Source organism: Halorhabdus sp. BNX81 (genome assembly GCF_029229925.1).
Classification (GTDB): Archaea; Halobacteriota; Halobacteria; order Halobacteriales; family Haloarculaceae; genus Halorhabdus.
Genome location: NZ_CP107254.1, coordinates 952,636 through 1,008,422 on the forward strand (window position 1 = coordinate 952,636; position 55,787 = coordinate 1,008,422).

Consider the following 55,787-nt stretch of genomic DNA (forward strand, 5'->3'; position numbering starts at 1 on the left):
CAACGGGCTGGTCGGGCGGGATTTCTCCTCGAAGTTCTCGCCCTGGTTGAACCTCGGCTGTCTCTCGCCACGGGACGTTCATCAGACCGTCCAGGACTACGAGCGCGAGCGCGTCAGCAACGACTCGACGTACTGGCTGAACTTCGAGTTGCGCTGGCGGGACTTCTTCCAGTTTCAGTTCGCCAAGTACGGCGGGAAATTCTTCACGCCGGGTGGGATCCGCGAACGAACGGACCTGGACTGGCGGCGCGACGAGAGCGACTTTCGGCGCTGGCAGGAGGGCCGGACTGGGGTACCGTTCGTCGACGCCGCGATGCGGGAACTCGCGGCGACGGGCTACGTGAGCAATCGCGCCCGCCAGAACGCCGCCTCCTTCCTGGTCCACGATCTCGGGATCGACTGGCGGTGGGGCGGGGCCCACTACGAGCACCACTTGCTCGACTTCGATCCCGCCTCGAACTACGGCAACTGGGCGTACGTCGCCAAGGTCGGCAACGACAGCCGCGAGGGTGGCTTCGACGTGCTCAGCCAGGCCGAACGCTACGATCCCGGGGCGGAGTACGTGCAGCGCTGGTGCCCGGAACTGGACGGGCTTGTGGACGCGTACGCCCGCGAGCCTTGGCGGATGGACGACCGCGAGCAACGCGATCGTGGGGTCGTGCTCGGCGAGGACTACCCCGAACCGATGGTGGATCCAGCGCGATTGTGAGGAGGGCGACCTGACTCAGATCCGTTCGGGCCTTTGTCACTTACTTGCGGCTGTTCGCCCAGCGCCGGGGCCTCACAACGAATTTATTGCTCCGCCTCAAATACTGACAGCATGGAACAAAATCCGGTTGAGGATAATTTCATTACCCGCATCATCCTCGGTTTCGTCGTCCTCTATGCGATGCTTATTGTGGGTAGTTCGGTTGGAAACATGTTTTCGACGGATAATGGATATGTAGCATTGATCGGCTTTGTCATCGGGGCTCTCTTCGTTTTCGTGATTTTTGCGGCCCTGTACAGCAGGTACGATCAATCATACAATAGTTAATTATGGGAGTACTGTCCTCTGTTGTGCATTTTTGCAACTACTGTTCGGGCCGTCACTGGAAACGGTGACTGACTGGGGGGCCGGGCGTCGAAAGCGATTACTGACGGCTGCCCGAAGACGAAAATATGACCGCACGCTTCCCCGAGAACCGCAAGCACAACCTGGCAATCGAGTTCTCCCGGTACGCCGAGTTCGGCGTTGGCGACGTCCTCGAAACCGACGAGGGTGAGGAAGTCACCGTCACGGACTTTGCCTTTCGGTTCGAGACCGACGACTTCGTCTACTGGTTCGAGCAACTCGATGGCTCCTACACCGAGAGCGAGATCGAGGAGTGGGCGCTGGTGTCGGAGGGGGAGCGCGAGGAGTACGTCGACCCCGGGTTCGAGAGCCAGCAGATCCCAGATCCGGACGGCGCTGACGGATCGTCATGACGACCGACCCTTGCGACGGGTGTGGCGACGAGGTGCGGATCGCCGGCGGGATCGGCGACATGTGGAGTTCGTCGCAGTCAGCTACCGGCGGGATGACACTCGAACTAGCCGACGGGACCGAACACTTCCTGTGTTCGGATTGCATCGAGGCGCTGCCCGACGACCGCGAGGTCGAGGCGGCAGACGTGGCCGGCCTCGAAGGTCGAGACGATTGAGCCCTGGTGTCGGGTTTTGGCGGCTGGTCTGTGCCGAACGTAGTGCTCCGGAGGCCAATTACCGGGTATATGGGTCCGTTTCACGAGGGTATCAGGCGGTGTCTGACGCCCTCCTGTGTGATGGATTTCCACACGAACGAATGGGGTTCGAATCAAACACGCTCCCGCCGGTCTGTCCGGCCTGTTTCCCACGGGAGCCTTCGCATCACGCTTATGTCATCGCCGGTTCAAATCTGCGCCTAATGCGAGCTGACGACATACATCCCCAGGCACAGGCCGTCGTCGACCGACAACGGCGGCTCGGTATCTCGCCGATCTCCGATCACGATCGCCGCGTGTTGCGCTTTTTGCAACGGGTGGGTACCTGGTTCGGGAATCGCGATCCGCCGGCAGTCGGCTCGACGACCGACGGCTCGATCCCGGGGCCCGACGGTGACCTTCCCGTCCGCCTATACCGGCCGGACGCGCCCGGTCCCTACCCGACGATCGTGTTCTTCCACGGCGGTGGGTTCGTCCTCGGAAGCATCGGAACCCACGACTGGCTGTGTCGACAACTGACTCGGGAGACGGGCGCGGTCGTCGTCTCGGTCGAGTATCGCCTCGCCCCGGAACACCCGTTCCCGGCGGCTGTCGAGGACGCCTACGCGGCCACCCAGTGGGCCGCGGACAACCCCGACAGGCTCGCGTCGGACGGGACGCTCGCGGTGGCCGGCGACAGTGCCGGCGGAAATCTCGCAGCCGTCGTCTCGCTGATGGCCAGGGACCGAGGCGAACCGACCATTGATTACCAGACGCTGCTCTACCCTGGGATCGGCATCAGCGACGACCAGGAGTCCGTCCGGGAGAACGACGGGATCGTTCTCTCGATCGCGGACCTCGAATGGTTCGAAAACTGCTATTACGACGGCGAGATCCACCAGCGCAACCCCTACGCCGATCCGGCGGCGGCGTGTGATCTCGCGGGCGTCGCGCCCGCGACGGTCGTGACTGCGGGGTTCGATCCGCTTCGGGACGGCGGCGTTGCCTACGCTGACCAACTCGACGCCGACGGCGTCGAGGTCACGCATCGCCACTATCCGGGGATGATCCACGGGTTTGCCACGTCCCCGGGAATCGACCGTGCCGAGACGGTCGTCAGTGACGTCGCAACCGATTTCGCTGATACGATCGGCGAAACGTCCTGAACGACGGGATGACGGAGCGAGAAAGAATCCTTACTGCGCCGTCGGCGTGTCGTCGTCGCTCATCGCTTGCTTGACCTGAAGAGCCGCGCTGGCGGCGAGTCCCTGGGCGAGATCTTCACATTCCTGGTCGTCGATCCGAAGGTTCGTATCCGGTTCGGGGGTATATCCGGCACTGACCGGTGAGCCGATCGGTGGCTGAACGGCGATCATCGCTTCGGGACCGCTGGCCCCGCTTGACAGCTCCGAGCCGACCACGAACTCGCCAGGCAGCAACTCCCGCGTCTTGGAGGCGACGCGGGACAGATCGCTCCGGAGCGATCGACGCTCCTCCGGCGTGAGCTCGACCGTCGTCTCAGCGGCCCCGGAATGCGACGTATTTCCATACATGAATCGTCTCCGGATGTACGCGAGGGCCCGTTATAAACTCGCCGACTCGTGTCTTCGAGACGACGTGTCGGCCCCGCGGCTTCCGGCCGTGTGTCACTGCTCGATTAGCGTGTGGCTTTCGCCGTAGACCGCCAGGACGATCGCACAGGCGTACTCCTCGGCTGCCGTCGCCGTTGTGACTTCGACGTGCTTCTCGCCAAAGTCCCACTCCCGGAGCTCGCGACCGGCCGAAAGCCCTGCCCGGACGTCTTCCCGGACCCGTCGTTCACTCGACCCGGAGACTTCATAGAAGATGCCCGGGCCATCGGGCTCGCGCGTCCAGCCGATCGCCGCCGCCGCCTCGCCTTCGTCGGTCGTCTCCGCCGCCTGGACGACGTACAGCCCGCGGCCTGCCGGACCGAGATCCGGGGCCGTCCCGACGCGTTCGATCCTCGCGTCGGCGGGGATGACCGACGACAGTGTCACGAGGTTATAGTTGTGGACGCCGGCCTCGGCCAGGGCGGCGTCGTAGGCGGCCGTCGGCGTCGGCCCGTGACCCGAGCCCATGACGATCCGAATCGCTCCCATTACCGGAAAATCGGGCGAGCGGCAAGTAAAGTCCGTCGTTCGGGACCTGCGAACGCCGTCCCGATATATTCACAACGACCATTATAATGATAGTTTCTCACGAACTGGGAATCCTCGGTGGGACTTACTCCGGCACTGACACTCCTGTGCGCTAAGAGACGAGTGCGCGACGAGCAATCACCGTCTCCCAGAGCATGAAAGTCATTGATCGATCGGACTTCACGGCGTTGATCGAGGAGTTGATCGCATCCGATCCGCGGGAGGTAGTCGGGGTACAGGAGAGCGGCGAGCAGTACGTTTTCGATCGGCTGGAGTCGGCCGAGCAACTCGCGCTGGAACATGACCTGACGGCACTATCGCCGAAGAAGTACGTCATGCCACAGCGTGAGACGCTGTTGACCTACGAACAGACGGACGACGACTACGAGATGCGGGCCGAGGCTGATCCGACGGGGCATATCGTCGTCGGCGTCCATCCGTACGATCTCGCAGCGATCAATCAACTCGATAAGATCTTCATCGACACGCTGCAGGACGAACCGTACCGCCGCAAGCGCGAGCATTCCGTTCTCATCGGGGTGACAATGCAGGACGTCGCCGACACCTGCTTCGCCGCGAGCATGGGCACCGCGACGATCGACTCGGGGTATGATCTCATGGTGACTGACCTTGGCGATCGTTTCGCCGTCGACATCGGGACCTTCGAGGGTGATCAGTTGCTGGAGTCGGTTCCGACCCGGAACGCGAGCGCCGAGGAGGTAGAGCGCGTCGCGGAGATCAAAGCGGACCTCGAAGACGCCTTCGATCGGGAACTCGCCTTTCCGCCGGCTGCACTCCCTACATTGCTTGAAGCCAGCTACGACGACATGGACTTCTGGGAGGACTATGCCGAGCAGTGTCTCTCGTGTGGCACCTGTAACGTGGTCTGTCCGACCTGCTTCTGTTTCAGTGTCGATATGATCCGCGACCTTGAGGGCGACAGCGGTCGCCAGGAGCGCCGCTGGGACGGCTGTCTGCTGGAGGACTTCGCGACGGTCGCCCAGGGCGAGAACTTCCGTGAGGAGGTCGCTCAGCGCCATCGCCACCGGTTCATGCGCAAGGGGTGGTACATCTACGAGCGCTACGGCGACATCGCCTGCGTCGGGTGTGGCCGGTGTACGCGCCACTGCGTCGCCGGTGTGGCCGATCCCTGTGAGGTCTACAACGAACTCAGGGAGGGACAGCATGCGTAGCCAGACGCGAAAACGCTTCGAACACGGGGAAAGCGAGTACCAGCCGATCGAGGGCCAGATCGTCTGGATCGACGACCATACTGACGACGACAAGCTGTTCGTGATCGACCTGCCCGACGGCGTTGCCCTGGATCACGAGCCCGGCCAGTTCGTCCAGCTGTTCGTCCCCGGCGTCGGCGAGGCACCGTTCTCGATCGCCTCGTCACCGACTAATGAGGGCCCCTTCGAGTTATGCATCCGCGCGGTTGGCAACGTGACCAACGCGATCCACGACATGGAAGCGGGGGACGTTGTCGGCATCCGCGGTCCCTACGGCCAGGGCTTCGACGTCGACGCCATCGCCGGCGAGGACCTCCTCTTTATCGCCGGCGGGATCGGCCTCGCACCGCTGCGCTCGGTGATCAACTACGCCCTGGATCGCCCCGGGGAGTTCGGCGAGTTGACGACGCTGTACGGCTGTACCGAACCCGCCGAACAGCTGTTTCCGGAGGAACTCGACTCGTGGGCTGGCTCGGACGTGATGGACTATCGCGAGACCGTCGACGAGGTGCCCGAAGATCAGGCGTGGGACGGCAACATCGGTGTCATTACCTCGCTGATCCCGCCCCTGGAGTTCGATCCCGAATCCACGGTTGCGCTAGTCTGTGGCCCGCCTGTGATGTACCGTTTTGTCATCAAGGCCCTGCGGGAGAAGGGGCTCGCCGACGACCGCATCTACCTCTCCTTAGAGCGCAACATGCACTGTGGCCGCGGGCTCTGTGGGCATTGCCAACTCAACGAACTGTACGTCTGTCTCGACGGGCCCGTGTTTCATTATCCGACCGTCCGCGACAAGGAGGAGGCCGAAGTATGACGGGAGAGGCGAAACCGCGTGTCGCCTTCTTCGATTTCACGGGCTGTGAGGGCGATCAGCTGCAGGTCATCAACCTCGAGGACCGACTGCTGGATCTCGTCGAGGTCGTCGAGGTCGTCAGCTTCCGCGAGGCGATGACCGAACACGGAGACGACTACGAGATCGCCTTCGTCGAGGGCGGCGTCGCGACGGCCCACGACGAGCGCCGGCTGACCGATGTCCGTGACAACGCCGATGTCGTCGTCGCGCTAGGCTCGTGTGCCGCCTTTGGGGGCATCAACGCCCTCCGCAACCACCAGGACTTCGAGACGGTCAAAGAGCGGGTGTACGGCGATGACGCCGATTCGATCTCGTCCTATCCCGTGGCTCGCCCGATCGACGACGTCATCGACGTCGACTACGAGATCCCGGGCTGTCCGATCGATCGCGAGGAGTTCGTCGGGGCGGTCACGGCCCTGGTCAACGGTGCCGAACCGTCGATCCCAAACTACCCCGTCTGCCTGGAGTGCAAGTTCGAGGAGAACACCTGCGCCTTCGAGCGCGGCGAGACCTGCCTTGGGCCGATCACTCGCGGCGGCTGTTCGGCGACCTGCGTCTCGGCGGGCACCCACTGCTGGGGCTGTCGGGGCATGGTCGACCATCCGAACGAGGACGCCTACACGGACGTTCTCGAAGCCAACGGGCTGACGACCGAGGAAGTGATCGAGGAGTATCAACTCTACTGGGGCTGGCAACGTGATCAGGTGGCAGTCGCTGACGGCGACTCCCAGCCCGTCGCCGACGGGGGTGAGCGATGAGTCACACGATCGACGTCGAGGGCGACCTCGTCACCCGCGTCGAGGGCCACGGCTCGATCGTGGTCAACGCCGAGGACGGCGAACTCGAAACCTGCGAGTGGCAGGTCGTCGAATCTCCGCGGTATTTCGAATCGATGCTGGTCGGTCGCTCCTTCGAGGAATCCCATCATATCACCTCGCGGATCTGTGCCATCTGCTCGGTCAGTCACACGATCGCCTCGCTGCAGGCAACTGAGGCGGCCCTCGGGATCTCCGTCTCCGAGCAGGACCGCCGGCTGCGAAAGCTTGCGCTCTACGGCGAGACGCTTCAGAGCCACGTCCTGCACCTGGGCTATCTCGCGTTGCCGGATCTGGTCGGCGAGAAATCCGTCCTGCCGCTTGCGGACACACACGAGGACGAACTGGAGACTGTGATCGATCTCCACCGGCTGGGCAACGAGTTGACCGAAGTCGTCACCGGCCGATCGGTCCACGCTCAGCGCCTGCTCCCTGGCGGTTTCTCCCAGCTTCCCGACGAGAGCGAACTCCAAGCGCTGCTCGATCGGCTCCTCAACAGCTGGGATGCCGTCGCGGAACTCGCCGACCTGCTGGCCGTTCTGGCCGATGAACTCCCCGCTTTCGAGCGTGAGACCGAGTATATCTCGCTCACCCATCCCGAGGAGTACGCTTTCGCCGAGGGCACGATCTACTCATCGGATGTCGGGGAGATCCCCGTCTCCGACTATCGGGACGTCGCCAACGAGTACGTCGTCGAGCACTCGACGGCCAAATTCGCGCGGCACGAGCGCGATTCGTATATGGTCGGCGCGCTGGCCCGCTTCAACAACAACGCCGACCAGCTTGCCCCGCGGGCCCAGGAGGTCGCCGATCGCTTCGGTCTGGACGCGCCCGCCCACAATCCGTATCTGAACAACGTCGCCCAACTTGTCGAGGTCGCCCACCTCCTCGGGGAGTCCGTCCGGCTGATCGAGGCGTTGCTGGACGATGGCCTCACCCCGCAGTCGAACTACCACGTCCCCGAGATCGACCCGACCGCGGGCCAGGGGATCGGGGCCATCGAGGTGCCCCGCGGCGTGCTCTTCCACGAGTACGCCTACGACGACACCGGCGAGGTGACCGAGGCCAACTGCGTCATCCCCACCAACCAGAACCACGGCAACATCCAACGGGACATGGAGACGCTGGTGCCGACGATCGTCGACCACCCCGAGGACGAAATCAAGCACACCCTGGAGATGCTCGTCCGGGCCTACGACCCCTGTATCTCCTGTTCGACGCACTATCTCGACGTCGAGTTCGTCGGTCCCAACGGATGACAGGTATCGCGAACCCGGCTCGTGGAAATCACGCATGACCGCCGATCGCGCCATCGTCGCACTCGGCAATCCCTATCGTCGGGACGACGGAATCGGGCCCGCGCTGGTTGATCGGCTCCGCGAAGAGGGACTGTCGTCGGTGGACTGTCTCGACCTCGGCGACGCGGGGTTTGAGTTAGTGCACGTCGTCGCCGATTACGACGCCGTCGTGATCGTCGACGCGGTAGATTTCGGCGGTGATCCGGGTGAGATTGTGGTGTTCGATCCGGCTGACCCTGAAACCGCAACCGGCCGAAGGGGCACCCACGGCACTGACCCGTTCGAACTCCTGGAGGTGGCATCGCGGGTGGCGGATACGAACCCGTCGATCCGCGTCGTCGGTATCCAGCCCGCAGAGACCGGCTACGGGGACGGGCTGAGTCAACCGGTTTCTGATTCCCTTCCGGCTGGGTGCCGGACACTGCGTGCGACGGTTCGATCGCTGTAGGCCGATGGGACTGTCCCGATCGACGTGCCACGTCATGTGTATTCAAACCAAGATTGATAATCCCTGCCGACGAAGTACAGATGGTACGATGGATATTGCTGATATAGCCACCCGCGACTACATCGAAGTCGATGCGGACGAACGCCTGGGCAAAGTCCGCTCGATCTTTGAGCGCGAAAATCCCAAAGGAATCATTGTCACTGAGGCGGGTGAGTACGCCGGCGTCATCACGCAAAAGGAACTGGTACAGTCTCACGTCGAGGATCAGGCAAAGGCCCGCGCGCTGATGCAACACGCGCCGAAGATCGAGCGGACGGGCGACGTCCGTGAGACGGCCCGGGTCCTGGTCGAGAGTGGGAACAAAGTCGCGCCGGTGTTCGAGGCCAACAAGCTCTGGGGAGTCATCACCGACGACGACATTCTTTCGGCGGTCATCGACAACTTGGACGCCCTCACTGTCGAGCAGATCTTCACCGGTGACGTCGTCACTGCCACTGAGGACACAGAGGTCGGCCAGGTGATCAACAAGCTTCGCGAGCACGGGATCTCCCGGGTTCCCGTCCTGAACGACGACGGGAAGCTGACGGGGATGGTGACCCGTCACGATATCGTCGATGTCGTCGTCCGGGACATGGACAAGGCGACGACCGGCGAGCGCGCCGGCGATGTCGACCGGGTCCTCGATCTGCCTGTCTACGACGTGATGAGTAGCCCCGTCGCGACGACGACGATCGACGAGTCGGTCGAGGACGCCGTTCGACGAATGCTCGAGAACGACTACGCCGGACTCGTCGTCACGCCGGAACGCGACGACTCGCTGGTCGCCGGTATCATCACGAAGACGGACGTCCTCCGGGCGCTGTCGTTCACCGAGGAGGAACACATGGACGTCCAGATTACCAACATCAAGCTCCTTGATACGATCTCCCGCCAGGACGTTCGCGTCGGGATCGAGGACGTCGCCGACAAGTACCAGGCCATGCAGGTGCAACACGCCCACGTTCGGTTTCAGGAACACAAGGAGAAACTCCGTGGGACGCCCCTGATCAACTGCCAGATCCGCCTCCGAACCAACAAGGGCCAGGTCGCGGGCACCGGCGAGGGCTACGGGGCGAAAACCGCGTTCAACGTCGCGCTCGACAAACTCCAGCGCAACGTCCTCGAACGCAAGGGCGTCCGTAGCGACGAGGAGTACCGCGGGCAGTTGCTGCGGAAACTCGGCGAGCTGTAAGGCTCTCATCTCGGACTCGACCGAACGGAGGGCTCGACCCTTTTTCATCCATGTTTTTGCGCAAGTGGTGAGCGCCGTGCGCTCACCCGCAGCGGAAAAAGATGGAGGAGTACCGCGGGCAGTTGCTGCGGAAACTCGGCGAGCTGTAAGGCTCTCATCTCGGACTCGACCGAACGGAGGGCTCGACCCTTTTTCACCACCGGGAGAGCAAGCTCTCCCGAGCCCACACTCGCTTGCTCGCGTGGACCATGTTTTTGCGTTCGTGGTGTCCCCCCGCGTTGCGTTCGATCGGCTGTTCGGTCACAGGACGTTCGTTATCAGCTCGACGATGTCGACCTGTAGGTTCAACCACTCGACACCCTTGTATCCAAGCAGGATCCCGGCGATGCCGAGGACACCTGCGAGATTGGGCGGCGCGGGTATCGGTACTTGAATGATACCGAACAGCGCACCGACGAAGATGCCTGCCAGCAGCGCCAGAGCGATCTGAACGACCATTACACCGGCGATTGACGAGGGCCGATATTGTGTCTTCCGCTCGGCATGGCCTGCGCTCGCGATTTCTCCCCTGGATCGAGGGATGTTACCCCGAATTCGTCGCGTCGATCCGCTTTCGCTGTACATCTTTCACGACCGCGAGGAAATTATCGAACAGCGTCTTTGCGTGCTGTGCTGCGGCGTAATTTTCCTCGTGAATACCCGCCAGAACGCTCTCTATTCGCTCTTTCGGGATCTCGTCTGCTTTCCCCCGCGTGATCAGTTCGGCGGTCTCCATGTCATATTCCGGATGGAACTGCACAGCGAAGACGCGCCCTTTTCGGAAGCTTTGGATGCCGTACTCGTTCTCGGCGAACACCGTCGCTCCGGGCGGCTCGTCGGTGACGTGATCGGAGTGACTCATGAACACCGTCATCGTCTCATCGATCCCATCGAGCAGGCGATTTTCCCCGTCGTGGGTGACTGTTCGGTACCCGAGTTCGTACTCACCCATGCTCTTGACGTTGCCGCCCATGACGTCCGCCAGGAGCTGGTGGCCGAAACAGACGCCCAGCGCGGGCAGGCCCGCCCGGATCGCATCGCCGACCCAGATTTTCAATTCGCCGATCCATTCCCGGTCCCAGTATACCGACGCGCTCGACCCCGTGATCACGAACCCGTCGTACTGGAATCCGTCGGGTAACTCCCCGGATGGACAGTGAAATACATCGAGATCGGCGTCCAGCTCCCGCTCGAAATTTCGGCGCGTGTCCGCTGCTTCCTGAGCCGCGTTCAACAGAGCGAGACGTGGACGATCCATTTATGCTCATCTTCGCTTCCCCAGGGAAATACGGTTTCGTCTCGTCATCTTTTGCCAGTGCTGGTCGACGGTCAGTCGGCAGCGACCGAACTGACACGACGGACGTCAGCTTCCAGGCGATCGGCGCACGTCAGCCGGAGCTCTCTGGCTCGTGATTCGGTAATCTCCTGTTCCGGGTCTATTTCGTGGGTCAATGGCTCGTAGGCCGCGACGCCAAATCCCATCCGGTCGAGGTAGTCCCGAACGGCGTTCGAGTCGAGGCCCTCGTTGATCGCGGCGTCGACGTACTCGGAAACAGCATCGAATTCCGGCAGGACGATTTCCCCCGACGTGATCCGCCCTCGCTCGCCCTCGATCCGGACAGGTACCTTCGGCACCCGGCTGACGATAGTGGCGAGCTCGTCAGCCAGCCGAAGGATCTGGCTCGGAAGCGCGGCATCGGGAGATCGCCACTCGACGGTCGAAAACCGCTCGCGGAGCTGGACCGGCGTCCAGACGGCACTCTCCGGCCCGAAATACGACTCCACCCGCTCGCGATCGAACCCGGTGATGATCGACTGGGTGACGAACTCGCCGTAGCGGTGTTCGAGCCGCTTGGCCCATGATTCCAGATCGTCTGCATACGACCACAGTCGACCCTGATGTGGCAGCGTTTCGTAGGCCATCCGCCGGTAGAGTTGCGAGCGCGCACCGGTCGTCAGGCGCTCCCGACCGAAATACGGCGAGGAATTGACCAGCGCCAGGGCCGGGTCGAGCGCGATCAGCGTGTTCAACTGATCGATGACGTGGCCCGGCTGTTGTTCGACGTGGATGTGGGTCCCCGCACAGTGACGGACGTACTCGAAGTTCGACCCGACGACCCGATCCTGGATTCTTGTCCGCTCGCCGGGACGGTCCGGGATCTCACCGTCGTGGATTGGCGTTCCGAGCGGGACGAGGTGCTTGTCCAACTCTTGGGCCTGCTGGAGTACCATCTGTAGCCGCTCGTAGAACTCCGTTTGCAGTTCCGCCGTGGACTCACAGGGCGTGGTCTTGATCTCGAGCAGTGGCTCGATGAACTCCCGTTCGACGCCCTCGCCCGCGTCGGTGAGATCGCCCGGATCGGTCAACCGCCCCTCGTCGTCGATTACCCAGTACTCCACCTCGATGCTGCGACGGAGTGGGACCGAACTCCCGTCCGTTTCGAGTGTTGGATCCTGATTCGAAGCGACACTGGAATCGATGTGGTCAGACATTCTTGAAGGTGCGACTACGGCGGCCACGCATTCGCCGGTCGAGTTCCGGTGTCTCGCTTCGGCTCGATAGGCGTCCTGCGGGAACCACTCCGTCGGCTGTCGGATGCCCGCTTTTGAGCCGAGCCGGCCGATCTCTCGCCGAAACCGTCTGTCGAGTCGCGTTTATCGTGTCCATTGTTCACATACACTGGGTACCGAATACTATAGATATGTTAACGCTTTTGGGTATATCCGTCAATACTCCTTATACGATATTATCAAATGGCTCCGCCGCTCCACCCGACACAATTCTCAATCGAATGTGCCAATTTTCGGCGAGTGTATCCACCAGCGATTCGGGGAGGGGTCAATGGAATTCGGGACGTTCGCGCAGCGACCCGACGCGCGAGCGAAGCGAGACGGGACCGACAGGAGCGCCTTGGAGGCGAAATCATGATATTCACTGTACAACCGACGATCGTCATGATCCACAACGAGTGCCCCGCCCGTTGCAGTGAGGGTCACCTGGACGGCCAGCACACAATGACTTTGATTGGCTGATGCCACACGAGAATCTCCGCGACGAGGGCATGCGATTGTTCCTCACGCATCACGATGTCCGGCTGGACGGTATCGATAAAATATCGCCCCGGACACAACCCCGACCAATATAATCACTAAATTGTATTTGAAGGATACATAAACGTCTGGTTCCGTTAGTATCGATTTCGCTACCAGCAGGGCAGACACAACGATAGTAAAAGCCACAACACCGGATCGAAGCCTATCCCTGCTTTTCATCAATCTCATATATGGTTGAAATGAATACCATATAAATATAATTGCGAAGAGCGCACCGATGTATACTGGTCTGCCATTATACAAAACCAGTACCCAATTCATCAGAAACAGCGTTACGGAGATGAATATAAGTGGCAGGACGATTTTTGAAATTAAATTAATTTCTTTTGCCATATCTTGACCTGTCGTTCGGGATGAACAACAATAAAACCAGACTTCCGGTTTGCCGCTTACCGAAACACCGCCCTCGGGGACCGCCGAATAGTCTTCAGCCAGCCGTTCGTTTATCATCACATGAACCCTCCAAACCGAGAACTCTCGAGTGCGCTCGTTGTCGGTGCGGTGATCGGGGTCGGGATCCACTGGCTCGTCGGACAGATCCTTCTCGCGGTCGTGACGGCTGTCACCTGGGTGACAGCGTTCGGACTCACACTCCACATCCGGCGTGCGTACCCAGCTTTCTCGTCCGGCGAATCATGGGCCGACAAGCGATGGACTGGGCTCGCTGTCGCTGTCGTCACGCTCGCTGCGCTCATCGGAGCGGGACCGGCGCTTCCCGTTTCGGCGGACGTTCGGTTCGTACTCGGCCTCCTGGTTCTCGGTGCGTCCGTTACCGCGTATTCGGCAGGAACGCTCGCCGTGCTGGACCGCGTCGAACTTGACTCGAACACGACGGAGTCACCACGTGTTTCAGACGTAGCGGATGACGATTGAAGGAGGGAAGCTGGGACGGTTCTTGGGCAAGCGCCGCTTCAGATGAACCGTCAGCGTATTTTGTTGATTCTTCGTCACGTTTCCCCGTATATTGCTAATTAGTAAATAAATTTACAGATGATGATTTGACCCAAAATGAAGATGTCCGGCGCGCTACGCGCGCCGGTTCACCGCCGGAGCGGGACGCAGTCCCGCGACGGCGGCCTTTTTGGCCGAGCTTTTTGGAGTGAGCGGTGGACGAACGAAGTGAGTCCACCCGAACTCGAAAAAGGTCGTCTCCTACTGGAAGCCGATCCGGTCGGAGCCCTGGCGCTGGCGCGAGTCGGGGCCGCCGCCCTTGAACTGGTCTTCCATCTGCTCGAAGTACTCGCGGATGTCGTCGGTAACGGTCGGCCGGACGCCTTCCAGCGCCGACCGGAAGTGAGCCATCCCGATCGAATCGGCGTCCTCGTTCTCCCGGAGAGACTGAATGGCCGCCTCGCGGGCGATACTCTCTAGGTCGCTGCCGACGTAGCCTTCGGTGATCTCGGCGAGTTCGCGCAGCGAGACGTCGGGTGAGAGCGGCGACTCGTCAGTGTGGATCCGGAGGATCTCCTCGCGGCCGTCGACATCGGGTTCGCCGATGTAAACGAGGCGGTCGAACCGACCAGAGCGGATGAGTGCGGGGTCGATCATGTCCGGGCGGTTGGTCGCGCCGATGACCATGACGTCCTCCATGTCCTCTAAGCCGTCCATCTCGGTCAGCAACTGGTTGACGACGCGTTCGGAGACGTTCGACCCCGAGCCCTGGCCGCCACGGCCGGGGGCCAGCGAGTCGAGTTCGTCGAAGAACACGACCGTCGGCGCGACCTGGCGGGCCTTCCGGAAGGTCTGGCGGATGGCCTTCTCGCTTTCGCCGACCCACTTGCTCAGTAGCTGTGGCCCGCGCACCGAGATGAAGTTGGCGTCGGTCTCGTTGGCGACGGCTTTGGCCATCAGCGTCTTGCCGGTCCCCGGTGGCCCATAGAGCAACACTCCAGATGGCGGTTCGACGCCCATCCGGTGGAACTTTTCCGGGCTGGTCATCGGCCACTCGATCGACTCCTGGACCTCGTCTTTCGCCGATTCGAGCCCGCCGACGTCGTCCCAGCTGATTTTGGGTAACTCGACGAGCACTTCCCGCATCGCCGACGGTGAGACCTCGTTGAGGGCTCCCTTGAAGTCGTCACGCTTGATGATCATCCGGTCGATAAGGCTCGGCGGGATGTCTTCCTCGTCCAGATCGATCTCGGGGAGGTACCGCCGAAGGGCCTTCATCGCGGCCTCCTTCGTCAGGCTCTCGATGTCCGCGCCGACGAACCCGTGGGTGTCCTCGGCCAGCCCCGGGAGGTCGACATCGTCTGAGAGTGGCATCCCGCGGGTGTGGATCTTGAGGATCTCCTCGCGGCCGGTTTCGTCGGGCACGCCGATCTCGATCTCGCGGTCGAAGCGACCGGGGCGCCGGAGCGCGGGATCGACCGAGTCGACACGGTTGGTCGCGGCGATGACGACGACCTGCCCCCGGGATTCCAGGCCGTCCATCATCGTCAGGAGTTGGGCGACGACGCGGCGCTCGACCTCGCCGGTGACGTCCTCGCGTTTGGGCGCGATCGAGTCGAGTTCGTCGATGAAGATGATCGACGGGGACTCCTCGGTGGCGTCCTCGAAGATCTCCCGGAGTTGCTGTTCGCTCTCCCCGTAGTACTTCGAGATGATTTCCGGGCCGGCGATCGAGAAGAAACTCGCCGAGGTCTCGTTGGCGACGGCTTTCGCCAGCAACGTCTTGCCCGTCCCGGGCGGGCCGTGCAGGAGCACGCCGCTGGGCGGTTCGATTCCCAGTTTCTTGAAGATCTGGGGGTGTTTCATCGGCAGTTCGACCATCTCGCGGACGCGCTGGATCTCGTTCTCCAGGCCGCCGATGTCCTCGTAGGTGATCCCGCCCCCGGTCTTGTCGTACCCGGAGATGGGCTCCTCCCGAAGTTCGACGTCGGTGTCCTCGGTGATGAGGACGACGCCTTCGGGTTCGGTCTCGACGGCGATCAGCGGGATGGCCTGGCCCGGCGAGCGCATGAATGGGTGGTTCGTGCTCGACATCACGGGGACGATGTCGCGCTCGACGACCGGCCGTTTGAGGATCTGCCGTTTGACCATACCGGCCGCGTCCGAGCCGAATTGGACGCTCGCTTCCTCGGGCGGGGCAAGCACGAGCGAGTCGGCTTTCTCGGCTTCGGCCTTGCGGATCTCGACGCGCTCGCCGATACCCGCGTCGGCATTTTGCCGGGTGAAGCCGTCGATGCGGACCGTGTCGGTGTTCCAGTCCTGGCGGTCCGCCCGCCAGACCTTCGCAGCGGTGGTCTCGGCCCCTTCGATCTCGATGATGTCGCCGGGGGAGAGCTTCAGGTGCAGCAGCGTATCGGGATCGAGGCGCGCGATGCCCCGGCCCGAGTCGTTCGGGTAGGCCTTCGCGACCTCAAGTTGAACTTCGTTCATGATGGGGATGCAGTATGTCACAGTCAGGCATCCCGGGAGATATGCTTTTTGCTACCACCGGTTGTTCAGTCGGGAAGATAGTTGGACATGCCGACCGGCGGACAGTCACCTCGGTCTCTATCGTGTTGTTAGCGGTTCGAGACGGCGTTAGTCTTCCTGCCAGTAATAGATATCCTCTTTGGGCGCCCCGCACGCTGGACATTCATCGGGGAGCTTCTCGATATCACCCATCTCGCCACAGGACCAACACCGCCACATGAGTTCAGCCTCTCCCGCAATCCCGCTGGCGAGGTGCTCACTCGACAGCGCGGCGATTCCGCCGTCTGTCGAGACATAAAAGCCATGTTCGTCGAACCCCCGTACTGTCCCGAGTCTGGTACCGGCCTCGTCGTAGATCTCCGTCCCGAACGTGACGTCTGTCGGATCGGGCGCCATCGTGGCTAGTCAAACGGTACCACGTCTCAAAAAGTTTTGCCTCTCTGTCAGGTCTGCCGGGAGTCACTCGGCGGACGACATTCACCAGTCGGCGAATGGACCTACTGCCGTCGATTTCCACCGTCGCACGTCACTGCGAAAACAGGCTCGTATGGACGGGCGCGAAGTCGCTGTCGGCCGGTTCGTCAGCGTCATCGTTGGTGTCCGTCACGGCCGACCCGGAGACGCCCTCGCCGAGGAAGTCCGCAAGCGGTGGGCCGACGTTTTCGGGTTCGACGAGGAACGCGTCGTGGCCGTGGTCGGATTCGACGACGTGGTGGGCCGTCTTCACGTCGGCGTCTCTGAGCGATTCGGCCAGTGACTCGGCCTGGGCGACAGTGAAGTGCCAGTCCGACGTGAAAGACATCACCAGCGCTTCTCCGTCGAAGGCCGCGAGTGCGTCGGCGTCGGATTCGAAGCCGGCGGCGAGGTCGTAGTTCTCCGTCGCCCGGGTCATCGTCAGGAAGGCGTTGGCGTCGAAGCGGCCGACGAACTTCTCGGCCTGGTAGTCGAGGTAGGACTCGACATCACGGTAGGGGAAAAACGCGGCTGCGGGCTCCTCGGGGAAGGCCCGATGGGCCTCCCGGCCCGCTGACCGGCGGCCGAACTTCCGGTCCATCGAGGCCTTCGAGAGGTACATCACGTGGCCGATCTGGCGAGCCAATGCCATGCCGTTGGTCGGTTCTGGGTGATCGTCGCCGTAGTAGTCGCCGCCGTCCCAGGCGGGATCGCCGGTGATCGCCCGGCGCTTGATGCCGTGCAGCGCCAGCGACTGGGTATCGAGTCGTGCAGAGGTCGCGATCGGGGCGATCCGATCGACGTGGTCCGGGTGGCGCTTGGCCCATGCGAGAACGTTCATGCCGCCGACGCTGCCGCCGACGACGGCGTGGAGGTGCGGGATCCCGAGTTCGTCCAACAGGGCGCGTTGGGCCTCCGTCCAGTCGCTGACCGTCACCGGCGGGAAGTCCGTCCCGTATGGCTCGCCGGTCTCGGGGTTCGTGCTCGCGGGACCGGTCGTCCCGTAACACGAGCCGGGGACGTTCGCACAGACGACGTAGTACTCGGTGGTGTCGATGGCCTTGCCCGGGCCGACGATGTCGTCCCACCACGCGCGGGCCTGGCCGCTGGTGGCGTCGTCGGCGTCGGGATGGGAGGCGACGTGGGCAGAACCAGTCAGGGCGTGACAGATCAGCACCGCGTTGTCGCCGTCGAAGTCGCCGTAGGCCTCGTAGGCGATCTCGAGTTCGGGGATCGACTCCCCACACTCGAACTCGAATTCGCCTACCGAAACCGTCTCGTGTTCGGCGGTGACCGTCATGTAGCTGTCTCGATTCCCTCTTTGAGGTCCCCAATGATGTCTCTGACGTCTTCGATCCCGACCGACAGCCGGACCATGTCCGGCGCGACGCCGCTGGCCCGCTGTTCTTCCGGTGAGAGCTTCGCGTGTGTCGTCGAGGCGGGATGGATGACCAGTGTCTTGGCGTCGCCGACGTTCGCGAGGAACTGTGCGAGGTCGGTCTCCTCACAGAGTCGCTGACCGGCTTCGTAGCCGCCCGAGAGGCCGAACGTGACCATGCCGCCGTATCCACCCTGCAGATACTCGCTGGCTTGCTCGTGGGTCTCGTGGGCTTCGAGGCCCGGATACGATACCCATTCGACATCGGGATGGTCGGTGAGGAATTCCGCGACGCGGGTGGCGTTCTCGCAGTGCCGTTCCATGCGCACGGCAAGGGTTTCGGCTCCCTGCAGCGTCGTCCAGGCGTCGAAGGGCTTCTGGCCGTCGCCGACGTTTCGGACGGCCCGCTGGCGAGTTGCGACCGCGAACGCTCGCTTGCCGAAGCGATCGACGAAGCTCTCCCCGTCCAGTGTGCTGGCGCTGTCCCCCAGCGCGGGATACGTTTCGGGATGGTCCGCCCAGGGGAAGCTTCCGCCGTCGATCACCACGCCGCCGACGGTCGTCCCGGAGCCGTGGATCCACTTCGTCGTCGACTCCCAGACGACGTCAGCGCCGTGGTCGATCGGATTGCAGAGATACGGCGTCGCGAAGGTGTTGTCGACGACCAGCGGCGCGCCGTTATCGTGGGCGATCTCGGCGATCCGCTCGATGTCCGGCGTCACGAGCGAGGGGTTGCCGATGGTTTCGAGGTGGACGTAGGCCGTCCCGTCGTCGATGGTTTCGGCGTAGGCGTCGTAGTCAAGGGTGTCGACGAAGCGCGCTTCGATCCCCCGCTCGCGGGCGGTCGTCGTCAGATAGGAGTGGGTCCCGCCGTAAATCGAGGACGCAGAGACGATGTTCTCGCCCGCGCTCGCGAGGACGGTCGTCGTCGCATCGAGAGCGGCCATTCCCGACGCGGTCCCAACGGCGTCGACGCCATCTTCCAGTGATGCGAGGCGGCGTTCGAGGGTCCGGACCGTCGGGTTGTCGAAGCGGCTGTAGATGTTGCCCTCGGCCTCCAGTGCGTAGAGATCCGCTGCGCGATCGGCGTCGTCGAAGGCATAGGAGGTCGTCTGGTATATCGGCGGTGCGACTGCGCCGGTCTCGGGATCGGGTGTCTGGCCGGCGTGCAGACACCGCGTCCCGAAGCGTCGTGGGGGGTCCTGTCCGTTCATGTTTCGTATGCATATACCTCTGGCTTCGTATAACTAAGAGTTACGGCAAATTTGGGGCGGGTGTCGCTTTCACCCGGTGGCTCATCTCGGATCATCAGGGGCCGATCAGCGACGCGCTTGGACTGGTTGCAGCGTCGTATCAAAAATACCATGCCGCCCGACTCCGAGAAACGAGATACGAACGGTGGTATCCGTGACCGAAAAACGCGAATATACCGACGACTATCCCGAAAAGACGCTGTACATCCCCGGTCCGACCGAAGTCCGCGAAGACGTCATCGCGGAGATGGCCCAGCCGATGTTCGGCCATCGGATGGACCGGATGACCGACCTCTACACCACGATCGTCGAGGACACGAAGGAGTTCCTCGACACTGACAACGAGGTCATCATTTTGACGGGGTCGGGGACGGAGTTCTGGGAGGCGTCGACGCTGAACCTCGTCGACGAGAAGATTCTCGTGCCGACCTGCGGGAGCTTCAGCGAGCGCCACGCCAACGTCGCCGAGCGCCTGGGCAAGGACGTTGACCGCCTCGAATACGACTGGGGTGAGGCCATCAAACCCGAGGACGTTCGGGAAGCCATCGAGGCTAGTGATAACGAATACGACGTGGTCGCAAGCGTCATGAACGAGTCCTCGACGGGCGTCCGCAACCCAATCGAGGAGATCGGCGATGTCGTCGCTGAATACGAGGACACCTACTTCGTCGTCGACGCAGTGAGCGCACTGGGCGGCGATTACGTCGACATCGACGAACACAACATCGACGTGATTTTCACCTCGACCCAGAAGGCCTTCGCGATGCCGCCGGGGCTGGCGATCTGTGTCGTCAGCGACGAGGCTTACGAGCGCGAAGTCGAGAAGGATTCCGCGTCGTGGTACGGCGGCTTCCAGCGTTGTCTGGACTACTACGACCGGAAGGGCCAGACCCACTCGACGCCGGCCATCCCGATCATGCTGGCCTACCGCAAGCAGATGAAACACATGCTCGAAGAGGGCCACCATGCGCGTGACCAGCGCCACCGCGAGATGACCGAGTACGTCCACGACTGGGCGCGCGAGCACTTCGATCTGTTCGCCGAGGAAGGCTATCGCTCCCGGACGGTTTCGTGCATCGAGAACACCCAGGGCATCGACGTGGCTGGGACCATCGAGGAAGTCTCGGCGGAGTACGACATGGTCTTCTCGAACGGGTATGGCTCGCAACTCGGCGAGACGACCTTCCGGATCGGCCATATGGGCGAACACGACGTCGAGAGCATCAAAGCGCTGACCGACGCGATCGAGGACGTCGCCGATCTCTGAGGGCGGTCTCCGCGATCCGAACACCCGACGGGCATCCAACACGGGTCTATTAAGGCGCAACTGGCGTTACCGGAGATTGGGAACCGATCGACCTGTTATGCCTGCCTGCGTGTAACGCTGGGAGTGTATGGACGCAGCCAGATATCACGGTCGAGAAGATATTCGCGTCGAAGATGTCGAACCGGAGTCGGTCGGCCCCGACCAGGTCCGAATAGACATCGAAGCGTGTGGCATCTGTGGGTCGGACCTCCACGAATACACTGCCGGTCCGATCTTCATCCCGGGGGACGCCCCCCATCCGGTCTCGGGGGCCCAGGCACCGCTCACAATGGGCCACGAGTTCAGCGGGACAGTCTCGGAGGTCGGCGCTGACGTCACCGACTTCTCGGAAGGAGACGCCGTCACGGCCAATCCGATCATCTACTGTGGCACGTGTTCACGGTGTGAGGCCGGGGAGTACCACCGCTGTGAATCGCTCGGGTTCACCGGACTGGCATCGAACGGCGGATTCGCCGAGAACGTCGTCGTCGACGCCGAACAGGTCGTTGCGCTCGGTGACGTCCCGGTCGAACACGGCGCACTCGTCGAACCGCTGACGGTGGCACTCCACGCGGCCCGCGTTGCCGACGTTTCGGCTGGCGATTCGGTCGCGGTCTTCGGGAGCGGCCCGATCGGCCTCTGTCAGATTCAGGCGCTGCGGGCGGCCGGTGCCGATCCCATCATCGTCTCGGAACCGCGTGACGAGCGACGGGCGCGCGCCGATGCGTCCGGGGCGGACGTACTGATCGACCCGACCGAGGATGACGCTCTCGATGTCATCCGGGCAGAAACCGGTGAGGGTGTCGACATCGCCTTCGACGTCGCCGGCGTCGAGGCGACGTACAACCAGGCGATCAACAGCACCCGGCCCGGTGGGCGCGTCGCGGAGGTCAGCATCTTCGAGGAACCCCTCGAAACCCAGCCGAACGACCTCGTCATTCCCGAACGCTCGATCGTTGGCTCGATCGCCTACCAGGGCGGCCCCCGATCCGGCGAGGAGTTCGGCATGGTCATCGACATGCTCGAGGACGGCCGACTCGACCCCGAACCGCTCATCACCGACCGGATCGGCCTCGAGGACATCGTCGAGGACGGATTCGAACAGTTACTCGATCCGGAGAGCGATCAAGTGAAGATTCTCGTGAAACCGTAGCCCGCTGTTCGATCTCGTCGGACTACTCGACGATGTGAAGCCGAGCGTGTCCGTGAGCGGGCGGAGAAGTTTCGCGAGAACGTCGACGAACGAGTAGGCGGGGTCGACCAGTGATACTCGATTCGTGTTTCCTGATCGCCGCGATCGCGCTGGCCCGGGACGAACCTGTCGTGACGCCCAATGCCGAGGAGTTCGCCCGGACGCCGGTTCGGGTGAGTTCGTACTGAACGCGCTGGAACGCTACTGCACACACGCCATTTGAGTTAGCTCCCGTTGCTTCGACTGATTCGTCATATCTGTTGTGGTCTCTCCCTTCTCTAAATCCAAATATAGGGAAGATATTTGAGTTAAGGGAACAATTGCCTTCCTGATTCCAATGGCCAGAGACGGACTTCCAGATGAGGCACCGGGGAAATACGTCCCGTTCGGACAGCGGTCGTACTACCTCCCGGACGAACTGCCGCCAGCGGATGGGATCGAATTCAGTTCCGGGTTTCAGGAGACGCTTCAGGATGCGATCTACCAACTGGGTCGTCTGGAGGGGATCAGTGAACAAACGGACGCGAGCCCGATCGTCTATACGTCACTCGTGCGACGCGAGGCCGTCGAATCGGTCCTCATTGAGGGGGCAGATATCGAACTCGAGGACCTCTTTCGGCCCGAAGACATCGACCACGGCGAGACGACCAAAGACATCCGTGAGGGGATCAACTACGAGACGGCCGTTCGAGAGGGAGCCACTCGCGTCTCCGAGACCGGAGAGATCACGGTCGACTTGCTCCACGACCTGCACGGGACGCTCATGGCGGGTGTCCGTGACGAGGGGGATGGCGCGGGTGCATTCCGGACGGCACCGGTCCACATCCCCCCGCCCGAGCCACACCTGACGCCGTTCGTGCCACCCGCCGCCACGAAGGTCCCCAGTCTCGTCGACAACCTCGTGGCGTACATCCAGGACGGTGGTGCCTATCACGACCTCGTCGACCTGGGCCTCGTTCACTACCAGTTCGAGACGATCCACCCGTACGGCGACGGGAACGGCCGCCTGGGTCGATTGTTGATCACGCTCCAGCTCATCAAGCAGGGCTATCTGAGCGATCCGTACCTCTCCCCGAGCGCGTACTTCAACGAGCACAAGATCGAGTACGTCAATCGAATGCGAGCGGTAAGCGAGGAAGGTGCCTGGGAGCCGTGGCTCCAGTTCTTCGTCGACGGCATCCGACAGCAGGCGGCCGACGCAGTCACGCGAACGGACGAATTGCGCGACCTCCGACGGGAGTACGAGGTCCGCTATGGCCACGAGAAGACTGCCAGGGATCGGCTGGCGATGCGACTCTTCCAGTATCCATACGTCACGACAAAGGAGGTCCAGAAGCTGCTCGATGTGTCCCACCAGACCGCCCGGAATGCGATCACGGCCCTGGAGGACGAGGATGTACTCCAGGAGACCACCGGGAAAGAGCGCTACCAGGAATTCAAAGCAGTGGACATTTTCGACATTCTAACTCGGTCGTTCGATGGATCGGCGTGAATCTCGATTTGAGTTAGATTCGATGGTACTGACAATAACATATAAAACTACTGAATGAGTGGACACGTAACTAAATTTTTCCAAGATAATTTTGAGTCAATACAGGTGTACGGTACGCAATTCAAATGAGTCCAGGGAGACCTCATTGTCGGACAGTGCCGGAGACGGATCGTGCCCGGACCTCGTGGGTCGGGTGACGCCGCACCCTTTCTTGTTGTAGCTGTCGTCGCCCCTTCGAACGGTAGCCTTATTCTCAGGCCGCCGCGAAACGACGGTATGACAGCGGTCGAACCGCCGGATAACCCTTACGTCGAGGACCCGTCGACGGACTTCGAGCCGATCGAGAATTTCGACACTGAAACCGCCCGCGAACAGGCCACACAGTTGCGGGAAGCGATCCGGTATCACGACCACCGCTACTACGTCGAGAACGATCCCGTGATCGGCGATCGGACCTACGACGCCCTCTTTGCCCGCCTGCAGGATCTCGAAGATCATTTCGATCTCGACCGGGAAGGCAGTCCCACCCAGCGTGTCGGCGGTGAACCGCTCGACGAACTCGAGTCCGTCGAGCACGTCGCGCCCATGCAGTCGATCGACCAGGGCGGCGAGGAGAGCGACGTCCGGGAGTTCGACGACCGCGTCGCCCGTGGACTCGCCGACGCGGGCTTCGATCCCGACGCGCGGACCTACTTCTGTGAGCCGAAGTTCGACGGCCTCTCGGTCGAAATCGTCTACGAGGACGGCGTCTACCAGCGGGCGGCGACCCGCGGGGACGGCGAGGTCGGCGAGGACGTCACCGAGAACGTCCGGACGATCCCGAGCGTTCCGGGCCGCCTCCGGGGTGATTTCCCCGAGTTTCTGGCGGTCCGCGGGGAGGTCTACATCCCCACCGACGCGTTCCAGGCGTACAACCGCGAACGCATCGAGCGCGGCGACGACCCCTTCGCCAACCCCCGGAATGCGGCCGCCGGGACGCTCCGCCAACTCGACCCGTCGATCACCGCCGAACGACCGCTCTCGATCTTCTTCTTCGGCGTCCTCGATGCGAGCGTCGAGTTCGAACGGAACAGCGAGGTCTACGACCGTCTCCCCGAGTGGGGACTGCGGGTGACCGACCTCGCCGAGGAAGTCGACTCGATCGACGCTGCCATCGACTACCGCGACCGGCTGCTCGATCGGCGCGACGATCTCCCCTTCGAGATCGACGGCGTCGTGCTCAAGCTGAACGACCGGGCGGCCTGCGAGGCACTCGGCTCGACGGCGCGCGCGCCGCGGTGGGCTTTCGCCTACAAGTTCCCCGCCCGGACCGAGCGCACGACGATCCGGGACGTCGTCGTCCAGGTCGGCCGGACCGGTCGGCTGACGCCGGTCGCGCTCATGGACCCGGTCGAGGTCGGCGGCGTGACGGTCTCGCGTGCCTCGCTGCACAACCCTGCCGAGATCGAGCGCCTCGGGGTCGGAATCGGCGACGAGGTGCGCGTCCAGCGGGCCGGCGACGTGATTCCGGAGGTCGCGGAGGTCGTCGAAGCGGCGAGTGAGGGCACCGTCGAGTTCCCGGAGACGTGTCCCGTCTGTGACAGCCCGGTCGAGCGCGACGGCCCGCTCGCGTTCTGTACCGGCGGACTGGCCTGTCCAGCCCAGTTAGAGCGGGCGATCGTCCACTACGCCAGCCGCGCCGGCCTCGACATCGAGGGACTGGGTGAGGAACGCGTCCAGCAACTCCTCGATGCCGGACTGGTCGAGGAACTCGCCGACCTCTACGAACTCGGACAGCTCGATCTCACGTCACTGGAGGGCTGGGGGATGCAGTCGGTCGCCAACCTGCAGGACGAACTCGAAGCGAGTCGCGAGCCACCGCTCGATGATTTCCTCGCGGCGCTGAACGTCCCCTCGCTCGGCGATGCGACGGCGACTGCTCTCGCCCGGGAGTTCGGGACGTTCGAGGCCGTGATGGACGCTGACCGCGAGCAGTTGCAGGCGGTCGACGACGTCGGGCCGAAAGTCGCCGCGGAGATCCGGGAGTTCTTCGAGAGTGAGCGCAACCGCGCGGCCATCGAGCGCCTCCTCGAACACGTCGAGCCCCAGCCCTACGAGGTCGAAGGCGGTGCGGAACTCGACGGGCTGACGTTCGTGTTCACCGGGTCACTGGACGGCTACACCCGGAGTGAGGCGCAGGAACTCGTCGAGACCCACGGCGGATCAGCGACGAGCAGCGTCTCGGGCAACACGGATTACCTGGTTGTTGGCGAGAATCCGGGCCAGCGCAAGCGTGACGACGCCGAGACTAACGACGTTCCAATCGTCGACGAGGACGACTTCGAGGAACTGCTTGCCGAACGTGGCGTCCTGGAGTGAGCGGGCGGAAATTCCACGGAGACAGCCTCACTGCCGCACGACGCACTTTGTCGCATCCCTCGGCCATATGTCCGTCCAGTCCCAATGGTACATAATGAGTCTCGAATCGACGGGCACGCTGTATAAAGCGCCACGTACGGACGTTTCCCAGAACCAGGGGAAGTTTCGCACCCATTTCAATTTCCCCGGGAGGAACCTTCCCGATCACGACGACCACGGGTACGGCCCGCTCGCGACTGTCGTCGAGTCGTTCATGGACCCGGACACACTCATTTCGATGCACCAGCACCGCAACGAGGAGATCATCTCATGGGTCCCTGCGGGCGTGATGCGTCACGACGACGGCGAGGGGAACAAGCTCGTGACCGATCCCGAGCACATGATGGTAATGAACGCCGGCAGCGGCTTCTGGCACGAAGAGCGCACGCTCGCCGACGACCCGCCGCTGCGGATGCTCCAGATCTTCGTCCGCCCGCACAGCCTCGACCTCGAACCGGACATCCAGCACGAGCCCATCCCCGAGCCCGTCGACAACGAGTGGCGCCATCTCTTCGGCCCCGAAGGGTCCGAGGCGCCGCTTTCCGTGCGCAACGACGTCCACTTCTACGACGTTCACCTCGAAGAGGGTGCCAGTGTCGATCTGCCGACCGAGTCAGGCTGGGACACGTACTTCTACGTCTTCGACGGGGCGGTCACCACTGGGGATACACACTTCGGAAAGACGGAGAGCGGACTGCTCGTTGAGGACACCGCGACGACGGTCACGGCCGGGACTGAGACGCTGCTCGTCGCGTTCACCATCGATCCCGACGCGCCGGTCACCCGGCAGGGGACGATCGGCCGCTGAGCGGCCGATCGGTCCCGATCCGTCCCGTCGCGATGGCCCTACAGATCGGTCGTCTGGAAGCGCCAGTACCCAGCGGCGAGCGGCAGGACGATCCACGCTACCACGACGATCGCGGCGAAGACAGGCTCATGATACCAGGGGAGACTCTCGCCGACTTCGCCGGCCGCGAGCGGGACCGAACCAACGATCTCACTGAAGACTGGCTCGGCGAGGTTTCGGAGCGCGGCGAACGGCGACAGCTGGATGAAGACGGCCGCCCACTCCGGCTGTGGCCCGCTCGGCATCGAGAGCCCGTTGAGCAGGTACCGGACGCCGCTGGGGATGACCGTCCACAGTTGCATGACGAACAGGAGGAAGACGCCGAAGGAGCCCCCGGCCGACAGCGTCGTCGATCTGGTGAACGTCGAGATCCCGAGCGCGATCGCGGTGAACACCACCGACAGGAGCCAGATCATCGCGAAGGCACCGGCCAGCGCGACCGGATCGACCGGCGCACCGCGGACGGCCACCACGAGCGGCGCGAGGACGAACACCGCGACGAGGACGACCGTCATGACGGCCATCCGACCGACCAGACTCCCGAGGACGATCGTCCGCCGGGAGAAGGGCAGACTCAACAATACGGAGAGTTCGCCGGTCGCCCGCTTGCCGACGATGTCGGCCTGGCTGATCGTCAGTGCGACGATCGGGGCGAGAATAGCGAACACCGACAGCAGGAACATGGCCGTTTGGCCGGGGGAGACGAACTCGGGATTGTCGCCGACGATGTAGCCGATGCCGAGGGCGAACAGCGACAGTATCCCGAGCAGGTAGTAGAGCTGTCTATCGCGACGGGCATCGTCGAAGTCCTTGCGGGCGATCTGCAACCACCGCATCTCAGGCACCCCCCGTGTAGGCGGCGAACAGATCCTCTAAGCTCGCCTCGCTGGTCTCGATGTTCTCGACAGTTGCACCTGCTTGTTGGCACGTCCGGACGACCTCGGCCTTCGCGGGGTTCTCACACCCCGCGACGAGGGAATCCCCGTCGACGCGGACGGACGTGACTCCCTCGATGGCTTCGATGTCCTTGCCCAATCTGCCGGGCACGATATCGAGCGTCACGGTCATCTCGCCGGTCGTGCCGGCCGCCTCCCGGAGGCCGTCGATGGAGTCGACGGCCACGAGGTTGCCGTAATCGAGAATGCCGACCCGATCACAGACCGCCTCGACCTGCTGGAGGATGTGGCTCGAGAAGAATACGGTCGCGCCGCGTTCGGCCTCGGCACGAACGATCTCGCGCATCTGGCGCGCGCCGTTGGGGTCGAGGCCGGTCGTTGGCTCGTCGAGAATGAGCAGATCGGGCTCGCCGACTAAGGCCATCCCGAGCATGAGCCGCTGGGTCATCCCCTTCGAGTAGCCGCTTGCGGGTCGATCGGCCGCGTGATCGATGCCGACCCGCTCGACGATCCGGTCCGGGTCGTCGTCGGCGTCCTTGGCCTCGATCGTGAACTCGACGTGCTGGCGGCCGGTCATCTCGCCGAGCGGACCGAACCGTTCGGGTAACACGCCGGTCCGTTCCCGGACGGCGACGGTCTCGTCCTGTGCGTCCATACCGAGTACCTCCGCGTGACCGGCCGTCGGGCGGGCGTGATCGAGCAGGATGTCGATCGTGGTCGACTTCCCCGCGCCGTTGGGGCCGAGAAAGCCGAACACCTCGCCGTCCTCGACGGTCAGGTCGACTGATTGGAGGGCTGTGACGTCACCGTACGTCTTGGTGACGTCAGTAAGGTCGATGGCGACCATGGCCGCTCGTTCCAGGGGGCTTGTTATAAATTCCGTGGTGTTGTGGTTGGCTGTTCCCGGTCGGCCCGTGACACCACAACCGGAGACGAACACGACGATTGTGGCCCTGTTGTCGTGCAGGCTGGGGCCCGATGCTGGTTTTCTCCGGGATCACAGCGGTAGTGTTTCTTCTTCGACACGAACCGTAAGATATATTATATTTATCTTTGAAATACCATATTGATAGTCAAGATCTATTGGGGGAACTAGACACATGTCGAATCCGAATCCTGAAACACAAGATGACGCGATTAGTGGGTCGACAACGCGCCGGGGCTTCCTGCAATTCGCCGGTGGGGCCTCGGCGGGAACGATCATCGCTGAACACGTCGGGGAAGTCCAAGCCGCGCTTCAGCAGGTGACCGAGGGTGATCGTGAGGTGGTCTGGCTGCAGGGCCAATCCTGCAGTGGGTGTACCATCTCCATGCTTCAGAGTCCACATCCGGCCCTAGAGGATGTCATCAGCGAGTTCCGCGTGGCAGTAACGTTCCATCCCACGCTCATGACCGAGGCGGGTGAGGCCGCCCTCGACGCATTGAGCACCGATCCGGACGTGCTGATCGTCGAGGGGGCGATTCCCGCCGGGATGCCCCAGGCCGCGACCGTCGGTCACACTGACGAGGGCCACCGCAAACCTGTCCTCGATTGGGTCGAAGAATTGGCCCCGCGGGCCGAGTATGTGATCGCCGTCGGCAACTGCGCTGCCCGTGGCGGCTGGCTAGCGGCCGGCCGCGGACGGGAGCTGTACGACAGGGAGGACAACGTGACGGATGCCCACGGGCTTCAGTTCCAGGGCCGCAACCGGGAGGGCATCCTCGATCCGGAATTCACTGCCGGAGCCGGGTTGCCGGTCTTGAACCTGCAGGGGTGCCCACCCAACCCAGACAACATTCTGTTGACCCTAACGATGATTCTTACCGGGAATCCGCCGGAACTCGACGAGTACAACCGGCCGGTGACGTTCTATGAATCGGACGGTGGCCGTCGACGGCACGGGCGTTCTAACCGCCAGGAGTCAGCCAGCAACGACAGCCGCCCACGGCATGGGCGGTCTGGACGCCAGGCGTCAGCCAGTAACGACAGCCGCCCACGGCATGGGCGGTCTGGACGCCAGGCGTCAGCCAGTAACGACAGCCGCCCACGGCATGGGCGGTCTGGACGCCAGGCGTCAGCCGGCCAGGGAACCCGTCGACGATGCGTGCATTCTGGACGTCAGGAGTCGGCTGAGCGGACAGACAACACCGACGTCACCGAAACGAGGTGACCTCATATGCCGGAGATAACGATCAATCCGACGACGCGTATCGAGGGCCATCACGCGACGACACTCGATGTCGAGGACGGCGTCGTACAGGACGCAAAGAGCCACATGGAAATGTTCCGTGGCATCGAGTCGGTCACGCTCGAACGCCCCCCGTCAGCTGTCCCGGATATCACGGGAAAGGTCTGTGGTGTCTGTTTTACCTGTCACAGACTGACCTCCTCGCGGGCGGTTGAAGACGCCGCGATGGCGGCCGGCGTCTTCGACGGCGTCCCGCGGAACGCCCATCTCCTCCGGGATGCGATGGAGGGGATCTTCTACTTGTGGAACCATACGATCCATCTCTACGCGCTGGCCGGGCCGGACTACAGCGATGCCGTCGCAGGAACTGGCCTGACGCGCCTCGATCCCATGGAAGGCGAGGGCTATCTGGAAGCGATGGACCACCAGCGCACGCTGATGCAGGCTTTCGCCGAGTTCGGCGGTCGCGTTCCGAATTCGCTGACCTACGTACCGGGGGGGATGTCCGCCAATCCCGACGCCTCGACCATTCAGTCGGTCAAAGACCACGTCGCGTCGGTCAGCGAGTGGATCGGCCCGACTGACGCTGTCCCCGAGGTGATCGAGAACGTCCGAAACGGGGAGTTCGAGCCATCGGTCGGTGCTGGACTCCATGACCTCGTCGGGCTGTTGTATGCTGCCGCCGAGGAAGGTGCGGCGGAGTACGGCGTCGGTCCCCGTCGGTACTATTCAAACGGCGTGTTCCGCCTCCCCGAACGTGAAGAGTTCCTCTTCAAGCGCGGGATCTACCGCGACGGGTCGATCGAACCACAGACCAAAGCGGAGATCCTCGACGCGATCACCGAAAGTACGGCCCACTCGTGGTACACCGATGATTCGGCTGGCCGTCCCGCTTCGGCCAAACCGCCCGAACCCGCCCCCGGGAAGGACGGGGCCTATTCGTGGGGAAAAGCACCGCGCTACGAGGGCCAGCCCATGGAAGTCGGTCCCCTGGCACGGCTCGTGATCTCGGATATCGATCCCTTCGACTTGCGGGCGGAGTTGGGCGGGGCGAGCGCGGCGAGTAATACGCTCAACCGTCTTATCGCCCGTACCCAGGAGATCCTGCTCGTTCGGGACAACGTTCTGGGACTGCTTGATGCGATCGAGCCCGGCGACCCCTTCACAGCCGAGTGGGACGACGACTTTGACGGGCAGGGCGTCAGTCTGTTCGAAGCCTCCCGGGGCGCACTCTCACACTGGGCCGATGTCCGGAACGGACAGATCAATCAGTACCAGATCGTCACGCCGACGCTGTGGAACATGGGGCCTCGCGATAGCGACGATACCCCAGGGCCGCTCGAATCGGCGCTGGTCGGCATGGAGGTCGAGGACGTGGAGACGCCCCTGGACGTGATGCGGACGATCCGATCGATGGACCCGTGTCTGGCCTGCTCCGTCCACCTTCAGACGCCGACCGGCGAGTACGAGACAGTCCTCGAACCGGCTACGCCGGGGGCCGTCGGCAAGGAGACAACCAACACGTCTGAGGACACCGACGTGATGGATAAATCCGCGAAATCGGACGCGACGAACGAATCTGGTGGCAAAATCACGGACGACCGATGACGTTGTTCGATGAGGACGAGTCGGACGTGGCGGTCGTCGGCGTCGGTAACGCGATCATGGGCGATGACGGTGTCGGCGGGCGAGTGATCCGCGCACTACAGGACCGCGCCGACGAACTGACTGATGGAGTTCGCCTGTCTGACGCTGGCACGACTGGCATGCTCGCCCTTGAAGCGATGAGCGGCTGTGAGCGGGCGATCGTGGTCGACGCTATCAGCGCCGATGGCGAACCGGGCTCGATCTATCGTTATGAGCTCACAGACGGAAGTTTCGACGGCCAAGCCCCGCCGATTTCGATGCACGATGTTTCCTTCTGTGAGGGCCTCTCAGCCGGCCGGAACGCATACGAATTGCCCGCGGAGATCCTGGTGATCGGCGTCGAGCCTGCACGCATCGAGCTATCCGTCGAATTGAGCGAGACGGTCGCCGAACGGGTGCCCGAAATCGTCGACCTGATCCTTCGGGAACTGGACCGCGAGCCAGTCGACGAATCGGTGGTCCGGGCGTGACCGCAAATTGAGCGTATTCGAACACTCCCGGCCGATCAGAGGTCCGCCCGCGAGAACTGCCAGTAGCCGATGGCTGCCGGGACGACGAGCCAGAACAACAGGATGAGCAGTGCCGTCACGGGCGTCCCATAGAACGTGTCGATACTGTTTGCCCCCACCATTTCCGACGGATAGTCAGTCAGCGTGGCGAGGGCCACGTTGAGAAGCTCACTAAATGCGTTGCTCGGCGGGAGTCGCAGCACGATATACATCCATTCAGGACTGCCCTCCAGGACGATCTGTTGGATCAGAGAGAATATCAGGCCCCACGTGAGTTCGAAGACAATGAAATATCCAACGGCGACGGCCGTTGCGACTCCCGCGGAATCGGCCACAGCTGACATCCCAACGATGAGGCTTACGTATGTCACGCTCAACAAGATCATGCCGAGGATCAACACGGCGGCCGGAACGACCGGTGCCGTCCCGGTCATGACGCCGCCAACCGCGACACCGAGTATCAGCGACGCAATGGCCGGGATGAGCAATACACCGCTTCGGCCCACGATCTTGCCGAACACGACATCGCCGCGAGTGTGCGGTAGCGACAACAGGATCCGTAGGCTGCCGCTCTCTCGCTCGCCGATGATCGACTTATGACAAATGATCACACCGACGAGCGTGACAAACAGCGAAACAGGAGAGGAGACAAACACGACCAGTCCCAGGCCCACGTCCTCTAGCATGGGTAACGTCTCCATCATCCCGTCCGTGTAGTAGCCGAAGAAACCGGCAACGGCGACGGAGAAGACGCCGAAGATTGCTGCAAGCGCCCAGAACATCCGCGATCGGATCGCGTCATGGAAGTCCTTGCGGGCGACGACTTGCCAGCTCATGCCGTCTCACCTCCCGTGTAGGACATGAACAACTGTTCGAGGTCGGCTTCCTCCGTCGAGAAGTCCGCGACGCTGACGCCCTCGGATTCGAGAGTGGTGATAACCGACGTCTTCGCACCGTCTGAAACCGACGCGATCAAGGTTTCTCCCTCGACTTGGAGGTCTGAGACGCCTTCAAGCGCGCGGACTGCTTCCCGTGCATCGTCGGTCAGGCCCTGGACGGTCACCCGGAGCGTCGTCTCGGCACCGACCGAATCGCGCAAACCGTCGACAGTGTCGACGGCGACCAGTTCTCCCTGCCGGAGAATGCCGACGCGATCACAGACGGCTTCGACCTGGCTCAGAATGTGACTGGAGAAAAACACCGTTGTCCCACGATCCGCCTCCTCGTGGACGATCTCACGCACGTCTCGAACGCCTGATGGATCGAGCCCCGTCGACGGTTCGTCGAGAATGAGCAGGTCTGGATCACCGACCAGTGCCATCCCGAGTGTCAGGCGCTGTTGCATCCCTTTGGAGTAGCCGCCGGCCTTTCGATCGGCGGCGTCGGCCAGGCCGACTCGTGAGAGTATCTCGTCGGGATTGATATCGACACCTTTCGATTCGGCGACGAACTCGATGTGATATCGTCCGGTCAACCGCTCGTAAATCTGATATCCTTCCGGAAGGACACCCGTCCGGCGACGGATCTCCTGGGATTGGTCCTGTGCATCCATGCCAAGCACTGTCGCGGATCCGTTCGTCGGCCGGACGAAGTCCAGCAGGATGTTGATCGTGGTGGACTTCCCTGCCCCGTTGGGTCCGAGGAAGCCGAATATCTCGCCTTCCTCGATGCGGAGATCGATTCCGTCGAGGGCGAGAATATCGTCTCCATAGCGCTTTCGTAATCCGTTCGTTTCGATGGCTGTCATAGCGACCGGCGATACACCGGACATGGTCATATAGGGACACCCCGGACTTCACCGGTTGAAGTCCATCGCATGATGAAAGGTGCGTTCAAATGATATTGATTTAAGTAATGATCCGGAGTAGCCGGGAGTGTGACCGACGAGGAGGTACTGGAGGACGTCGCATCCCTCCTCGAGGACGACTGTGCACGCGGGATCCTCGCGGCGACGAGTACGCGGCCCATGACCGCAAAGGAGCTACAGGAACAGTGTTCGGTTTCAGGGCCGACGATCTATCGCCGGATCGAGGATCTCACCGAACTGGATCTGATCGAGGCCAGCACTCGGCCCGATACTGACGGAGGTCATCACGAACAGATGTATGTTGCGACTCTCTCGGAAGTTTCGGTGCGGCTACAGGATGGATCGTACGAGGTCACCGTCGACCGTCGAGAACCGATCGCCGACCGCTTTACGCGACTGGTGGAGGAAATGTGACCGTGATCCCCACTTATCCCCCCCGTCAGACTGGCGAAGTTCCACTGCAAAGTGCAACGACGCCGTCCGGCTTGGTGGAGTTGTTACTGCTTGCCGCAAGCGTTACCACAGTCGTGATCGGTATTGCCATAGCGTACGTCGCGTTCCGTGGCTATCGACGGAACAAAAGCCGCCAGATGCTGTTCCTTGCGATCGGGTTCGTTCTCGTAATCGCGTTTCCCGGGACGGCAGAGATCCTGCTGTATGTTCTTACGGTTGTCTTGGAATTCCAACTCCCGATCAACAAGCTGTACCTTGCGGGAATTATGCAAGCTAGTCAGCTTCTCGGCATGGCATCGATCCTCTACGCACTGGTCAAGCGCTGAGCGTGTTCCTTGCCTGTGGGACACAGCAAGACATTTTTGCGGTAATTCTGTGGGCGATGTCTCGATCTCGTCGCGCACACTGTCCCATGAACCCAGCTCCCGCCATGACATCGTTTTCGATTCACGCGGAACCGCTCCGTTTCCTCGTCTCAACTTATATATAAATTTAACCCATAGGACGGAAGTGAAATCGGCGTGCATCCCGGCATCCACAGGCTGCCCATACGACCAAGCTTGCCACTGGCAAGCTTGGTGGATAGGGCAGTGGTCTTCGTTCGATGATGGAGCCGTCTCTTGACCAGTCGGTCTCCGGTTCACTCTCAAGAAGCGAGGCCAGCAAGAGGCGAAGCCCTGACGCAGGCTTTTGGTCGAGCTTTTGCAAGTGAGCAGCGCGGGACGCGGCGCGTCCCGCGGGCTGTACGGGCGACTCGCGGGTCGCCCGTACAACGCAGCGAACGCTGCAAACAGTCGTAGTGTACGCCCGGAACACTACCGGCTGAGTTTCTACTAGTAGGGTCGCTAAAAGTGTATTAGGGCGTCTGAGTGACTCGTTCCCACAATATCAATACAATCGGTCAGATCCATGGATCGAGTTCTTCGTGGCCGCCGAACACATCTCGGTTCGGATACGTATCGACCATCGAAATAAGACCAGCCGCAACCAGATACGCAGGCATCGTATCGTCGTAGAGCAAAACGATACTAGCGTGAGCCCCTGGCGGTAACCCACCGAAGTCTTTCACATCACTCGTCACAATAATCAGTTGGTTGTCCCGTGCGTACGGGAGAATATCTTCCTCGTCGTCAGCACCCTGCCAAAGGGCATCGCGGACGTGCTCGGCGTGAATCCCTTCCTTTTCCAGATACGTTGCTGTCTTTGGATCGATATTCTCGTCGAGGAGGAACTGCCACCCAGTCATCTCAGGCAGTGTCCGGGTCAACACCCTCGGGTCGGACGATCGACTCGCGGAAGTCTTCCATGGCGTCGTCACGTTCCTGCTCTACGGTACGCATTTCTCGCGGGTGGTCGTGATAGTACGCCAGCGCGTGATAGATGTCGGCCACATCGAGATCGTACCGATCCGCAATCGCTTCGGGAGCTTCACTGCGTTCTTCGACGAGGCCGTACACCTGACGGACGCTGATTCGTCTCCCGTGGATATGAGGTTCACTCATGAGATCGCGGGCGACCCGCCGGGTGTCTCTCTCAGCCATATCTAATAGTGTGAACTACTCCCGCAAAAACGTACTGTTGATTGGAAAGAGTGTGTATCGAGTTGTTACGGACATACCCAATGCGGATTAAGGCATTTCACTACTGGAGCCGTCGAAAACGTCGGATACGGGACCAAAGAGAGTTCGAAACATTTTGGTCGAGCTTTTGCAAGCGAGCGACGCAGTCGCTCGCGCAGTAAAAGGTCGTAATGTACGCCCGGAACACTAACGACCGGCCTCATCCCTGGCGGCGTGCCGGGTTGGCCGGGAAACCCTCGTGCCGGGCGGGAGATCCCGCCAGGGATCTCCGAATGCGCGACCGGCGGTAGCCGGGAGCGCGGGGGACACCGTTCGGTGTCCCCGGATGCCGAGACGGCGAAGCCGTCGAGGCGGGAGATCCCGTCAGGGATCGCCGAGCGTCATGACGGCGAAGCCGTCGAAATATCACGTGCCCGGGTTCGCCGCGCGGTCATCGCACCCCTGTGGGTACACTCGGGCGGGGACTGAGGCACGTGTACTCGACTTACCACCGCATGGAGTAAAGCCCTTCGCGCTTTAGACATCTCGGCAGTCATTACAGAGTAGCTGTCCGTTAAACGACACGAGGTCGCTGGTCAGCGCCCCGCATCGTTCACAGATTCCCTGATTGGAGTAGCCGGCATCCGTTTCGGCAGTCCCTTCGGTTCTTGCGGGTTCGAGATTGCCGTTGTTGGGCTCTGCATCTCGACTGAGTGCAACGGCGCGTACCAGGTCGTCTTTGGTGATGACCCCGGCGACGTCATCACTTTCGTCGGTGGCGATCAGCAATGAGACGGAACTCGAAAGCAACTGATCGGCGGCCGATTCGATGTGATCGTCGATGTCGATACGCGGGACCGTCGCGTCCATCGCGTCCCGAACCGTGGCAGACTCCGGATCTTCCGTCTCCAGTAGCTGCTCAAGTACGTCCCCGGTAGACACTGTTCCGACGGGATCGTTCCCCCGCAGTACGACAGCACCGTCGGTGCGTTCCTGTTGTAGCAAGCGCCCGGTCTCTATTGCCCCATCGGACTCGCTGACGCCGACGTATTCTCTCGTCATCACCTCCCGCACACTGTTCGACCCATTCATACCCATCACTTTGCTACGTTGACTCTAAAAGATACCTGCGCCACGTTTAAGTCAAGAGAGACCATATGTCAGAGGTTACCACCCATACAACGCCACCGATCTTTCGGAAGCGGGGTCCTGTTCGGGCTGGATTTCGCGATCTACAATTCGATGTTTAGCGGGCCGTGCGAGGTTACAGAAGGGTACTGACCGGCGCGAATCAACTCCCTTCCCAAGTCAGGCGTGCTCACGTTCAAGGGGCCAGTAGTCGGCCTCGCGCATCGCCTCGCCGACGGCCGTGTGGAACGCGGGGAAGTCCTCGAACTCGGCGGCCTCGACGTGTTCGAAGATGTCGGCCACACTGACGACCTGTTCGTGATCGATCCGAACAGGGTGGTCGCCGTAGGTTTCGAGGAACGCGTCGGTCGAGACGGGAAAGTCCTCGGCGTCGAGTTTCTTTGCGATGATCGCCTGTCCGTACTTGCGTCGCCCCTCGCTTCCCGCGTCGCCGTCGGGATCATGCGGCCAGTCCATATGCGAACACTCGACCGGTTCGGACAAAAGGATTGTGTGGGCTCACAGTCCGGCCACAAATGCAGTGTTTACCACGCGGTAGTCCGGGGGAGTCCTGCGGGGGCGACGTTCAATCTCCGGGCGGTACCGGCATGAAGACCGACCGCAAAAGATTATCAGTCCTGCCGGCGAGGGTGGTGATATGTTCGAGAAGTCGACGTGGATCCGATTGCCCCGGAACGTCCTCGTCGGACACGATGTCCTCGATCGGACTGTCGAGGCTGTCGAGGAACTCCACCTTACGGGCAGACCGCTGATCGTGACCGGCGAGATTCCGCGCGAAGTGGCCGGCAACGCCGTTCGCGAGCAGTTCGCAAACCGCGGCCACGAACCGGCGGAGGTCCTCGTCGACGAGGCGAGTTTCGCGGCCGTCCAGCGCGTGATCGACGCCGCAGAGGACGCCGACGCGGATTACCTGATCGGCGTCGGCGGGGGCAAACCGATCGACCTCACGAAGATGGCCGCCGACGAACTGGGCGTGGGCTTCGTCTCGGTTCCGACGGCCGCCAGCCACGACGGCATCGTCAGCGGGCGCGCGTCGGTCCCCGAGGGGACCACGCGTCATAGCGTCGCCGCAAACCCGCCGGTCGCCGTCGTCGCTGACACGGGGATCATCGCCGACGCACCCTGGCGACTCACCACGGCCGGGTGTGCCGACATCATCTCGAATTACACTGCCGTCAAGGACTGGGAGCTCGCGCGTCGACTGCAGGACGTCACCTACTCGGAGTACGGCGGCGCACTCTCTCGGATGACCGCCGAACTCCTGGTCGAGCACGCCGGCTCGATCAAGCAGGGTCTCGAGGAGTCGGCCTGGATCGTCGTCAAGGCGCTGGTCTCCTCCGGGGTCGCCATGTCGATCGCCGGCAGCTCCCGGCCGGCATCGGGTGCCGAGCACCTCTTCTCCCACCAGCTCGATCGACTGGTTCCGGACGCGGCGCTGCACGGACACCAGGTCGGCGTCGGCTCGATCATGATCGAGTACCTCCACAGCGGCGAGCACGGCGAGTGGCGGGACATCCGTGACGCGCTGGCGGCGATCGGTGCGCCAACGACGGCAGCCGAACTCGGCATCGACGCGGCGACCGTGATCGAGGCGTTGACCACCGCTCACGAGATCCGCGACCGATATACGATCCTCGGCAACGGGATGAGCGAACCCGCTGCCCGCGAGGCGGCCGAAGTCACTGGCGTCATCTGACCCGCCGGTGAAGACGGGGCCTTTTTGACACCCCGCGTACTCATCGCGGGTATGCGGGTCGCCTTTGTCTCGATGCGGACGGTCCGTCATCGGGACACGGATGGGAACCGTCGGCTGGAACGTCTCGCAGGCAGCCTCGCCGACCGCGGCCACGACGTGACCGTCTTCTGTGCGGCCTGGTGGGACGACCCGGCCGATCGCCGGGAGGTAGACGGCGTCACCTACCGCGCGGTGACCGTCGCGCCCGCTCGCGCCTCCTTCGGTGCGCGTCTCCCCGTCTTGCTCGCGCGATATCGCCCGGACGTCATTCACGCTCGCCTGTATCCACTGGCAGGGGTGTTCGCCGCAAGCGCGGGTGGGACGCTCGCGCGTGCACCGCTGGTGATCGACTATTATGGTGACGAGGGGCTCTCGGAGTCTCGTCCTCTCAGGCAGGCGTTCCGTGAGGCAACGACGGTGATCACGCCGTCGGAACTCGTCAGGACCCGCGTCCGGGAGCAGGGAATCCCGGACGAACGAACGACAGTGATCCCGGACGCGATCGACTTCTCGCTGGTTTCCGAGACGGTACCTGCCGAGGAGACCGACGTCGCCTTCGCCCACCGACTCGACGACTCGGCCAACGTCGAGAGCCTGTTGCTCGCGCTGGCGGAATTGCGCAATCGGGACTGGAGCGCGACCATCATCGGTGACGGCCCGCTGCGAGCCGACTACGAACGCCAGGCTGCGGACCTCCGGATCGACGACCGGATCACCTTCGCCGGCGAGTGTTCCCGTGCCGAGCGCGTCGCGATCTACCGCGGTGCCCACACCTTCGTCCAGACCGCCTATCGCGAACACTTCGCCCGCGAGTTGCTCTGGGCGCTCGCGGCAGGGTGCGTCGGCATCGTCGAGTACCAGGCCGAATCGAGCGCCCACGAGTTGATCGAGAACCATCCGCGGAGTTTCCACGTGACCGATCCTCAGGAACTCGCCGATGCGATCGTCTCGGCCGGCGACATCGAGCGACGGACGATCGACGACGCCTTCGAATCCTACGACAACGACGCGATCCTGGAGTCGTATCTCGACCTTTATCGCCGAGTGCAGGAGTCTCACGGGTTGTTCTGACGTCGGTTACGGTTGCTATAGGTCCGATATCGCTTGGAGAACGATCGAGCCGTTTGTTTCAGGCCGCATATCTTGTACAGGTGGTTGCTCAGACTTCCCTGGCCGAATCGTCACAGCCAGACAAAGTATTTACCGAAGGCAGATTTTGAATCAATATGGTAGGTCCCCTTTCACGAAGAGAGTACCTCCATTTATCAGGAGTAGCAGCGGTAGCCTTTTCGGGTTGTCTCGGGTTTGAGAATAACGATGTACCTGACTTAGCGATTTACAACTACCGGAATCAGGAAAGTACAATTACCACGGTGGTTACTCGACTTTCCGACAACCGGGAGATCCTAAACAATACCATCACGATACCGAAAGATGGCAATCACGCATACGAAAATCCAATCAACAGCGAAGGGCTACATCAAATTCGGGTGTCCATTGAGGACGGCCACGAAGACCAGTATGAATGGAACACCCCCTCGGATGAAGCAAATGGCCTTCATATTACGATATATGAGGGAAATATAGAATTTAGTGAGGTTGTGGCGTGATTTCACAGTCCTGACCGGAAGCTCGGCTTGAGAGTGGACAAATTTGACACCATCCTCAAACTCACTTATTGCTGAGGTAGCCGAGTGGTACGCGAGGCTCTGTACCCGCCGATTCATCGACTGTCTGGGTGAGAAAATAATGTAGGGATTTCGATACGTTTCCCTTCACAGATATCTCACCGGATCAATCCTCAAACGATCCGGGATCGTCCGCTGCCTCCACGATGTCGACCGCTGCGACGTTCGCCGCCACGTCGTGCACCCGGATCACGTCCGCACCGCGCTCCGCGGCGAGTGCCGTCGCCGCCACCGTGGGCTCGTAACGCTCATCCGGGCCTCGATCGATCATCTCGAACATCGACTTGTGCGAGTGGCCGACCAGCAGCGGACAGCCGAGCGCTTCGAACTCTCCGAGGCGATCGAGAACTTCGAAGTTCTCGGCGTCGGTCTTCCCGAAGCCCAGGCCGGGATCGACGAGGATCTGAGAGCGATCCAGACCGGCCTTCTCGGCGAGCAGGACACGCTCGGTCAACTCCTCGATGACGTCCTCGACCACGTCGTCGTAGTGGACCTCGTGGTCTGGATCGACCGGCGTGTCGATGGAGTGCATCACGACGATCGGGACGTCGTGTTCGGCGGCGAGGTGAGCCATCGCCGGGTCGTCGAGCCCGGTGACGTCGTTGAGGATGTCCGCGCCGGCCGCCAGGGCGGCCTCGGCGACGTCGACCTTCCGGGTGTCGATCGAGATAGTCATGTCCTCGCTTGCGAGGCGCTCGATCACTGGAACGACCCGATCGCGTTCCTCCTCGACTGGGACTGGGTCGGCTCCGGGGCGGGTGCTCTCGCCGCCGACGTCGACGATGTCGACGCCCGCCGCGATCATCTCCTCGGCGCGCTCGATCGCCTCGTCGACGGCGTTGTGCTCGCCGCCGTCGTGGAAGCTGTCGGGCGTGACGTTCAGGATGCCCATGACCGCGGTGCCATCCTCCCAGGGGTAGCCGCGCTCGTCCGGCGCGACGCCGATCTCGAGGGATTCTCTGATCTCGTCGGCAAAGGGCGAGAGGCCGTAGGGCTGGCCGTCGAGCTTCCCGGCGAGGCGCTTGAACTGCGCGAGCGTGCCCATCATGACGGCGTCGACGTGCTCGCGATCCTGGTCCCCGAGGCCGGAGACCGCACACTCCCCGCCGAGCGAGAGCAGCTCCTCTTTGAGATACTGGGCTTGCCGTGGCTGGACGCGGGTCTTGAGCACGCGATGGACGCCCTTGCCACGCATCCGCCAGGTGCCGGCCTCGGTGACGTGGGCACCTTCGAGGACCGCCTCGGCGTCGGGGATCGATTCGACGCGCTTGGGGACGTTCGGTCGCGTCCAGCGCGTCCGGGCCTCCCGGACGGCATAGAGCGATCCCGAGACGAGCACGGCGTCGTCCGGCCCGGCTGCGTCGAGCGTATCTGCGAGCGCGCCCGCGACATCCGAGCGCGTCCGGACGTCCGCTTCCGTCTCGGATTCGAAAGCGTGGGCGACCACCTGCTCGTCCTCGGCGCGGTCGACGTCCGGGTGGGTGGCGGTGACGTGATCGGGAGCCGGAAGCGCGTCCGCGATGCCGTGGTGGTCCTTGTCGCACATCGCGCCGACGACCAGGTACAACTCGTCGTACTCGAAGGTGTCGAGCGTCTCGGCGACACGTTCGCAGCCGCCGGGATTGTGAGCGCCGTCGAGGACGACTAAGGGCTCGCGATCGAGCACCTCGAACCGGCCCGGCCAGTGGGCGCGACGCAGGCCGGTAGCCAGTGTTTCGTCAGCCACGTCGGCGACCTGTCGTGCGAGGGCGGCCGCGACACCGGCGTTGCGTGCCTGATGCTCGCCCAGCAGTGGGAGTCGCGTCTCGACGTGCCATTCTTGCCCCGACAGCGTGATCGGACTCTCGATCCCGTCGCGTCCCCCGTGCTCGACCGTCAGGTCGGCGTCCTCGTCCGGGCTCCCTATACGAATGACGTCCTCGACTTCGTCGTGGATGGCAGCCAGCGCGTCGCCGGTCGCGGCCGTCACGAGCGGCGCGTCCGTGGGGGCGACGGCAGCCTTGTCCCGGGCGATCTCGTCGACGGTATCGCCCAGGAGGTCGGTGTGTTCGAGCGTGACGCTCGTGACGGCGCTCGCGATCGGGTCGACGACGCTCGTGGCGTCGTAGCGTCCCCCGATCCCCACTTCGAGGATGGCGACGTCGACGTTCTGGCGGTCGAACTCCCAGCACGCCAGCGCGGTCAGCGTCTCGAAGAACGTCGGCGAGTCGCCGGCTGCGGCCCGGTCGGTGGCGTAGGGCTCGACTTCCTCGATGAATTCGACGAGCGCCGCTTTCGGAATCTTCCGGCCATTCACCCGGACGCGCTCGCGAACGTCGTCGAGATGCGGCGAGGTGTACAGCCCCACGTCGAGGCCCGCCTCTCTGAGGACGGCTTCGAGCATCCGTGCGGTCGAGCCTTTGCCGTTCGACCCGGCGATCTGGACGGCCGAGATCGACTCGTGTGGATCGTCCAGTGCCGCAAGTAACTCGCGAGTGGCGTCAGTCCCCGGTCTGGGGGCAAACCGCCGCAGATCGAAGAGAAAGTTTGCGGCCTCGTGATAGTGCATATCTGTGGGAACCGGTCCGGCGCGTTTTAGGTTATCGGAGTCTGTCGGCTCTCGAAACAGCGGATTGACATCCGGGGCTCGGGCTTCTCAGTCGTCCGCCTTCGGCAATTCGATCCGTATTTGTCCGGCGTCCGGAGACGTGACGGCCGTGTTGTCGACAAGGCTTTCGTTGCCCAACAGGAGCACGGTTATTCGGTCGGTTGGACTGTGGAGGGTCGCCGTGGCGTTTCCGAGCGACCAGCCCTTCTCCAGTCGGTCGCCACGTTCGTCGAGGAAGTTCCGGAGCGCCCGCTCGAACTCCGTCGCGTTCGCCGCGTCGTCCCATCGGAACGTCCAGGCGTAACTCGAATCACCCCCTGACGTCGGCCGGAGATAATACAATCGATCGACTCCCCAGCCGGCGGCCGCTTCAGCCGCCCGATCTGGAGCGACGCCGTTCTCCAGAGCGTACCGGACGAACGCCTCGCCGAGCCGATCGGAGCCGCCGGACCGCCAGGCTCCGCTCGCATTGACGGTAACGTTCAGCTCCGCGGGTGGTTCCGCATCCGGCGCGTATCCGTGGATGACCTGCTCGCTCGTCCGTGGTGGGTTCTCGAAGACAGTATCGAGGTCGGCAGGATCGTCGATTCGGTCAGCCACGTATCGGTAGCCAAAGGCGTACTGGCTGAAGCCGTATCGGTCGATCTCACCGGGCGACACTGCCGCAAGGAGCCGGTCGTACAGCGGGGCCGTCGGCTCGGTTCGGTTGCCGTGCCGGGAGAGGTAGGCGTCCGTCGTTAGAATCGTCGCTCCCTCACGGACCGCCCGCACGACGTAGCGCTCGTCGGTAGTCCGGCCAAGCTTCGACTGGAGGGTCGTGACGCGGTCCAATCTGAGGTTGATGTAGTGGCCGAACTCGTGGGCGAGGACCCACTCGGTACTTCCCGGATCGCCGTCCGGACTCTTCAGAATGTAGATGAACCCGCTGTTGAACGTGAGGCCGTTCTCCATGCGCTCGAACGCAGTCCCGTTCAGTCCCTCGCCCGGCTCGAGACCCAGAAGCTCGTAGAATCGGGGGACTCCGGCGGTACCGCCGCCGAGGACGTCCGCAAGCTCGCTCTCGTTTTCGAGGACGGTCACCTGTTCGGGCGCGGTTACGTCGCCAGCCATGACGTCCCGGACGTCAGCGAAAATACGATCGGCGGACAGCGACAGGTTCCCACCCGCAACGGCGATGGAGTTGTTCCCGTCAGTCTCGTTCGGCGGTGGAGATTCTGTCGTTTCGGCAGGCGTCGATGTCGGTGACGCGGAGTCTGTCGGCTTCGTTCGGTCGGTATCGGCTGTGTGTGTCTCTGTGGGCTCTGGTTCGGCAGTGTCGGCGTGACTGTCCGACGGCGATACGTCCGGGTTTCCGGTCCCGGTTCCGTCGGGACCGATCACGGGGGCCTGACAGCCGGCGAGGGCGACGAGTGCAGTCACCACGGCGAGGACGACCGTTCGTTTTCCCCGTCGCGGAGACATCGCTGACCGAGGCATGTTCTCTCGCTCTCTCAGTTGGCGGTGCTGTTCAACGACACGGCCGAGTCAGCTCCGTCAGGGAGTGTTACAGTCACTTCCTCATACGATAACTCGGTCGTGATCGTCCGCTCGAAGTCGACGGGCTGGCCCTGGATCGTCTGCGTGCCGATGACCGTCCGATCGACACGGAGCGGGCGTTTCGTCTCGGTATCGATCCAGAATGTCGACGTCACGTTGGTCCCTGCAGAGACAGCCTGGGAGGCGTTGGCCGACAGGTTGAGGCTGGATCGAATCGCGTCGTTTAACTTGGTGGTGTTGACGTCGGCCGCGACGCGATAGGTCTCGGTCCCGTCGACGGTTGTCGCCTCGACCGAAGAAAGCGAGGCACTGTCGAGCGTAAATTCGTACCGCCAGAGTTGATCGCGCAAGTTGAACTGTTGCGTAAAGTTCTCCGAAACGTTCTCCGTGACCCATTCGGAGCCGTACCGCTGGACGTACTGATCGCTTCGCTGATAGAGACGCTCGTCGGAGAGATACGTATCGATCACCGTTTCCGTGCCCAACTGCGTCACTGTCCGATGGGATTCCAGTGCTTTCGCGTCTCGATTTGCCGCGTATTCGATCTCGATGTTCGTCGTCACCTCCTGGTTGTTCGTCGTCTGTACCGTGGTGACGTTCTGGGCCATTCGATAGGAGACGACGTCGCTCATCGCCTCGATCGTGTCCGCCTGTAGGGTCGCCGTATCGATCTGGACAGGAGTGGTGGTCTCTACCGGTTCGGTAGTCGACTCAGTCGGTTCAGACGTTTCGATCGGCGTGTCTGTATCAGTCGTTTCCCCACTGCACCCCGCGAGGACCACGAGGCCGGCGAGGGCCAGGAGGACAAGCCATTTTCTTCGCATCAGTCTACGTAATCCTCTCCGTCAAATACCTAAAAAGGATCGTATTTCTATTCTATCGAAACGGTTGCCACGTCGTTTCCAATCCCGCGCTACAGGTAGACCGAAGCCGCTGGCGATCAGGGATTTCTCTCCGCTAGTCGTGCCGGAACGCTCGCGAGCCGGTGAATACCATCGCGATGTCGAGTTCGTCGGCCCGCTCGATCACGTCGTCGTCGTTGACGCTGCCCCCAGGCTGGATGACCGCCTCGATGCCTGCCTCGTCGGCCGCGTCGATGCCGTCCGGGAACGGGAAGAAGGCATCGGAGGCCATCACGGCCCCGTCGGCATCTTTGCCCTCGGCGTCACTCGCGGCCTTCATCTTCGCGATCTCGACGGCGTCGACCCGGGAGACTTGCCCGGCACCGACGCCGACGGTTTCCGTCCCTTTCGCGAAGACGATCGCGTTGGACTTGACGTGTTTGATCGTCTGCCAGGCAAAGCGCATCGCTTCGAGCTGTTCGTCGGTCGGCTCGCGCTCGGTGACCACTTCGAGATCGTCCTCGGTGACTGTCTGGAGGTCCCGATCCTGAACCAATCGGCCGCCGACGATCGGCTTCTCGGTCAGGGGGTCCGTGGGATCGTACTGGTTGCTGACATCCAACACGCGGAGATTGTCCTTCTCGAAGAGCACGTCCAACGCGTCGTCGGTGTACCCCGGCGCGACGACGACCTCCTTGAACGACTCGATGATCTGTTCGGCCGTTGCGGCGTCACACTCACGATTGAGGGCGACGATGCCGCCGAAGGCGCTCTTGGGATCGGTCGCCAGCGCATCGGCGTAGGCCTCGCTGATCGAGTCGGCGACCGCACAGCCCGCCGGGTTGGTGTGCTTGATGACTGCGCAGGCAGGATCGTCGAATTCCTTGACGAGGTTGAGGGCCGCGTCGGTGTCGTTGTAGTTGTTGTAGCCCATCCCCTTCGCCCCGTCGTTGAGCTGGGGGGCGTCGACGACGTTCGCTTCCTCACAGGTTCGATCCGCGTACAGCGCGGCGTCCTGATGGGGGTTCTCGCCGTAGCGCAACTCCCGGACGCGGTCGTCGCTCTCGATCCGGCGCTCGGGATAGGCTCCGCCGTCGTCGCCTTCGACGGCGACCGTGCCTTCCTCCCAGTCGATTTCGACGCGATCCTCGGCGAACCACTGGATCGCACGGGGATAGGCTGTGAACTCGCCCTCGTAGAGGACGCGCTCCTTGAGATCCTCGACGGTGTCGCCCTCCCGGACGGGGACCGGCTCCTGGGTGACGATCGGGCCGTCGTCGACGCTCTCGTCCACGACGTGGACGGTACAGCCCGTCATGCTGACCCCTGCGTCGAGAACGTCCTCGTGAACGTCCATGCCCTTGAACGCGGGCAGGAGTGCGGGATGGACGTTCAGTGTTGTCGGTGTCTCCTCGAGAATCGTCTCCGTCAGGATCCGCATGTATCCGTCGAGGGCGACCAGATCGAACTCGTAATCGGCGAGTGCTTCGAGGACGCGTTGCTCGTGGGCTTCACGTGACTCGCTCGCCTCGTGCTCGACGACTTCCGTCGGGATACCGCGATCCTGGGCTTTCTCCAGGACGGGTGCGTCGGCGTCGTTCGTCAGGACGACGGACAACTCGGCCCCTCCCGGCGTGCGGTCGGCGAGGTTCATGAGGTTGCGACCTCTGTTCGAGGCCATTCCGGCTACCTTCATGTGCGAGGAGGGGACGGCACGGAGCAAAGTAGTTGCGGAACGTCGGAGTCTTGAAAATCTGAACGCTGTCGACACGACCCGAAGCGAAGACCGACTCTGCGTTATTCGAGATCGAACGCGATGTAGCGCTCGCCGTTCGTCTCGCTGACGTCAGTGCCGATCGAGACGGTGTCGCCGACCTCCACGTCTTCGCTGTCGGCGCGAACCTGACCGGTCAGGCGGACGTCGCCGAACTCGGCGATCCCGAGGACGAACGGCACGTCGTCGGCGAACTCCGGCGTCGGGACGTGCGTGACGTTGTACGTCAGCAGCTCGCCCGTCTCGGCCAGCGGTGCCTCGCCGAGGTCGTCGGTTGCACATTCCGGGCAGAGTCGCCGCGGCGGCAGTGAGGCGTGGCCGTTCGCACATTCGACGTAGTAGGGCTCGCCCTCCTCCAAGGCGTCCATGAAGTCGTCGTAGCCATCGTCACGGACTTCGTCGCTCATTGTTCCACCTCCAGAACGTGCACGACAGCTGAAGCCACTGTCCCACCGGCGTTGTGCGTGAGTCCGACTTCGGCGTCTTCCACGACGTCACTGTTGACGTGATCACCGCGGAACAGCTTCGTCATCTCACTGATCTGGGCGAGCCCGGTCGCGCCGACCGGGTGCCCCTTGGCTTTCAGGCCCCCCGAGAGATTGACGGGCAACTCGCCGTCGGCAGTCGTCTCGCCCTCGCGGGCGGCGGTGATCGCTTCGCCTTCGTCGTAGAGTCCCAATCCTTCGAGCGCCAGGACTTCAGCGATCGTAAAGCAGTCGTGGACCTCGAGGAAGTCGACGTCGTCTGCGTCGATGCCGGCGTCGGTGTAGGCTTCCGCGGCGGCGTCGGCCGTCGCGGGCGTCCAGGTGATCGAGTCGCGGTGCTGGAGCGCGAGATCGTCGGTCCCCTGGCCGGTGCCCGTGATCGATACCGGCGCGTCGAGGTCGTGCTCGGCGGCATAGTCTTCGCTGACGATGATCGCCGCGGCCGCGCCGTCGGTGATCGGACTCGCGTCAAAGAGTCCCAGCGGATCGGCGACCGGGAACGCGTCGAGGACCTTCTCGATCGTGATCTCGGTCTGGTACTGGGCAAGCGGGTTGTTCGCGGCGTTCGCGTGGTTCTTGACCGCGATCTCGGCGAGGTCCTCGCGGTCGCCGCCGTGGGTCTCGAAGTATCGCTTCGCCATTAGGGCGTACGCGCCGGGGAAGGTGATCCCGTGTTTGATTTCCCAGAGATCGTCGGCCGCGACCGAGAGCCCGCCGGTCGCGCCGGTGGTTCCCATGTTGTGCATCCGCTCGACCCCGCCGACGAGGACGATGTCGGCAGTGCCGGCACGCACAGCCTGAATGCCCTGTCGGACGGCCATCCCGCCCGAGGCACAGGCGCTTTCGACGCGCGTTGCAGGGACGTCCAACCCGAGCATTTTGGCCATCAACGGACCCATGTGGCCCTGGCGCTCGGAGAGTTCACCCATGAAATTCCCGAGATAGAGCGCGTCGATCTCTCCGCGGTCGATTCCCGCGTCTTCGATTGCTGTCTCGCCGGCTTCGGCGAACAGATCCCGACCCGTCCGGTCGGCCATTTCGCCGAACTTCGTCATTCCGACTCCAGCGATCGGTGTGGACATATATTTGTGATCCTCCGTTCGGTCACTCGTACGTCTCAGTGATATATTTTGAGTCCGACGGTTGTCGAACATTCACCGGTAAAACCGGTAGACGACGCCTCGGTCAATCGTTCCCCGCTGGAGACGAATGGGAGTGTCCGGTCACGTCACCGGCATTTTGCCCACCCCCGACGATTGTAGTAGCCCACACGGCCGCCCGTTCACTGACGGGTCCCGAGCGCAACCTCTACATATTGCGGAACCGTCATATCCCGGAAAAACACGTTGGGAAACGGGCTATACCGGGCCAAATTGAGCCTAACAACAGCTAATTAAACCCGTGTTCCGTACCGCCGTACATCAATGGTCGAGGTACTGGGCATCGCTCTCGGGATCGGATTCACGGTGACTGCGGTGTTATTACATTATGCGAAGGGGACCGGTTGGGAACCTGCCGAAGACATCTCTGCCGCGCTGCTGGAACGGCGTGGGGCCGCAGTCCCGGAGACGGACTTTCCGGAGCCGATGAACCGGTCGATCGGTGGTGGCGGCGCGGCAATCCCGGCGGGAGCGGGCGATGCAGACGGCGAACTCGCTGACGGCGAAGCCACGGAGGCTGATGCCGGGTTCGATCCCGAGGCCATCCCCGAAGACGAAGTCGAACACTACGAGATCGAATTTGCGAAGGAGGGTGAGACGATCGAGGTGGCCAACAACGAGACGATCCTGGAGGCCGGTGAGGACGAGGACTGGGATCTGCCGTACTCCTGTCGCCAGGGCCAGTGCCTGTCGTGTTCGGGCCACGTCGAGGACGGGGCGGCCGAGGACTTCGTCAAGCACTCGAACAACGACACGCTGAGCGAGGAGGAGATGGAAAACGGCTACTGTCTGACCTGCACGGCCCACCCGACTTCGGACTTCACCATCGAGACCAGCGAGACGCCCTGACGGCGGATCGCGTTGTCCCGGCGACCCGCTTCGTCGTTGGTCTTCGACTCAGTCCACAACCGTTTTATCCGCCTGTCCGGAACGATCCAGTGAGGGCGCGTAGCTCAGTGGACAGAGTTCTTGGTTCCGGACCAAGATGTCGAGGGTTCAAATCCCTTCGCGCCCGTGCAGCGAGTTTTCGAACGAAGTGAGGAAACGAGCGAACCGGCACGAAGGGATTTTGAATCAGGGAGTGGGAGGTGAGCGAGCGAAGCGAGCGAACGGGAGCGACTGTGGTTCAAATCCCTTCGCGCCCGTAACATTTTGCTGCGAGCATCCCGCGAGCAGCAAATGTGCCATCGAGGGGATTTGAACCCAGGCAGTCGCAGCCCGCGCAACGAAGTGAGCAGGAACGTCTGCATCCGGTTCAAATCCCCTCGCGCCCGTCCACCTTTTTACGTCGTCGGGGTTCCTCGCGCACCGTCGGACTCGCGTTGCTCGTCTGACGAGCCTTGCCTCGCTCCGCTCGGCAAGAAGCCTTCGGCTCGCTGCGGGAACCCGCTCTGCTCACGGACGCGAAGCGTCCGAATGCTCGCGGGCCGTGCGCGGCGCTACGCGCCGCGACTTCGAGGCGGTTGAAAAACCGCCTCGCTGCCCGCTCGCACTATCCGTGGGAGCCAAGCTCCCACGCTATTCCCACGGTCAGCGGGACTTTTGGTCCCGCTCGACTCGCAAAAAGCTGTCCTGCAGAGCAAAGCGAAGCAGGTCTCGGTAGACGAGCGAAGCGAGTCTACCGGTGGACCAAAAACACCTCGACCTCGCTGCTCACGGCTCCCGCTGGTCGCCGTTCGCAATTCCGAGGCTCTCCCTTCGTTCGAGCCTTGCAACACTCGGTCGAGAGAAACGGCTCGCTCTGCTCGCCGTACACTAGCATCTCTTCGCGCCCGTGGCGGATTTTTGCGGTCGTAATCACCCGACAGCATCGGGGTGATTTCCGACCGAACAGAGCGCCGGATGCTTTCGTTCGATGGACGAGCGGCCGAGTGGGTGTCACGAGTAAAGAACTTCCCGCGAAAGCGACACAACCTTCGCGACCGGTGTGATAATCCGATCGTAATCGATACAAGGCTCCCGGAAGGTGGGGTGACACATGTCCGAAATAGCGCGGACGTATTCGGCGGTGTTTGCCCCCGAAATCTTCGTGTTGCTCTGTAGCCTCTGTCTCATCGGATACGAGTGGCGCACGTCCGCCAGTAACTCCCTCGTGGGACTCGGCAAGCGTCTCGGAGTCCTTGGGTTTGGCTGGGTCGTGGCATTCGTCATCTATCAGGGGGTCCCGCACGTCGTGGGCCCACTCCCGGAGTGGGGGGCTGACGCAACGGGCAGTGCGGGGTTGGCCATCGGCATGCTGGCAATTTGGGCGGGGTGGCGCGTCTGGAACTGGGGGGACATCATGCCCGAGTTCGCGCTCCTTCTCGTGGCGGTGACGATCCCGCACCTTCTCATCACGCCGTTCTGGGATATTTCGAGCCACGTCCTGTATGCGATGGCACCGGCCGGCTACCTGTTGTTGGTTGATCGACGATTTGTTCCGCTCAGTATCGTGGCGCTCGGTATGGTCGTCGCTCGCCCACTCGCCGATGCACATACGTGGCTCCAGTCAATCGGCGGATTGGTGCTCGCATTGGCGTTCTTCATTGCTCTTGCTCGAGTCGGCTCTCGGGACGGGTCGACACTTGCTCTGGTCGGGGAGTGACGCCCTACGAGCACACCGGTATATCGTGCGGATTGCTTTTCCGTGAATCATTTCGGCGTCGCATCTGCTGGTCACCTACCGTCGCTGGTGTCCCGCAAATCACGTCGATTCAGCACGTACCAGAGAGAGACACCCAGTCCGATGACCGGAAAGATCCCGGCGACTGCGAACCACCGTAGATCGCCGTTCTCGGACCGTTTGACGTCGATCTCCATACCGACCCAGAGGAAAAACTGCAGGAGTAGCAGGACGATGAAACCCGAGGTCACGATACCACTCATTTCCGTGACTATTTTCGTTTGGATAGCTGATAAATATTCGTCACGGTGATGAGCGGTGTGCTCGGATCTGGCATGGGTGGGACAGGGCTCGCTTCGGAAAAACAACGAAGCGGAACTGACTACCACACTGATTGTGGCAAAGGGAGTATAGCCGGATATATCACTGGCTGTTGTGGCAATATTTTTCTTTCTAGCCCTGAATATTCACATTCGAATATTATCCCGTTTCCCGCTGAAAATATTGCCCCTATAACATTCATCCGGCGTCCTCGGTATTGTCCCCGTCGTCAGCGTCCTCGTACCGTTCGCGGGCCATCTCGAACCCGCGTTCGGCCTGTTCGTACGTCTCCCGGAGGTCCTTGATCGGCGTCTCGGTCGCGTCCACACGGAGGTCGTTGTAATAGGGGTCCATCGAGCGGTCTTCGGTCGTTTCGACGATCATCGCGGCGCTTTGGACGGGCAACTCCTCGCGTTTGTCGCCACCCTCGGCGTGCCCGGCCGCCAGCGCGTCGATCAATCGCGCCGCAAGTGGACGGTCGACGTCCGCGTCGGGGCCGAGTGGCGGCGCGCTGTCTTCGTAGGCAGTCGCTACCTCCTCGATGACCGACTCGCCCGTCAGGAGGTTCCCGGCGACGGTGAAATTGTCACCGACGCGGTCGCCATACCAGGGCTTGCACTCCTCGCCCGAGAACGCGAACTCCCCCGCTGTGCCGACGCCGTGGACCTGGCGCTGTGGCCGTCCGTCGTCTGCGCTGAGCAGCGCTTCGAGCGCATCCTCGACGGCAAGCCCGTCGTCGAGATACTCGACGCCTTTCCGGCCAAGTTCGACGTTGACGTGACTCTGGGTCGCGACGGCCCCGTGTTCGCTGGCGAACGGACACAGCGTTCCGACTCCCGGGAGACGTGTCGTCACGGCCACCCCGAATCGAGTCTGGTCGCTCCCGCTCTCGTCGGTGTACCGTTCGCGAACACAGATGCTGAACGTCATGTGTGTGGACTCAAGCGGCCGCCCCCTCAGTGTTTGGGACCGCTCCAGTGTCCCCGATGGGTCATTCCGTTCGAGTGGGTGACCACCGACCGGGAAGAAGCGGCAACATATGTGAGTGCCTGATCGACAACGATGGACTTAACAGTACCCTCCCGGAAGTGGACGTATGTCAAATTCGGTCAATCCGTTCGAGAGCTTACAGTCACAGATCGACGACGCGTCGGCGTCCCTCGATGCCGGCGACGACGTCCTGGAGAGCCTGAAACACCCCCAGCGCGTCCTGGAGACGACGCTCACCGTCGAAATGGACGACGGGAGCCTCGAGACGTTCAAAGCGTTCCGATCGCAGTTCAACGACGCCCGCGGCCCGTACAAGGGTGGCATCCGCTATCATCCGGGCGTCAACCGCGACGAGGTCAAGGCACTGTCGGGCTGGATGGTTTATAAGTGTGCGACGGTCGGAATCCCGCTCGGCGGCGGCAAGGGCGGCATCGTCATCGACCCGAGCGAGTATTCGGAGAGTGAACTCGAACGCATCACGCGAGCCTTCGCGGTGGAACTTCGGCCGCTGATCGGTGAGGATCGAGACGTTCCTGCGCCGGACGTCAACACCGGCCAGCGCGAGATGAACTGGATCAAGGACACCTACGAGACACTGGAGAACACCACCGAACCCGGTGTCGTCACCGGGAAGTCCCTCGACAGTGGCGGCAGCGAGGGTCGCGTCGAGGCGACCGGTCGCTCGTCGATGCTGGTCGCCCGCGAGGCCTTTTCGTACCTCGATCGGGACATCAGCGAGGCGACCGTCGCGGTCCAGGGCTACGGGAACGCCGGCTGGATCACGGCCGATCTGCTCGAAGATCTCGGGGCCTCGATCGTCGCCGTCTCGGACTCCTCGGGTGCGATCCGGACCGACGGCGAATTCGATGCTCGCGCGGTCAAAGACCACAAGCGAGAGACGGGCAGCGTCGTCGGCTACGCCGGTGCCGACGAGGAACTCACCAACGACGAACTCCTGACGCTGGACGTCGATATTCTGGTGCCGGCGGCACTCGAAAACGCCATCGACGAGGAACTCGCCGCCGATGTCACGGCGGACGTCATCGTCGAAGCAGCCAACGGGCCGCTGACCCCCAAAGCTGACGAAGTGCTCGCAGACGAGGACGTCCTGGTCATTCCGGACATTCTGGCGAACGCGGGCGGCGTCACCGTCTCCTACTTCGAGTGGGTGCAGAACCGCCAGCGCAACTACTGGAGCGAGGAGCGCGTCAACGAGGAACTCGAAGACGTGATCGTCACTGCCTTCGATGATCTCGTGTCCGCTTACGAGGACGAAGACCTGCCGACGCTGCGGGTCGCAGCTTACGTCGTTGCCCTCCGTCGCGTCCTCTCGGCGAGTGAGCAGGCAGGCCACTGGGGCTAACACGGCTACTTTCACTCACCACGGTCGATCCGCTGAGCCGCCCGTGACGTTTTGGCGATCCGCCTCCTAACTGGTGTATGTCTGTCTACGAGCGATCAGTCCACGTCGACGCCCCGTTCGAGGACGTCTGGGAGTTTCACTCGACGATCGACGGGCTGGACGCCCTGACGCCGGGCTGGGTCAATCTCCGAGCCGAATCCGTCCGTGGCCCCGACGGCGAGGACGATCCCGACGAAATGATCGTCGGCACGACGGCGATCGTGTCGCTTCGCCCGTTCGGCGTCGGGCCACGCCAGAAGTCGACGACACGGATCGTCGAGCGCGAACGGACGGGCGGCGATGGGCGGGAGACGGGCTACTTTGTCGACGAGATGTCCGGCGGCCCGTTCGCCCACTGGCGACACACCCACCGTTTCGAGGCCGTCGAGGGTGGGACGCGAATCACTGATCACGTCGAGTACCGACTGGCTGGTGGCGCGCTCGGCAGGCTCGCGAGCCCGCTCGCAGTGGTCGGCTTCGCGCCGATGTTCCGGTATCGCCATCGACAGACGAAGCAGCTTCTGGAGTGAGAAGCCTCCAGCGGGCCGCCGTCGGCATCGGCAACCCGCAAGGCGTAAGCGAATTGCCCGCGATCACCCGGCGTGTCGCGTTCGTTCGTCGATCGGATCGAAAGCGCCCCGCCGCTCGCGGGGCTGTCGGTCGCGGTGCTTGCGGTCTCGACCAGTGCCATTCTGATCCGCTGGAGCGCCGCCCCGTCGATCGTCGCTGCGTTCTATCGTGTGCTTTTCACCACGCTGTTGCTTACGCCCGTGGCGATCTGGCGACAGCCATCGGCGTTCGCCCGGCTCTCGTGGCGGGACGCGGGCGGTGCGGCCCTGGCCGGGGTCGCGCTGGCGATCCACTTCGCCGCCTGGTTCGAGAGTCTGGCGTGGACGAGCGTGGCTGCCTCGGTGACGCTCGTCCAGGCCCAACCGCTGTTCGTCGCTTTCGCCGCCCCGCTCCTGCTCGACGAACGGGTCGGCCCGCGGACCGTCGCCGGCATAGTGCTCGCCGTCGCCGGAATTGCCGTCATGTCGGCAGCGGATCTCCTCGGCGCAGGCGTCCTCGGGCCGAATCCGCTCTACGGGAACGCGCTGGCGCTGCTCGGCGCGCTCGCGATGGCGGGGTACGTCCTCGCCGGGCGATCGATCCGCCAGCGATTGCCCCTGCTCCCGTACGTGATCGTGGTCTATACGGTGGCCGCAGTCACGCTGCTTGTCATTCTCGGTGTGCAGCGTGTGCCGCTACTCGCGTATCCGCCGGCCGAGTGGGTGCTCTTTTTCGCCATGGCGGTCGGTCCGGGCGTGTTCGGTCATACGGTTCTCAACTGGGCACTGGCGCACCTCGAATCGAGCGTCGTCAGTGTGTCGCTGTTGGGGGAACCGGTCGGCTCGACGCTGTTGGCACTCGTGCTGCTCGGAGAGATACCGGGGATCGTGACGGCGCTCGGCGGTGTCGTCGTCCTTTCCGGGATCGTACTGACTGCCCGGGCGCGCCAACAGGGGGCGTGACCTCGCGTCTACAGGTGGGTTGATACTGCGTCTACAAGTGGCCGCCGTGTCCGGATCGAAAATACCGGACCGTCCCTCCCGACCAGCCGGGTTTTTCGAGGGGCGGGATTCACGGACTGGAATCCGTCACACCGTCGCCAGGAACTTCCGAAGTTCCTCGGTGGCGCGCTCGCGTTCGTCCCAGAAGACGCAGTGTCCGGCGTCCTCGATGTGTACGATACGCCCGTCCGGGAGGAGGGAAGCGATCTCCTGTTCGCGCTCGCGTTCGCTCTCGTCGGCGTCGGCTTTCAGGATGAGCGTCGGTGTCTCGATATCGCCGTAGGTCTCGGTCGGATCGAC

57 protein-coding genes and 1 tRNA gene (2 of these 58 only partly in view) are annotated in these 55,787 nt (G+C 62.7%); 31 read left to right on the plus strand and 27 right to left on the minus strand.

Going from position 1 to position 55,787, the window contains the following annotated elements:
* The 5 genes from HBNXHr_RS04730 to HBNXHr_RS04750 all read left to right on the plus strand — a co-directional run.
* On the plus strand, positions 1–709 hold the 3' end of the coding sequence (locus tag HBNXHr_RS04730) for a DASH family cryptochrome (protein WP_275883354.1). 728 nt of this gene lie to the left of the window's left edge; 709 of the gene's 1,437 nt are visible here — the last part of the coding sequence; the start codon falls outside the window, past its left edge; it ends in the stop codon at positions 707–709.
* A 111-nt stretch (positions 710–820) separates the two neighbouring features.
* Entirely contained in the window at positions 821–1,036 is a 216-nt protein-coding gene (locus tag HBNXHr_RS04735) for a hypothetical protein (RefSeq protein ID WP_275739937.1), read from the plus strand.
* A 125-nt stretch (positions 1,037–1,161) separates the two neighbouring features.
* A complete protein-coding gene (locus HBNXHr_RS04740) occupies positions 1,162–1,467 on the plus strand; it encodes a hypothetical protein (protein ID WP_275883355.1) in 306 nt (101 codons plus the stop codon).
* Positions 1,464–1,682, plus strand: coding sequence for a hypothetical protein (locus HBNXHr_RS04745; protein ID WP_275739941.1), 219 nt, complete (start codon positions 1,464–1,466; stop codon positions 1,680–1,682). Before HBNXHr_RS04740 ends, HBNXHr_RS04745 begins: the two co-directional genes overlap by 4 nt.
* Positions 1,683–1,924: 242 nt before the next feature.
* Positions 1,925–2,866 carry an alpha/beta hydrolase gene (locus HBNXHr_RS04750; protein WP_275739943.1) on the plus strand — a complete coding sequence of 314 codons (942 nt, stop codon included), beginning with the start codon at positions 1,925–1,927 and terminating at the stop codon, positions 2,864–2,866.
* 30 nt (positions 2,867–2,896) lie between these two features.
* On the opposite strand, the gene HBNXHr_RS04755 is transcribed toward HBNXHr_RS04750, so the two are convergent.
* Positions 2,897–3,253: a DUF5811 family protein gene (locus HBNXHr_RS04755; protein ID WP_275739945.1), complete on the minus strand. Its 357-nt coding sequence runs from the start codon at positions 3,251–3,253 to the stop codon at positions 2,897–2,899.
* Between the two features lie 93 nt (positions 3,254–3,346).
* Entirely contained in the window at positions 3,347–3,820 is a 474-nt protein-coding gene (locus HBNXHr_RS04760) for a pyruvoyl-dependent arginine decarboxylase (protein ID WP_275883356.1), read from the minus strand.
* A 194-nt stretch (positions 3,821–4,014) separates the two neighbouring features.
* On the opposite strand from HBNXHr_RS04760, the gene HBNXHr_RS04765 reads away from it, so the two are divergent.
* The 6 genes from HBNXHr_RS04765 (at position 4,015) to HBNXHr_RS04790 (ending at position 9,736) form a co-directional block, all read left to right on the plus strand.
* A complete protein-coding gene (locus HBNXHr_RS04765) occupies positions 4,015–5,052 on the plus strand; it encodes a 4Fe-4S dicluster domain-containing protein (RefSeq protein WP_275883357.1) in 1,038 nt (345 codons plus the stop codon).
* Complete coding sequence (locus tag HBNXHr_RS04770; protein ID WP_275883358.1) at positions 5,045–5,905, plus strand: FAD/NAD(P)-binding protein; 861 nt, start codon at positions 5,045–5,047, stop codon at positions 5,903–5,905. The genes HBNXHr_RS04765 and HBNXHr_RS04770 overlap by 8 nt, the downstream gene beginning before the upstream one ends.
* Positions 5,902–6,702, plus strand: coding sequence for an NADH:ubiquinone oxidoreductase (locus HBNXHr_RS04775; RefSeq protein WP_275883359.1), 801 nt, complete (start codon positions 5,902–5,904; stop codon positions 6,700–6,702). The genes HBNXHr_RS04770 and HBNXHr_RS04775 overlap by 4 nt, the downstream gene beginning before the upstream one ends.
* The gene (locus HBNXHr_RS04780; protein WP_275883360.1) at positions 6,699–8,018 is read left to right on the plus strand and encodes a Ni/Fe hydrogenase subunit alpha; all 1,320 of its coding nucleotides are present in this window, start codon (positions 6,699–6,701) and stop codon (positions 8,016–8,018) included. The genes HBNXHr_RS04775 and HBNXHr_RS04780 overlap by 4 nt, the downstream gene beginning before the upstream one ends.
* Positions 8,019–8,052: 34 nt before the next feature.
* Complete coding sequence (locus tag HBNXHr_RS04785) at positions 8,053–8,505, plus strand: hydrogenase maturation protease (protein WP_275883361.1); 453 nt, start codon at positions 8,053–8,055, stop codon at positions 8,503–8,505.
* Positions 8,506–8,593: 88 nt separating this feature from the next.
* A complete protein-coding gene (locus HBNXHr_RS04790) occupies positions 8,594–9,736 on the plus strand; it encodes a CBS domain-containing protein (protein WP_275739959.1) in 1,143 nt (380 codons plus the stop codon).
* 300 nt (positions 9,737–10,036) lie between these two features.
* Here HBNXHr_RS04790 and HBNXHr_RS04795 read toward each other — a convergent pair whose 3' ends face one another.
* From HBNXHr_RS04795 to HBNXHr_RS04810, 4 genes are all read right to left on the minus strand, one after another.
* Positions 10,037–10,234 carry a XapX domain-containing protein gene (locus tag HBNXHr_RS04795; RefSeq protein ID WP_275739961.1) on the minus strand — a complete coding sequence of 66 codons (198 nt, stop codon included), beginning with the start codon at positions 10,232–10,234 and terminating at the stop codon, positions 10,037–10,039.
* Positions 10,235–10,319: 85 nt separating this feature from the next.
* The gene (locus HBNXHr_RS04800) at positions 10,320–11,033 is read right to left on the minus strand and encodes a type 1 glutamine amidotransferase (protein ID WP_275883362.1); all 714 of its coding nucleotides are present in this window, start codon (positions 11,031–11,033) and stop codon (positions 10,320–10,322) included.
* A gap of 71 nt (positions 11,034–11,104) precedes the next feature.
* Positions 11,105–12,268: a glutamate-cysteine ligase family protein gene (locus HBNXHr_RS04805; RefSeq protein WP_275883363.1), complete on the minus strand. Its 1,164-nt coding sequence runs from the start codon at positions 12,266–12,268 to the stop codon at positions 11,105–11,107.
* A 582-nt stretch (positions 12,269–12,850) separates the two neighbouring features.
* Positions 12,851–13,339 carry a hypothetical protein gene (locus tag HBNXHr_RS04810; RefSeq protein WP_275883364.1) on the minus strand — a complete coding sequence of 163 codons (489 nt, stop codon included), beginning with the start codon at positions 13,337–13,339 and terminating at the stop codon, positions 12,851–12,853.
* A 3-nt stretch (positions 13,340–13,342) separates the two neighbouring features.
* On the opposite strand from HBNXHr_RS04810, the gene HBNXHr_RS04815 reads away from it, so the two are divergent.
* Entirely contained in the window at positions 13,343–13,762 is a 420-nt protein-coding gene (locus HBNXHr_RS04815) for a sterol desaturase (protein WP_275883365.1), read from the plus strand.
* A 279-nt stretch (positions 13,763–14,041) separates the two neighbouring features.
* On the opposite strand, the gene HBNXHr_RS04820 is transcribed toward HBNXHr_RS04815, so the two are convergent.
* The 4 genes from HBNXHr_RS04820 to HBNXHr_RS04835 all read right to left on the minus strand — a co-directional run bounded on the left by HBNXHr_RS04820 (position 14,042) and on the right by HBNXHr_RS04835 (position 19,354).
* Positions 14,042–16,270 carry a CDC48 family AAA ATPase gene (locus tag HBNXHr_RS04820; RefSeq protein WP_275883366.1) on the minus strand — a complete coding sequence of 743 codons (2,229 nt, stop codon included), beginning with the start codon at positions 16,268–16,270 and terminating at the stop codon, positions 14,042–14,044.
* A gap of 147 nt (positions 16,271–16,417) precedes the next feature.
* Positions 16,418–16,705 (minus strand): rubredoxin-like domain-containing protein, encoded by a 288-nt coding sequence (locus HBNXHr_RS04825; protein WP_275883367.1) that lies wholly within the window; start codon positions 16,703–16,705, stop codon positions 16,418–16,420.
* A 130-nt stretch (positions 16,706–16,835) separates the two neighbouring features.
* Complete coding sequence (metX, locus tag HBNXHr_RS04830) at positions 16,836–18,062, minus strand: homoserine O-acetyltransferase (RefSeq protein ID WP_275739973.1); 1,227 nt, start codon at positions 18,060–18,062, stop codon at positions 16,836–16,838.
* Complete coding sequence (locus HBNXHr_RS04835; protein ID WP_275739975.1) at positions 18,059–19,354, minus strand: O-acetylhomoserine aminocarboxypropyltransferase/cysteine synthase family protein; 1,296 nt, start codon at positions 19,352–19,354, stop codon at positions 18,059–18,061. Before HBNXHr_RS04835 ends, metX begins: the two co-directional genes overlap by 4 nt.
* 193 nt (positions 19,355–19,547) lie before the next feature.
* Here HBNXHr_RS04835 and HBNXHr_RS04840 point away from each other — a divergent pair, with 193 nt between their 5' ends.
* From HBNXHr_RS04840 to HBNXHr_RS04860, 5 genes are all read left to right on the plus strand, one after another.
* A complete protein-coding gene (locus HBNXHr_RS04840) occupies positions 19,548–20,660 on the plus strand; it encodes an alanine--glyoxylate aminotransferase family protein (protein WP_275740876.1) in 1,113 nt (370 codons plus the stop codon).
* Positions 20,661–20,787: 127 nt separating this feature from the next.
* Positions 20,788–21,852 (plus strand): 2,3-butanediol dehydrogenase, encoded by a 1,065-nt coding sequence (locus HBNXHr_RS04845; protein WP_275739977.1) that lies wholly within the window; start codon positions 20,788–20,790, stop codon positions 21,850–21,852.
* 376 nt (positions 21,853–22,228) lie between these two features.
* Positions 22,229–23,383, plus strand: a complete 1,155-nt coding sequence (locus tag HBNXHr_RS04850) for a Fic family protein (RefSeq protein ID WP_275883368.1) — start codon at positions 22,229–22,231, stop codon at positions 23,381–23,383.
* A gap of 276 nt (positions 23,384–23,659) precedes the next feature.
* Complete coding sequence (gene ligA / locus HBNXHr_RS04855) at positions 23,660–25,741, plus strand: NAD-dependent DNA ligase LigA (RefSeq protein ID WP_275883369.1); 2,082 nt, start codon at positions 23,660–23,662, stop codon at positions 25,739–25,741.
* Positions 25,742–25,835: 94 nt separating this feature from the next.
* Positions 25,836–26,588 carry a pirin family protein gene (locus tag HBNXHr_RS04860; protein ID WP_275883370.1) on the plus strand — a complete coding sequence of 251 codons (753 nt, stop codon included), beginning with the start codon at positions 25,836–25,838 and terminating at the stop codon, positions 26,586–26,588.
* A 38-nt stretch (positions 26,589–26,626) separates the two neighbouring features.
* Here the strand turns inward: HBNXHr_RS04860 and HBNXHr_RS04865 are convergent, their stop codons facing one another.
* Together HBNXHr_RS04865 and HBNXHr_RS04870 are read right to left on the minus strand one after the other, a co-directional pair.
* Positions 26,627–27,463, minus strand: a complete 837-nt coding sequence (locus HBNXHr_RS04865; RefSeq protein ID WP_275883371.1) for an ABC transporter permease subunit — start codon at positions 27,461–27,463, stop codon at positions 26,627–26,629.
* Between the two features lies 1 nt (position 27,464).
* Positions 27,465–28,370: an ABC transporter ATP-binding protein gene (locus HBNXHr_RS04870; RefSeq protein ID WP_275883372.1), complete on the minus strand. Its 906-nt coding sequence runs from the start codon at positions 28,368–28,370 to the stop codon at positions 27,465–27,467.
* 253 nt (positions 28,371–28,623) lie between these two features.
* Between HBNXHr_RS04870 and HBNXHr_RS04875 the strand changes: the two genes are divergently transcribed.
* From HBNXHr_RS04875 to HBNXHr_RS04885, 3 genes are read left to right on the plus strand one after another with little or no spacing between them, the layout of a single operon-like run.
* Entirely contained in the window at positions 28,624–29,673 is a 1,050-nt protein-coding gene (locus HBNXHr_RS04875) for a hypothetical protein (protein WP_275883373.1), read from the plus strand.
* A gap of 6 nt (positions 29,674–29,679) precedes the next feature.
* Positions 29,680–31,299 carry a nickel-dependent hydrogenase large subunit gene (locus tag HBNXHr_RS04880; protein WP_275883374.1) on the plus strand — a complete coding sequence of 540 codons (1,620 nt, stop codon included), beginning with the start codon at positions 29,680–29,682 and terminating at the stop codon, positions 31,297–31,299.
* A complete protein-coding gene (locus tag HBNXHr_RS04885) occupies positions 31,296–31,808 on the plus strand; it encodes a hydrogenase maturation protease (RefSeq protein WP_275883375.1) in 513 nt (170 codons plus the stop codon). The genes HBNXHr_RS04880 and HBNXHr_RS04885 overlap by 4 nt, the downstream gene beginning before the upstream one ends.
* A 35-nt stretch (positions 31,809–31,843) precedes the next feature.
* On the opposite strand, the gene HBNXHr_RS04890 is transcribed toward HBNXHr_RS04885, so the two are convergent.
* Positions 31,844–32,683: an ABC transporter permease subunit gene (locus HBNXHr_RS04890; RefSeq protein ID WP_275883376.1), complete on the minus strand. Its 840-nt coding sequence runs from the start codon at positions 32,681–32,683 to the stop codon at positions 31,844–31,846.
* Positions 32,680–33,594 (minus strand): ABC transporter ATP-binding protein, encoded by a 915-nt coding sequence (locus HBNXHr_RS04895; RefSeq protein ID WP_275883377.1) that lies wholly within the window; start codon positions 33,592–33,594, stop codon positions 32,680–32,682. The genes HBNXHr_RS04890 and HBNXHr_RS04895 overlap by 4 nt, the downstream gene beginning before the upstream one ends.
* 129 nt (positions 33,595–33,723) lie before the next feature.
* Here HBNXHr_RS04895 and HBNXHr_RS04900 point away from each other — a divergent pair, with 129 nt between their 5' ends.
* Both HBNXHr_RS04900 and HBNXHr_RS04905 read left to right on the plus strand, forming a co-directional pair.
* Entirely contained in the window at positions 33,724–34,068 is a 345-nt protein-coding gene (locus tag HBNXHr_RS04900; RefSeq protein ID WP_275883378.1) for a helix-turn-helix domain-containing protein, read from the plus strand.
* Positions 34,065–34,433 carry a hypothetical protein gene (locus HBNXHr_RS04905; RefSeq protein ID WP_275883379.1) on the plus strand — a complete coding sequence of 123 codons (369 nt, stop codon included), beginning with the start codon at positions 34,065–34,067 and terminating at the stop codon, positions 34,431–34,433. The genes HBNXHr_RS04900 and HBNXHr_RS04905 overlap by 4 nt, the downstream gene beginning before the upstream one ends.
* Positions 34,434–35,008: 575 nt before the next feature.
* Here the strand turns inward: HBNXHr_RS04905 and HBNXHr_RS04910 are convergent.
* From HBNXHr_RS04910 to HBNXHr_RS04925, 4 genes are all read right to left on the minus strand, one after another.
* The gene (locus tag HBNXHr_RS04910; protein ID WP_275883380.1) at positions 35,009–35,374 is read right to left on the minus strand and encodes a DUF5615 family PIN-like protein; all 366 of its coding nucleotides are present in this window, start codon (positions 35,372–35,374) and stop codon (positions 35,009–35,011) included.
* On the minus strand, positions 35,355–35,648 hold the full coding sequence (locus HBNXHr_RS04915; RefSeq protein WP_275883381.1) for a DUF433 domain-containing protein: 294 nt from the start codon (positions 35,646–35,648) through the stop codon (positions 35,355–35,357). The genes HBNXHr_RS04910 and HBNXHr_RS04915 overlap by 20 nt, the downstream gene beginning before the upstream one ends.
* 555 nt (positions 35,649–36,203) lie before the next feature.
* Entirely contained in the window at positions 36,204–36,758 is a 555-nt protein-coding gene (locus tag HBNXHr_RS04920) for a CBS domain-containing protein (RefSeq protein WP_275740013.1), read from the minus strand.
* 216 nt (positions 36,759–36,974) lie between these two features.
* Complete coding sequence (locus tag HBNXHr_RS04925) at positions 36,975–37,271, minus strand: DUF5785 family protein (protein WP_275740015.1); 297 nt, start codon at positions 37,269–37,271, stop codon at positions 36,975–36,977.
* Between the two features lie 181 nt (positions 37,272–37,452).
* Here HBNXHr_RS04925 and HBNXHr_RS04930 point away from each other — a divergent pair, with 181 nt between their 5' ends.
* From HBNXHr_RS04930 to HBNXHr_RS04940, 3 genes are all read left to right on the plus strand, one after another.
* Complete coding sequence (locus HBNXHr_RS04930) at positions 37,453–38,511, plus strand: NAD(P)-dependent glycerol-1-phosphate dehydrogenase (protein ID WP_275740017.1); 1,059 nt, start codon at positions 37,453–37,455, stop codon at positions 38,509–38,511.
* A 51-nt stretch (positions 38,512–38,562) separates the two neighbouring features.
* Positions 38,563–39,621, plus strand: coding sequence for a glycosyltransferase family 4 protein (locus HBNXHr_RS04935; RefSeq protein WP_275883382.1), 1,059 nt, complete (start codon positions 38,563–38,565; stop codon positions 39,619–39,621).
* Between the two features lie 155 nt (positions 39,622–39,776).
* Positions 39,777–40,160: a hypothetical protein gene (locus tag HBNXHr_RS04940; protein WP_275740021.1), complete on the plus strand. Its 384-nt coding sequence runs from the start codon at positions 39,777–39,779 to the stop codon at positions 40,158–40,160.
* Positions 40,161–40,344: 184 nt separating this feature from the next.
* Here HBNXHr_RS04940 and folP read toward each other — a convergent pair whose 3' ends face one another.
* The 6 genes from folP to HBNXHr_RS04970 form a co-directional block, all read right to left on the minus strand.
* Entirely contained in the window at positions 40,345–42,786 is a 2,442-nt protein-coding gene (folP, locus tag HBNXHr_RS04945; RefSeq protein WP_275883383.1) for a dihydropteroate synthase, read from the minus strand.
* Between the two features lie 87 nt (positions 42,787–42,873).
* Complete coding sequence (locus tag HBNXHr_RS04950; protein WP_275883384.1) at positions 42,874–44,286, minus strand: hypothetical protein; 1,413 nt, start codon at positions 44,284–44,286, stop codon at positions 42,874–42,876.
* A gap of 29 nt (positions 44,287–44,315) precedes the next feature.
* A complete protein-coding gene (locus tag HBNXHr_RS04955) occupies positions 44,316–45,185 on the minus strand; it encodes a hypothetical protein (protein ID WP_275883385.1) in 870 nt (289 codons plus the stop codon).
* Between the two features lie 133 nt (positions 45,186–45,318).
* On the minus strand, positions 45,319–46,899 hold the full coding sequence (purH, locus tag HBNXHr_RS04960) for a bifunctional phosphoribosylaminoimidazolecarboxamide formyltransferase/IMP cyclohydrolase (RefSeq protein ID WP_275883386.1): 1,581 nt from the start codon (positions 46,897–46,899) through the stop codon (positions 45,319–45,321).
* Positions 46,900–47,000: 101 nt separating this feature from the next.
* Positions 47,001–47,384, minus strand: coding sequence for an OB-fold domain-containing protein (locus HBNXHr_RS04965; protein ID WP_275740031.1), 384 nt, complete (start codon positions 47,382–47,384; stop codon positions 47,001–47,003).
* On the minus strand, positions 47,381–48,544 hold the full coding sequence (locus HBNXHr_RS04970) for a thiolase domain-containing protein (protein ID WP_275883387.1): 1,164 nt from the start codon (positions 48,542–48,544) through the stop codon (positions 47,381–47,383). Before HBNXHr_RS04970 ends, HBNXHr_RS04965 begins: the two co-directional genes overlap by 4 nt.
* A gap of 342 nt (positions 48,545–48,886) precedes the next feature.
* On the opposite strand from HBNXHr_RS04970, the gene HBNXHr_RS04975 reads away from it, so the two are divergent.
* The 3 genes from HBNXHr_RS04975 (at position 48,887) to HBNXHr_RS04985 (ending at position 51,206) form a co-directional block, all read left to right on the plus strand.
* Complete coding sequence (locus HBNXHr_RS04975) at positions 48,887–49,471, plus strand: 2Fe-2S iron-sulfur cluster-binding protein (protein ID WP_275740035.1); 585 nt, start codon at positions 48,887–48,889, stop codon at positions 49,469–49,471.
* Positions 49,472–49,564: 93 nt separating this feature from the next.
* Positions 49,565–49,637, plus strand: a tRNA-Arg gene (locus HBNXHr_RS04980).
* 963 nt (positions 49,638–50,600) lie between these two features.
* Complete coding sequence (locus tag HBNXHr_RS04985) at positions 50,601–51,206, plus strand: hypothetical protein (RefSeq protein WP_275883388.1); 606 nt, start codon at positions 50,601–50,603, stop codon at positions 51,204–51,206.
* Between the two features lie 71 nt (positions 51,207–51,277).
* Here HBNXHr_RS04985 and HBNXHr_RS04990 read toward each other — a convergent pair whose 3' ends face one another.
* A complete protein-coding gene (locus tag HBNXHr_RS04990; protein WP_015788359.1) occupies positions 51,278–51,487 on the minus strand; it encodes a hypothetical protein in 210 nt (69 codons plus the stop codon).
* 256 nt (positions 51,488–51,743) lie between these two features.
* Positions 51,744–52,475 (minus strand): DUF1028 domain-containing protein, encoded by a 732-nt coding sequence (locus HBNXHr_RS04995; RefSeq protein WP_275883389.1) that lies wholly within the window; start codon positions 52,473–52,475, stop codon positions 51,744–51,746.
* A gap of 166 nt (positions 52,476–52,641) precedes the next feature.
* On the opposite strand from HBNXHr_RS04995, the gene HBNXHr_RS05000 reads away from it, so the two are divergent.
* The 3 genes from HBNXHr_RS05000 (at position 52,642) to HBNXHr_RS05010 (ending at position 55,448) form a co-directional block, all read left to right on the plus strand.
* Positions 52,642–53,898 carry a Glu/Leu/Phe/Val dehydrogenase gene (locus HBNXHr_RS05000; RefSeq protein WP_275883390.1) on the plus strand — a complete coding sequence of 419 codons (1,257 nt, stop codon included), beginning with the start codon at positions 52,642–52,644 and terminating at the stop codon, positions 53,896–53,898.
* Between the two features lie 77 nt (positions 53,899–53,975).
* A complete protein-coding gene (locus tag HBNXHr_RS05005) occupies positions 53,976–54,467 on the plus strand; it encodes an SRPBCC family protein (RefSeq protein ID WP_275883391.1) in 492 nt (163 codons plus the stop codon).
* Between the two features lie 72 nt (positions 54,468–54,539).
* Positions 54,540–55,448 carry a DMT family transporter gene (locus tag HBNXHr_RS05010; protein WP_275883392.1) on the plus strand — a complete coding sequence of 303 codons (909 nt, stop codon included), beginning with the start codon at positions 54,540–54,542 and terminating at the stop codon, positions 55,446–55,448.
* Positions 55,449–55,574: 126 nt separating this feature from the next.
* Here the strand turns inward: HBNXHr_RS05010 and HBNXHr_RS05015 are convergent, their stop codons facing one another.
* On the minus strand, positions 55,575–55,787 hold the end of the coding sequence (locus tag HBNXHr_RS05015; protein ID WP_275883393.1) for an alpha/beta hydrolase. 618 nt of this gene lie beyond the right edge of the window; the window shows 213 of its 831 coding nt (coding positions 619–831); the start codon falls outside the window, past its right edge; the stop codon is at positions 55,575–55,577.

Coding starts and splice junctions, on each gene's coding strand:
- HBNXHr_RS04990 (WP_015788359.1), bottom strand. CDS start 51,487: ATGAGTGGTATCGTGACCTCGGGTTTCATCGTCCTGCTACTCCTGCAG.
- HBNXHr_RS04770 (WP_275883358.1), top strand. CDS start 5,045: ATGCGTAGCCAGACGCGAAAACGCTTCGAACACGGGGAAAGCGAGTAC.
- ligA (WP_275883369.1), top strand. CDS start 23,660: ATGACAGCGGTCGAACCGCCGGATAACCCTTACGTCGAGGACCCGTCG.
- HBNXHr_RS04915 (WP_275883381.1), bottom strand. CDS start 35,648: ATGGCTGAGAGAGACACCCGGCGGGTCGCCCGCGATCTCATGAGTGAA.
- HBNXHr_RS04790 (WP_275739959.1), top strand. CDS start 8,594: ATGGATATTGCTGATATAGCCACCCGCGACTACATCGAAGTCGATGCG.
- HBNXHr_RS04825 (WP_275883367.1), bottom strand. CDS start 16,705: ATGGCGCCCGATCCGACAGACGTCACGTTCGGGACGGAGATCTACGAC.
- HBNXHr_RS04970 (WP_275883387.1), bottom strand. CDS start 48,544: ATGTCCACACCGATCGCTGGAGTCGGAATGACGAAGTTCGGCGAAATG.
- HBNXHr_RS04785 (WP_275883361.1), top strand. CDS start 8,053: ATGACCGCCGATCGCGCCATCGTCGCACTCGGCAATCCCTATCGTCGG.
- HBNXHr_RS04740 (WP_275883355.1), top strand. CDS start 1,162: ATGACCGCACGCTTCCCCGAGAACCGCAAGCACAACCTGGCAATCGAG.
- HBNXHr_RS04735 (WP_275739937.1), top strand. CDS start 821: ATGGAACAAAATCCGGTTGAGGATAATTTCATTACCCGCATCATCCTC.
- HBNXHr_RS04950 (WP_275883384.1), bottom strand. CDS start 44,286: ATGTCTCCGCGACGGGGAAAACGAACGGTCGTCCTCGCCGTGGTGACT.
- HBNXHr_RS04940 (WP_275740021.1), top strand. CDS start 39,777: ATGGTAGGTCCCCTTTCACGAAGAGAGTACCTCCATTTATCAGGAGTA.
- folP (WP_275883383.1), bottom strand. CDS start 42,786: ATGCACTATCACGAGGCCGCAAACTTTCTCTTCGATCTGCGGCGGTTT.
- HBNXHr_RS04920 (WP_275740013.1), bottom strand. CDS start 36,758: ATGAATGGGTCGAACAGTGTGCGGGAGGTGATGACGAGAGAATACGTC.
- HBNXHr_RS04925 (WP_275740015.1), bottom strand. CDS start 37,271: ATGGACTGGCCGCATGATCCCGACGGCGACGCGGGAAGCGAGGGGCGA.
- metX (WP_275739973.1), bottom strand. CDS start 18,062: ATGACGGTCACCGCCGAACACGAGACGGTTTCGGTAGGCGAATTCGAG.
- HBNXHr_RS05005 (WP_275883391.1), top strand. CDS start 53,976: ATGTCTGTCTACGAGCGATCAGTCCACGTCGACGCCCCGTTCGAGGAC.
- HBNXHr_RS04875 (WP_275883373.1), top strand. CDS start 28,624: ATGTCGAATCCGAATCCTGAAACACAAGATGACGCGATTAGTGGGTCG.
- HBNXHr_RS04775 (WP_275883359.1), top strand. CDS start 5,902: ATGACGGGAGAGGCGAAACCGCGTGTCGCCTTCTTCGATTTCACGGGC.
- HBNXHr_RS04895 (WP_275883377.1), bottom strand. CDS start 33,594: ATGACAGCCATCGAAACGAACGGATTACGAAAGCGCTATGGAGACGAT.
- HBNXHr_RS04780 (WP_275883360.1), top strand. CDS start 6,699: ATGAGTCACACGATCGACGTCGAGGGCGACCTCGTCACCCGCGTCGAG.
- HBNXHr_RS04930 (WP_275740017.1), top strand. CDS start 37,453: ATGTTCGAGAAGTCGACGTGGATCCGATTGCCCCGGAACGTCCTCGTC.
- HBNXHr_RS04850 (WP_275883368.1), top strand. CDS start 22,229: ATGGCCAGAGACGGACTTCCAGATGAGGCACCGGGGAAATACGTCCCG.
- HBNXHr_RS04755 (WP_275739945.1), bottom strand. CDS start 3,253: ATGTATGGAAATACGTCGCATTCCGGGGCCGCTGAGACGACGGTCGAG.
- HBNXHr_RS04865 (WP_275883371.1), bottom strand. CDS start 27,463: ATGCGGTGGTTGCAGATCGCCCGCAAGGACTTCGACGATGCCCGTCGC.
- HBNXHr_RS04995 (WP_275883389.1), bottom strand. CDS start 52,475: ATGACGTTCAGCATCTGTGTTCGCGAACGGTACACCGACGAGAGCGGG.
- HBNXHr_RS04815 (WP_275883365.1), top strand. CDS start 13,343: ATGAACCCTCCAAACCGAGAACTCTCGAGTGCGCTCGTTGTCGGTGCG.
- HBNXHr_RS04835 (WP_275739975.1), bottom strand. CDS start 19,354: ATGAACGGACAGGACCCCCCACGACGCTTCGGGACGCGGTGTCTGCAC.
- HBNXHr_RS04880 (WP_275883374.1), top strand. CDS start 29,680: ATGCCGGAGATAACGATCAATCCGACGACGCGTATCGAGGGCCATCAC.
- HBNXHr_RS04845 (WP_275739977.1), top strand. CDS start 20,788: ATGGACGCAGCCAGATATCACGGTCGAGAAGATATTCGCGTCGAAGAT.
- HBNXHr_RS04745 (WP_275739941.1), top strand. CDS start 1,464: ATGACGACCGACCCTTGCGACGGGTGTGGCGACGAGGTGCGGATCGCC.
- HBNXHr_RS05000 (WP_275883390.1), top strand. CDS start 52,642: ATGTCAAATTCGGTCAATCCGTTCGAGAGCTTACAGTCACAGATCGAC.
- HBNXHr_RS04885 (WP_275883375.1), top strand. CDS start 31,296: ATGACGTTGTTCGATGAGGACGAGTCGGACGTGGCGGTCGTCGGCGTC.
- HBNXHr_RS04800 (WP_275883362.1), bottom strand. CDS start 11,033: ATGGATCGTCCACGTCTCGCTCTGTTGAACGCGGCTCAGGAAGCAGCG.
- HBNXHr_RS04955 (WP_275883385.1), bottom strand. CDS start 45,185: ATGCGAAGAAAATGGCTTGTCCTCCTGGCCCTCGCCGGCCTCGTGGTC.
- HBNXHr_RS04985 (WP_275883388.1), top strand. CDS start 50,601: ATGTCCGAAATAGCGCGGACGTATTCGGCGGTGTTTGCCCCCGAAATC.
- HBNXHr_RS04860 (WP_275883370.1), top strand. CDS start 25,836: ATGAGTCTCGAATCGACGGGCACGCTGTATAAAGCGCCACGTACGGAC.
- purH (WP_275883386.1), bottom strand. CDS start 46,899: ATGAAGGTAGCCGGAATGGCCTCGAACAGAGGTCGCAACCTCATGAAC.
- HBNXHr_RS04795 (WP_275739961.1), bottom strand. CDS start 10,234: ATGGTCGTTCAGATCGCTCTGGCGCTGCTGGCAGGCATCTTCGTCGGT.
- HBNXHr_RS04765 (WP_275883357.1), top strand. CDS start 4,015: ATGAAAGTCATTGATCGATCGGACTTCACGGCGTTGATCGAGGAGTTG.
- HBNXHr_RS04750 (WP_275739943.1), top strand. CDS start 1,925: ATGCGAGCTGACGACATACATCCCCAGGCACAGGCCGTCGTCGACCGA.
- HBNXHr_RS04965 (WP_275740031.1), bottom strand. CDS start 47,384: ATGAGCGACGAAGTCCGTGACGATGGCTACGACGACTTCATGGACGCC.
- HBNXHr_RS04975 (WP_275740035.1), top strand. CDS start 48,887: ATGGTCGAGGTACTGGGCATCGCTCTCGGGATCGGATTCACGGTGACT.
- HBNXHr_RS04870 (WP_275883372.1), bottom strand. CDS start 28,370: ATGGTCGCCATCGACCTTACTGACGTCACCAAGACGTACGGTGACGTC.
- HBNXHr_RS04760 (WP_275883356.1), bottom strand. CDS start 3,820: ATGGGAGCGATTCGGATCGTCATGGGCTCGGGTCACGGGCCGACGCCG.
- HBNXHr_RS04810 (WP_275883364.1), bottom strand. CDS start 13,339: ATGATAAACGAACGGCTGGCTGAAGACTATTCGGCGGTCCCCGAGGGC.
- HBNXHr_RS04820 (WP_275883366.1), bottom strand. CDS start 16,270: ATGAACGAAGTTCAACTTGAGGTCGCGAAGGCCTACCCGAACGACTCG.
- HBNXHr_RS04805 (WP_275883363.1), bottom strand. CDS start 12,268: ATGTCTGACCACATCGATTCCAGTGTCGCTTCGAATCAGGATCCAACA.
- HBNXHr_RS04935 (WP_275883382.1), top strand. CDS start 38,563: ATGCGGGTCGCCTTTGTCTCGATGCGGACGGTCCGTCATCGGGACACG.
- HBNXHr_RS04890 (WP_275883376.1), bottom strand. CDS start 32,683: ATGAGCTGGCAAGTCGTCGCCCGCAAGGACTTCCATGACGCGATCCGA.